Source organism: Hydrogenophaga flava NBRC 102514, from assembly GCF_001571145.1.
In the GTDB taxonomy this organism is placed as follows: Bacteria; Pseudomonadota; Gammaproteobacteria; order Burkholderiales; family Burkholderiaceae_C; genus Hydrogenophaga; species Hydrogenophaga flava.
This window is the reverse complement of sequence record NZ_BCTF01000027.1, coordinates 1-56,351: the sequence shown is the minus strand read 5'-3', so window position 1 is coordinate 56,351 and position 56,351 is coordinate 1. Positions and strand designations below refer to the sequence as shown.

Genomic DNA, 56,351 nt, shown 5'->3' with positions numbered 1-56,351 from the left:
CTGGCGCTGCGGCCCCGGTGGCGGTGGTCGCGAAAAGCCCCCAGGTCTGCACCTGCTTCAACGTCGGCGAAGACGCGATCCGCGCCGAACTGCCGCGCTGCGGCGGCACGGGCGACCAGCGCCTGGCGCAGTTGCAGGGGCAGCTCAAGTGCGGCACCAACTGCGGTTCCTGCATCCCGGAACTGCGGCGACTGATCAAGGCGGTGCCGGCATCGCTGGTAGCCATATAACCCGCAGTCATCTGACCTCGCGGACAATGGCGGCCCATGAGCATCAGCCACTACATCAAGGAGATCGGGCGCGGCAAGGACGGCGCCCGTTCGCTCAGCCGTGAGCAGGCCACCGACCTGTTCGGCCAGGTGCTGGACGGCGCCGTGACCGACCTGGAGGTCGGTGGTTTCTGTCTGGCGATGCGCATCAAAGGCGAAACGCCGGAGGAGATGGCCGGCTTCCTCGACGCCACCCACGCCCGCCTGCAGCGCATCCCTGACAACGCCCTCACCACCGTGGTGCTGCCGAGCTACAACGGTGCACGCAAGCTGCCGGTGCTCACGCCCTTGCTGGCGCTGCTGCTGGCGCGCGAAGGCGCGGCGGTGCTGGTGCACGGCACGGCCACCGAAGACAGACGCGTGACCAGCGAGGCGGTGTTCGCCGCACTGGGCCAGCCGGCCCGCACGGCGGTCGGCCCGGTGGGCCCGGGTCAATGCGCCTTTGTTCCCACCGAGGTGCTGCACCCCGGCCTCAAGCGCCTGCTGGACGTGCGCCGCGTGGTCGGCCTGCGCAACCCGGCGCACAGCCTCGTCAAGCTGATGAACCCTTGCGAAGGCCGGGCGCTGATCGTCGGCAGCTACACCCACCCTGAATACGCGGTGTCCATGGCCGACACCTTTGCCCTCGTCGGCGCGCACGCCTTGCTGCTGCGCGGCACCGAGGGCGAACCGGTAGCCGATGCGCGCCGCACGCCGCAGATGGACGCCTTCCGCGACGGTGCGCGCCACCTGCTGCAACCCGCTCAGGAAGGCTCGCTGGCGGCCCTGCCCGATCTGCCCAAGGACATCTCGGCCGACGCCACCGCCGCCTACATCCGCGACGTGCTGGGCGGCCGCCTGCCCGTGCCCGCCCCGATTGCCCTGCAGGTGGCACACATCCTGCAAGAAGTGTCTCGCCCCGCTGCACCAGAGACAAACCGCCCCACGGCGGTCAGCACACCATGAACATGCCCGCCACCGTCATCACCTCCGAAAGCCAGTTCCACCCCGGCACCGTCACCCTCGTGGGCGCCGGCCCGGGCGACCCGGAGCTGCTCACCATCAAGGCCGCCAAGGCCATCGCCGCCGCGACCGTGCTGCTGGTGGACGACCTGGTGAGCGAGGGCGTGCTGGCCCATGCATCCCCCAGCGCGCGCGTCGTGCACGTGGGCAAGCGCGGCGGCTGCAAGAGCACGCCGCAGGCCTTCATCGAGAAGCTGATGATCATGGCCGCGCGCGAAGGCGAGATCGTGGTGCGCCTCAAGGGCGGCGACCCCTTCATCTTCGGCCGCGGCGGTGAAGAGGTGGAACACCTGCGCGAAGCCGGCATCGAGGTCCAGGTGCTCAACGGCATCACCTCGGGCCTGGCCGGCCTGACCTCGCTCGGCGCACCGCTGACCCACCGCGACCACGCGCACGGCGTCGTCTTCATCACCGGCCACGCCAAGCCCGGCGACAGCGGCACCGACTGGAAACAGCTCGCTGCCACCGCACGCGATGCGAAGCTGACCCTGGTGATCTACATGGGCGTCTCCAGCGCCACCCAGATCCAGGCCGACCTGCTGACCGGCCTGCCGGCCAGCACGCCGCTGGCCATCGTCCAGCACGCCAGCCTGCCGCAGCAGCGCCACGCGGTCTGCACCCTGGGCACCCTCACCACCACGCTGGCGCAGGAAGGTCTGGGCAGCCCGTCGGTGATGGTGGTCGGCGACGTGGTGCGTGGCATCGCGGCGGTGGCCCAGCCGGAATCGCAGCGCCGAGCGGCCTGAGCCGGCGGGGACCGCCCGCTACACTCCCGCTCCGTCACCACAACAGGCCGCCCACGGCGGCGCGAGGAGGATCGGCGTGCTCGACAAACTCAACGAACTGGCCGAAGGCCACGGCGCCCTCAAACCCGGACGTGGCCTGGTCACCGGCGTGCTGGCGCTCAGCCTGGCCTTCCTGTGCTTTCTGGGTGTGCTGGCCTTCCACTTCCCCGAGTACCTGACCACGCCCGAGCTGCGCAAGAGCTACGACGTGGCACTGATCCGCCAGCTGATGTTCTGGTCGCTGGTGGTCGCCGGCGCACTGAGCCTGGTCAACCTGGTGTTCCGCCGTGCGCCCTGGCTGGCCGCCGCCGCGTTCGCGCTGGTGCTGCTGTCGGCGGTGCTGGGCGGCCACAAGGTCGAGGTCGACCCCAACTTCCCCGACCACACGCCCTACATCGGCCTGGACTGGTTCATCCTGGACCTGCTGGGCTCGGCGCTGATCTTCATCTTCATCGAGAAGCTGTTTGCCCTGCGCAAAGACCAGCCGGTGTTCCGTCCCGAGTGGCAGACCGACCTGCACCACTTCATCGTCAACCACATGCTGATCGGCTTCATGCTGCTGGCCACCAACCTGCTGGTGCACAAGCTGTTCGGCTGGGCCGCGGTCGACGGTGTGCGCGGCTGGGTCGGCGCGCTGCCGTTCTGGGCGGCGCTGCCGCTGCTCATCCTGGCGGCCGATCTGGTGCAGTACTGGACCCACCGCGCGTACCACGAGGTGCCGATGCTGTGGCGCCTGCACGCGGTGCACCACAGCGCCAAGCACATGGACTGGCTCGCCGGTTCGCGCCAGCACGTCATCGAAATCCTGATCACCCGCACGCTGGTGCTGGTGCCGGTCTACATGATGGGGTTCTCCAAGGACGTGATCGACGCCTACATCATCGTGGTCGGTTTCCAGGCGGTGTTCAACCACGCCAACGTCAGCGTGCGCCTGGGCCCACTGCGGTACATGATCGTGACGCCCAACTTCCATCACTGGCACCACAGCCAGGACCAGGAAGCGCTGGACAAGAACTACGCCGCCCACTTCGCCTTCATTGACCACCTGTTCGGCACCGCCGTCAAAAGCGATCGCGAATGGCCCGAGCGCTACGGCGTGCTGGGCGACTACGTGCCCAACGGTTTCTGGAAACAGGTGAAGTTCCCCTTCGTCTGGAAGGGCTGACCCGGTGCAGACCTTTGACGTGGTGGTGGTCGGTGCAGGCGCCGCTGGCCTGTTCTGCGCCGGCATCGCCGGTCAGCGCGGCCTGAAGGTGCTGCTGCTGGACCACAGCGAGAAGATGGCGGAAAAGGTGCGCATTTCCGGCGGCGGCCGGGCCAACTTCACCAACCGCGACATCGACGTGCGCCAGCCGCACAAGCACTTCGTCGGCGAGAACCCGAACTTCTGCCGCTCGGCGCTCTCGCGCTACACGCCGGCCGACTTCATTGCGCTGGTGCAGAAGCACGGCATCCCCTTCCACGAAAAGCACAAGGGACAGCTGTTCTGCGACCGCTCGGCGGGCGACCTGATCGAGATGTTGCTGGCCGAATGTGCGGTGGGCGGCGTCACGCGCTGGCAGCCCTGCGGCGTGAAGGCGCTGCGGCTGACCGACGATGGCGGCTACGAACTCGACACCGACCAGGGTCCGGTGCAGGCGCGCAAGGTGGTGATCGCCACCGGCGGGCTGTCGATTCCCGCCATCGGCGCCACCGACTTCGGTTTCCGGGTCGCCAAACAGTTCGGCCTGCGCACGGTGGAACCGCGCCCCGGCCTGGTGCCGCTGACGTTCGACGGCGCTGGCTGGGCGCCCTACGCTGGTCTGGCCGGGCTGGCGCTCCCGGTACTGATCGAAACCGGCGACAAGAAGAACAAGGCCGTGTTCGCCGAAGACCTGCTCTTCACCCACCGCGGTCTGTCCGGACCGGCGGTGCTGCAGATCTCCAGCTACTGGAAGCCCGGCACCCCCATCCGCATCAACCTCGCGCCCGAGGTCGACCTGCCCGCCGCGCTGGCCGAGGCCAAACAGCGCTCGCGCAAGCTGCTGGTCAACGAACTGGCCACGCTCGTCCCAAGCCGCCTGTCCGAGGCCTGGGTAGAACAAGACAAGGAATGGCAGCGCCCGGTGGCCGAGTGCAGCGACAAGGCCCTGGCCCGGCTGGCCGAGCGGCTGGCGCGCTGGGAGCTGGTGCCCACGGGCACCGAGGGCTACAAGAAGGCCGAGGTCACGCTGGGAGGGGTCGATACCCGCGACCTGTCGCAACAGACCATGGAATCGAAACAGCCCGGCCTGTACTTCATCGGCGAGGTGGTGGACGTGACCGGCTGGCTGGGCGGCTACAACTTCCAGTGGGCCTGGGCCAGTGCCCACGCCTGCGCGATGGCGCTCTGAACGCCCGTTTGAACACCGTTCAGCGCACCCCATCAAAGTCTGGCAATCTTCCGGCAGGACGCTATAATCTGCGGCTTTGCTGGCAAACCCCCGTCGGCCAATACTAGTTAACAGACGGGGGAACTTTGCAGAAACGATGCCTGGGCCCGATCTTCCCGTTCATCCTCTTTCTGTGCATTCTGGAATCTCTCCTTCAATGACGACCATCCGTGTTAAAGACAACGAGCCGTTCGACGTTGCTCTGCGTCGCTTCAAGCGCACCATCGAAAAACTGGGTCTGCTAACCGACCTGCGCGCCCGCGAGTTCTACGAAAAGCCGACCGCCGAGCGCAAGCGCAAGAAGGCCGCCGCCGTCAAGCGCCACTACAAGCGCGTGCGCTCGATGCAGCTGCCCAAGAAGCTGTACTGATTCTTCAGTCGCTTCGGAAAAAACCCGCTCAGGACGCTGCAGCGGGTTTTTTTACGCCTGTTCGGTCCGGGTCAGGCGGGTTTTCAGGGCGCTGGCTGCCTCGGCCAGAGCCGCCTCGAAGTCGGCCCGCAGCGGATGCTCGGTCCGCCAGCTCGGCCGGATCAGCGCCACATGGAACGGGATGCTCACGCTCAGCGGCTTCACCACCAAACCCTCCCCAGCCAGCTCAAGCGCCGTCAGCGGGTTGACGATGCCCAGCCCCAGCCCCTGGCGCACCAGGGCGCAGACCGACACTGCGCTTGGGGTTTCCAGCTTCAACACCCGCTCCACGCCCGCGGCCGCAAACAGCGCATCCACCTGCTGCCGGTACGGGTCGGCCGGCGCGAAGCTGATGAACGGCTGGCCCGCGAAGTCGGCCGGCATCAGCACGGGCTTGAGCGCCAGTGCATGGCCGGCCGGCAGTACCGCCACCTCGTCGGCCACCAGCAGCGTCTCCAGCGCGCAAGCGGCCGGCGCCTCGTGCCGCTCGGACAGGCCCAGGTCGAAGCGCTGTTCGGACAGCGCAGCCTCCAGTTGCGGTGATTCGATCGGCGTCAGGCCCACCGCCGCCTCGGGCTGTTTCAGCGCGAAGCGGCGCACGGCATCCGGCAACAGGGCGTGCGACAGCGCGGGCAGGCAGGCCAGCTGCAGCCGGCCGTGCGCGTAGCCCTTGAGCGCGACGGCGGTCGCCGCGATGCGCTCCAGCCCCACGTAGGACTGCTCGACCTCGTCCATCAACGCCAGCGCCCGCACCGTGGGCTTCAGGCGCCCCTTCACGCGCTCGAACAGCGCAAAGCCCAGCACCTGCTCCAGCCGCGCCAGCTCGCGGCTGACCGTGGGCTGCGAGGTGTGCAGCAGCTCGGCCGCACGCGTGACGTGGCCGGTGCCCATGACGGCGCGGAAGAAGTCGATCTGGCGGTGGCTGAGTTTCATATCAATGATGAATTGATGTTGAATTATCTGGCATTGCTCAATATGGAAAGAACCGGGATCATCGGCGCCCATGAACCCCTTCTCCGACGCCCTCCTCCAGTCCCTCGCCCGCCAGCACGGCACCCCGCTGTGGGTCTACGACGCGGCCACCATCCGCGCCCGCATCGCCGAACTGCGCGCCTTCGACACCATCCGCTTCGCCCAAAAAGCCAACTCCAACATCCACCTGCTGCGCCTGATGCGCGAGCAGGGTGTGGTGGTCGATGCCGTGTCTCGCGGCGAGATCCTGCGCGCCCTGGCCGCGGGCTTCACCGCTGACGTGAACGCCCAGGGCGCCTCGGGCATCGTCTTCACCGCCGACCTGTTCGACCACGCCACCCTGTCCACCGTGGTCGAGCACCGTGTGCCGGTCAACGCCGGCTCCATCGACATGCTGCACCAGCTGGGCGCGGTCTCGCCCGGCCACCCGGTCTGGCTGCGCATCAACCCCGGTTTTGGCCACGGCCACAGCAACAAGACCAATACCGGCGGCGAACACAGCAAACACGGCATCTGGCACGCCGAGCTGGACGATGCGCTGGCGGCCGTGAAGCAGCATGGCCTGACGCTGATCGGCCTGCACATGCACATCGGCTCCGGCGTGGACTACGCCCACCTGCAAGAGGTCTGCCAGGCCATGGTGCAACTGGTGAAGCGCGCGAGCACGGACTTGCAGGCCATCTCGGCCGGCGGCGGTCTGTCGATTCCCTACCGCGAGGGCGAGCCGCGCATCGACACCGCACACTACTTCAGCCTCTGGGACGATGCCCGCCGCAGCATCGCCGCCCACCTGGGCCACGCCGTGCACCTGGAGCTGGAGCCTGGCCGCTTCCTGGTGGCCGAAGCCGGCGTGCTGGTGACCGAGGTGCGCGCGACCAAGCCCATGGGGTCGAACCGTTTCACCCTGGTCGACGCCGGTTTTTCCGACCTGATGCGTCCGTCGATGTACGGCGCCTTCCACGGCATGGGTCTGATCCCCGCCGACGACACGCCGCGCGCCACGGTCGAGACCGTGGTCGCCGGTCCGCTGTGCGAGTCGGGCGACGTGTTCACCCAGGCCGAAGGCGGCGTGGTGCTCACCCGCGCGCTGCCCCAGGCCCACGTGGGCGACCTGCTGGTGCTGCACGACGCTGGCGCCTACGGTGCGTCCATGTCCAGCAACTACAACAGCCGCCCGCTGGCGGCCGAGGTGCTGGTCGATGGCGACACACATCGCCTGATCCGCCGGCGCCAGACAGTGGAGGAACTGCTGGCCCTGGAATCGGTTTGAGACAATCGCCGGTTCACCGAATCACGGAGCACACACCATGAGCCTAAAAGAACAGATCACCGAAGACATGAAGGCCGCCATGCGCGCCAAGGACAGCGAGCGCCTGGGCACCATCCGCCTGCTGACCGCCGCGATGAAGCAGAAGGAAGTGGACGAGCGCATCGAGCTGGACGACGCGGCCGTGATCGCCGTCATCGACAAGATGGTCAAGCAGCGCAAGGACTCGATCACCGCCTTCGAACAGGGCGGCCGCGCCGACCTGGCGGCCAAGGAAGCGGCCGAACTGGTGGTGCTGGAGGCCTATCTGCCCGCCCGCCTGTCGGCCGACGAGATCGCTACCGAAGTCAAGGCCATCGTGGCCGAACTGGGCGCCAAAGGCCCCGGCGACATGGGCAAGGTCATGGGCGCGGTGAAAGCCAAGCTGGCTGGCAAGGCCGACATGGGCCAGGTGTCCGCTGCCGTCAAGGCCGCACTGGCAAGCTGACGGGACGCTGAACACACCCCGGCTCTTCAGGGTAAACCGGGTCAGTTTGGCGACAGCTGCGTTCCTACACTCGCGGCACTTTCCCGGAGGTGCCCCATGCGAGTTCTGTTCTCCCGTCTGACCCTGGCCCTCGGCCTGTGCGCCACCGGCCTGGCGCTGGCCCAGGCACCAACCGGACAGCCAGTCCGCATCGGCGTCATCGGCCCGTTCAGCGGCCCATCGTCCGATTTCGGCAACCCCATGCTGCACGGCGTGCAGCTGGCGGTCGAAGAGATCAACGCCGTCGGCGGCTATCTGGGCCGCCCGCTCGAACTGGTGGTCAAGGACGACCAGGGCAACCCGGACGTGGGCCTGAAGGGCTCGCAGGAGCTGGCCAAAGAGGGCGTGATCGCCACCATCGGCTTCTGCAACACCGGCGTGGCCGCTAAGTCGCTGGACGTGTTCCAGAACGGTCAGCTGCCGCTGATCATCCCCTGCGCCACCGGCACCCCACTGACCGCCAAGTTCCCGGCGCCGCAGAGCTACATCTTCCGCACCTCGGCGCGCGACGCGATCCAGGCACCCTTCGTGGTCGACGACCTGGTCCGCCGCGGCTGGACCAAGGTGGCCATCTTTGCCGATACCACCGGCTACGGAGAAGCCGGCCTGAAAGACGTGGAAACGGCGCTGGCATCGAAACAGCTCAAGCCGGTGCACGTGGCGCGCTTCGCGCTGGGCGTCAAGGACCTGGGCAAGGACCTGGCCGCCGCGCGCGACGCCGGCGCCAACGTGGTGTTCAGCTACACCGTCGGTCCGGAGAACGCGACCATCGCCAACGGCATGCGCGATCTCAAGTGGGACGTGCCGCAGGTCGGTGCCTGGACACTGTCGTTCCCGTTCTTCATCGACGGCGCCAAGTCCGCTGCCGACGGCGCGCTGATGGCCCAGACATTCATCGCCGAGCCGAGCAACGAGCGCCGCGCCGCCTTCCTGACCGCCTACCAGCGCAAGTTCAAGCAGAAGATCGCCGTGCCCATGGCGGCGGCCCAGTCCTACGACAGCACCTACCTGCTGACCTACGCGCTGTTCTCGATCCGGGACGGCAAGTTCACCGGCCCCGCGGTCAAGGCCGCGCTGGAAAACATCCCGCGCGTGTACTACGGCGTCGTCTCGACCTACGAGAAGCCCTTCAGCGCCGACGACAAGGACGCCGTCACGCCCAACATGCTGGTGATGGGCAAGGTGAAGAACGGCGCCGTGACCTTCGCCTACCCGGAAGACGCGCGCCGCAACCTGGTGGTGCAGCGCAAGAAGTGACCTCGGACCGCTAGGAACGGGCGAGGATCAGCGCCGTCCCCGTCACCGCCAGCACCGCCCCGAGCCAGGCCCCCGCGGCCGGCCGCCGGCGGTAGACCGCCCAGAGCAGCGGCAGCAGCAGCACCGGCGTCACCGACGAGAAGATCGCGACCAGGCCGGCCTGGCCGTGGCGCATGGCGTACAGGATCAGGGTCATGCCCAGCGCCATCGCGACGGCGGCGCTCAGGAAGGTCAGCAGCGCATCGTGCGCACGCAGCGGCTGTTTGGCCCGGGCGCCTGGCCAGCCCGAGGCCAGCAGCAGGCCGTGCGCCGCCAGCGCCAGGCTCATGCGCACCGACGAGGCGCTGACCGCATCGATGCCGGTGGCCATCAGCGGCTTGAGCATCAGCGTCGCCACCGACTGGCACAGGGCCGCCACGAGGCCCAGCCCCACACCGACCAGCAAGCGGCCACGCGTCTGCTCCCAGCCGTGCGACTCGTCCTCGCGCTTGCCCCAGAGCACGGCCATCATCACGCCGCCCACCAGCAGCGCGCTGCCCACCAGCGCCCAGCCCTGAATCAGCTCGCCCAGGAACAGCCAGGCCAGCAGCGCCGAGAACATCGCGTGGGTGGCGAACAGCACGCCCGAGCGGCGCGGGCCCAGGCGGTTCATGCAGGCGAACAGCGCGGTGTCGCCGATGAAGATGCCGACCACTCCCGAGAGACCCAGCAGGCCGACCGCGGCCGCGTCCAGATCGCGCCAGCCGCCACCGGCCAGGGCCAGCGTCCAGAGAATGGCGCTGGCAAACAGCATGCGCCAGCGGCTGAAGGCAAACGCCCCCAGGCGCTGCGCCGGCGGCGCGGAAAACAGGCTGGACACCGCCCAGCTGGCGGCGGCCACGACCGCGAGCGCCTCGGGCCGGATCAGGATCAGCTCCCGGCGACCTTCATGCGGTTGATGAGGATCGATCCGACGGTTTTGGAACCGTAGGTATAGGCATCGGCGCCTACTGCCTCAATGCCCTTGAGCATGTCCTTGAGGTTGCCGGCGATGGTGATCTCCTGCACCGGGAACGCAATCTCGCCGTTCTCGACCCAGTAGCCCGACGCGCCGCGCGAGTAGTCACCCGTCACGTAGTTCACGCCTTGGCCCATCAGTTCGGTGACGAACAGGCCGCGACCCAGCTTCTTGAGCATGGCGCTCAGGTCGTCACCCGGCTGCGTCAGACGGCTGGACAGCGTGAGGTTGTGCGAGCCGCCGGCGTTGCCGGTGGTGCGCATGCCCAGCTTGCGCGCCGAGTAGGTCGAGAGGAAATAGCCCTGCACCTTGCCAGCCGACAGGACCTTGCGGCGCACTGTCTTCACGCCCTCGTCGTCAAACGGCGCGCTGCCCTTGCCGCCCACGATGTGCGGGTCCTCGACGATGTCCAGGTGCGGCGCCATCACCTTCTTGCCCAGGCTGTCTGCCAGGAAGGTGGTCTTGCGGTAGAGCGCGCCGCCGCTGGTGGCTTGCACATAGGCGCCCAACAGGCCGGCCGCCAGCGGCGACTCGAACAGCACCGGGCATTCGGTGGTCGGGATCTTTCGGGCGTTCAGGCGCGAGAGCGCGCGCTCGGCGGCGTAGCGGCCCACGGCTTCGGGCGTGGCCAGGTCCTGCGGCGCGCGCACCGAGCTGTACCAGTAGTCGCGCTGCATGTGGGCGCCTTTGCCAGCGATCGGTGCCACCGACAGGCTGTGGCGCGAGCTGGCGTAACCGCCGCTGAAGATGCCGGGCTGGCCGCGCTCGCCGCCGCGCATGTGGGCGGTGAAGAAGTGCGACTGCTGGGCCGAGACGCTCGCGCCCTCGCTGTTGCTGATCTTCCTGCTGGTGGCAAACGCCGCCTGTTCGCAGGCCAGCGCGAGCCGGACCGCCTCGTCGGACGTGATGGTCCAGGGGTGGAACAGGTCCAGATCGGGGTAGCGGTCGGCGATGTCCTCGGGGTCGGGCAGGCCAGCCACCGGGTCTTCGGCCGTGAAGCGCGCGATGTCGTAGGCGGCCTGCACCGTCTGGCGCACCGCCTCGGGCGAAAAGTCGGAGGTGGAGGCGTTGCCGCGGCGGCGGCCCAGGTAGACCGTCACACCCAGCGACTTGTCGCGGTTGCGCTCGACATTCTCCAGCTCGCCCTTGCGCACACTGACGTTCAGACCGGCACCTTCCGAGACCTCGGCGGCCGCATCCGCCGCTCCGAGACGCTTGGCCTCGGCCAGAGCGAGGTCCACCACCTCCTCGAAGCGGCTGCGCGAATACTGGAACCCGGCCAGTGGTGCGGAGGGGTCGGACGGGGTGGAAACAGGGGCGGTGGGGGTATTTCTCATGTCGGCGGCTATGATACTTGCCGCCCTCTTTCCCCCTTCCCCATGTCCCGCAAACCCACAAAAGGCTACTTCGTCCGCGGCCAATTCGTCGCCGTTGGCAGCGAACTGGACCTCGAACTCAAGCGCGAACTCAAGGGTTCGGTCGACATGAGCAAGACCGATCTCAAGAAGCACAGCGACCACCTGCAGTCGCTGGGCGAGAGCCTGCTGACGCTGCGCAGCGACCTGATGGCGCGGCTGCGCGAACGGCACGAGGACATTGGCGACAAGCTGATCGACGCGCTGGCCGAAGCCAGGCGCATCACCAACTTCGAGGGCAAGCGCCGCCAGATGCAGTTCATCGGCAAGCTCATGCGCAAACTGGGCGACGACACCATCGCCGGCATCGAGGCCGCGCTCGAAGAACAGCGCAAACCCTCGGCCCGCGAAACCCTGGCCCTGCACCAGGCCGAGCAGTGGCGCGACCGCCTGATCGCCGACGACGGTGCGCTCACCGACTGGATGCAGGCCGCGCCCGAGACCGACGTGCAGCAGTTGCGCGCCCTGATCCGCCAGGCCCGCAAGGACGCCCAGGGCGTGGCCGAGCGCCCTGGCGAGGCCCAGCGCCACGGCAAGGCCTACCGCGAGATCTTCCAGCTGGTGCGCGCCGCGCTGAGCCGCGACGACACCGACGAACCCACCCCCGAAGAAGACGACCATGAGTGAACCCTTCGACCCGGTGCGCATCGGCATCGTCTCCATCAGCGACCGCGCCAGCACCGGCGTCTACGAAGACAAGGGGCTGCCCGCCCTGCGCGAGTGGCTGGGCAAGGCGCTGAAGAACCCGATCACCTTCGAAGAGCGCCTGATCCCCGACGAGCAGGCGACCATCAGCCAGACCCTGATCGAACTGGTCGACGCCGGCTGCGCCCTGGTGCTGACCACCGGCGGCACCGGCCCCGCCAAACGGGACGTGACGCCCGAGGCGACGCTCGCCGTGGCGCACAAGGAAATGCCCGGTTTCGGCGAACAGATGCGCCAGATCAGCCTGGCCTTCGTGCCCACGGCCATCCTCTCGCGCCAGGTCGCCGTGATCCGCGACAGCAGCCTGATCATCAACCTGCCGGGCCAGCCCAAGGCCATCGCCGAGACGCTGGAAGGCGCGAAGAACGCCGACGGCAGCGTGCGGGTCAACGGCATCTTTGCCGCTGTGCCTTACTGCATCGACCTGATTGGCGGGCCCTACCTCGAAACCAACGACGACGTGATCAAGGGTTGGCGTCCGAAAACCGCCGTTCGCCCGGCGCGCTGACATCCATCGCGGGGCCCATCACGCCCCGCAGACAACAACGCTTCGGGGGGAAGCATGCCGGTTTATCGCTGCAACAAATGCGGCCACGTGAGCGAATCGGGTGTCGCCGGGACGCAGGTGGCCTGCGCCGTCTGCCAGGCGCCGTGTTCGGTGTTCGACACGGTGTTCTATGTTCAGAAGCTGATCGAACGCTACGCCGCGGCCATGCGGGAAATCAGGGCCCTGCAGGCAGATGAGCGGCAGGCCGCCGACGGTGACCCGAATGCGGGCCAGCCCGCTCAGCAGGAAGAACCTGACGGGGACACCGACACGGAGAACTTTGCAACGGCCGCCCAGCACGCGCCCATCGAGCGCTGGCTCAAGGCCAAACAGATTGAAGCCCGCTTCGATCACAGCAATGTGGACACCAGCGGGTACTTCGATGAAGCCGCCCAGCAACTTGGGAAAAACCATGCGCTGTTTGGCGAGCTGATCCAGCGCGTCACCTGGTCTTACCGCAAGAGCCACACCGGGCTGAACATCGATCTGACCGGAGTCGCCCAGAAGGACGTGCTGGCACTCACGACGCTCTGCCGCCAGTTCTACAGCCACACCCTGTTTGCCCGATACCAGTATCAGAAGCAGGAAAAGGTCATCCGGCTTTCGCTCCAGCCCGCGCCCAAGGTCAGGCAGTTCTTTGAAGGCGCCTGGCTCGAGTGGTTCGCGCTGCTGGAGCTGGTGGACCACCTCAAAGCGAGAAAGCTGGGTTTTTCCTGCGCCCGTGGTGTGGAGGTCCTTTTCCCCAACGAGGACATGCATGAACTGGATGTCGTGGTGCTGCCCTCCGGTCAGAATCCCATCTGCATCGAGTGCAAGACAGGTGAGTTCCGGCGCGAGATCGACAAGTACCAGCGCCTTCGCAAGCGTCTGGGAGTGGAACGGAGCCGCTTCATCATCTGCGCCACAGACATCACGGAAGAACAGGCTGTCAGCCTCACGGCCATGTACGACCTCACCTTTGTGAACCCGGCCTCGCTTGCGCGCCATCTGAACAGCCTCGTCTGAAACCCTGCCATCCAATCCCATGAACATCACCAAAGACACCGTCGTCACCCTCACCTTCCGCGCCAGCGACGCCAGCGGCAAGCTGCTCGAAGACGGCAAGACGCCGCGCAGCTACCTGCATGGCGGCTATGGCAACACCCTGCCGGGCATCGAGGCGGCGCTGGAAGGCCAGGCGGCCGGTTACCAGACCACCGTGAAGCTGGCGCCGGCCAACGCCTTTGGCGAACGCGACGAGTCGCTGGTCACAACCATCCCGAAGAAGGACTTCCCCCCCGGCGTCAAGGTCGGTGGCCAGCTCGAAGGCCACGACGACCAGGGCCGGCATCAGGTGTTCACGGTCACCAAGATCAAGGGCGACACCGTGCACCTCGACGGTAACCACCCGCTGGCCGGCCAGACGCTGACCTTCCAGCTCAAGGTGCTGGATGTCAAGGCGGCGAGCGCCGAAGAGATCGCCCACGGCCACGCCCACGGTGCGCACGGCCACCACCATTGAGTCGCCGATCCCCGCTGATCGCCTCCCTCGATTTCCCGGACACTGCGCCGGGAGCCCTGCCCGACGCCCGGCTGAGGCTGCGTTTTGAACAACCGCTCGCGGTGATCGAGGCCTGGTCGCTGGACCAGGTGCTGCCGGCCATCGCGCAGGTGCAGGCCCATGCCGCCGCAGGCCGCTGGTGCGTCGGCGGGCTGGCCTACGAAGCGGCCCCGGCGTTCGACCCCGCCCTGCCCGTGAGGTCGGCCGATCCCCGCTGGCCGCTGGTCTGGTTCGGCGTCTACGACACCCCCTCGGAAACACCCGACGTGCAGCCGCCAGCCGCGGACCCTGTCGACTGGCGCATGGACTGGGACCGCCCGCGCTATCTGCAGCAGGCCGATGCCGCGCGCCAGGCCATGGCGGCCGGCGAGTGCTACCAGATCAACCTCACCACGGCCCTTCAGGGCGCACTGGACGGTGACCCTGTGGGCTGGATGGACGCGCTGCGGCGCCACCAGGGCAGCGGCTACCTGCTGCGGCTCGCCGATGGGGAGCGCCAGGTGCTCAGCGCCTCACCCGAGCTGTTCTTCGACTGGCAACCCAACCTGCAGGGCGGCCGTCTGTGCTGCCGCCCGATGAAGGGCACGGCCGCACGCGAGAGCGACCCGGCGCTCGACCGCGCCGCACGCGACGCGCTGCAGGCCAGCGCCAAGGAACGCGCCGAGAACGTGATGATCGTGGACCTGCTGCGCAGCGACATGGGCCGTCTGGCCCAGACCGGCAGCGTGCGGGTGGAGCGCCTGCTGGAGGTGGAGGCCTGGCCCACCGTGTGGCAGATGACCTCCACCCTCACCGCCACGGCCCGCCCGGACACCAGCCTCGGCGATGTGCTGACCGCGCTCTTCCCCTGCGGCAGCGTCACCGGCGCGCCCAAGCGGCGCGCCATGCACCACATCGCAGCGCTGGAGGACGCGCCGCGCGGCTTCTACTGCGGCGCCCTCGGCGTGGTGCGGCCGGGCGGCCACGCCACCTTCAACGTGCCTATCCGCACCGTCTGCCTGGACCGGCCGGACTCTGGGGCCAGCGACGACGGCTGGCACGCCCGATACGGTGTGGGCAGCGGCCTGACGGTGTGTGCCGACCCCGCCGCCGAATGGAGAGAACTCATGACCAAGAGCCGCCACCTGCACCGCATCGGCGAGCCGTTCGACCTGCTGGAGACCCTGCGCCTGGACCACGGCCGCTACTGGCTGCTGCCGCACCACCTCGACCGCCTGCGCGAGAGCGCGGCGCACTTCGGGCACGGTTTCGATCCGTTGGCGGTGGACGGCGCGCTGGAAGCCGTGCGCGAGGCCCATCCCGAGGGCCTGTGGCGCGTGCGCCTGCTGCTGGACGCCTCGGGCCGGGCCGACGCCCAGGCCTACGCCATGACCGAGACCCCGTCGCCTGTGCGGGTGGCGCTGGCACCCTCGGCTCTGAACACCGAAGAGGCGCTGCAGGAGTTCATCCAGCACAAGACCACGCGGCGCGCGCACTACGAGGCGCTCGCGCCCACCAACCTCGCCGTGTTCGACCACCTGCTGTTCAACCAGCGGGGTGAACTCACCGAATTCACTCGGGGCAATGTGGCCATTCAGCTGGACGGCCAGTGGTGGACACCGGCGCTGGCCTGCGGCCTGCTGCCCGGCACCTACCGGCGCGAGCTGCTGGCCCAGGGCCGGCTGCAGGAGGCGGTGATTCCGGTGGAGCGGCTGGCGCAGGCGCAGGGCCTGGGCTTCTTCAACGGCCTGCGCGGCTGGCTGGACGCGGCGCTGGACCCAGCGCCGCCCCTCGGCTGATCATTTGCCAACCAGCTGGTTGAGCTTCTCGGCCTCGAAACACTCGGTCTTGGCGGCGTCGGCCGGCACACAGTCCTTCTGTGCCAGCGCCAGCTTCTCGATCGCCTGCCACAGCAGCGCGATCTGGTGCTCCTGCCCGGCCGCGTTGTCGATCAGGCTGCGCATGGCCTGTGACAGCGGGTCGTCTTCCTGCGTGATGCCATAGGCCTGAAACTTGGGTTTGGCGTCTTCGGTCACGTCGGCGCTTTCCCCGGTCTTGCTCGGGATGATGCGCGCCGGGATGCCGACCGCGGTGGCACCCGCCGGCACCGGCTTGATCACCACCGCGTTGCTGCCGATCTTGGCACCGTCGCCCACCTCGAAGCCGCCCAGCACCTTGGCGCCAGCGCTGACCACCACGTTTTTGCCCAGCGTCGGGTGCCGCTTGGCGCCCTTGTAGAGCGAGGTGCCGCCCAGGGTCACACCCTGGTAGATGGTGCAGCCGTCGCCGATCTCGGCGGTCTCGCCCACCACCACGCCCATCGCATGGTCGAAGAACACACGCTCGCCGAGCTTGGCGCCAGGGTGAATCTCGATGCCGGTGAGGAAGCGCGCGATGTGCGAGATGAACCGTCCGAGCCACTTGAAGCCGTGCGTCCAGCACCAGTGCGCCGGACGGTGCAGCCAGACGGCGTGCAGGCCCGGGTAACAGGTGATCACTTCCCAGGTGCTGCGCGCAGCGGGGTCGCGCTCAAGGATGCACTGGATGTCGGATCGGAGTCGGGCGAACATGGAGCCGGGGGTATGTAAAGGGTCGGCCAGTCTAGCGCTTCGCACGCTCGGCCGTCTGCAGCATGGCCTTGGCGACACCGCGCAGGATGTGGATTTCCTCCGGCGTCGGTTGCGCGCGGTTGAACAGGGCGTTCAGCCGCGGCATCAGCTTCTTGGGCGCGGCCGGGTCGAGGAAATCGACCGCCACCAGCGCCTGCTCCAGGTGGCCCAGCATGCCGGCCACCGCCGCCGCATCGGCGGCCGGGCGCTCGGGCGTGGCCGGCGGCAGCGCAAAACCGCCCAGCGCCTGGCGCCAGTCGTAGGCGATCAGCTGCACCGCGGCGGCCAGGTTGAGCGAGCCGAACCCCTCGCTGGTGGGGATCGACAGGCAGGCGTGGCAGCGGTAGACGTCCTCGTTGCGCATGCCGAAGCGCTCCGACCCGAACAGGAAGGCCACGCCTTCGGGCTGCACCGCGTCCGGTGCGGCGGCGTCGGCCAGGAACTGCGCGAAGTGCTCGCGCGGGGCCCGCGTGGGCGGGCCGAAGTCGCGCGGCGTCATGGCCGTGGCACAGAGGTGGCTCACACCGTCCAGCGCCTCGTCCAGGGTCTGGACGATGCGCGCCCTGGCCAGCACATCGTTGGCGCCGCTGGCGCGCTGGATGGTTTCTTCCTTGCGCAGCACGTTCGGCCAGCGCGGCGCCACCAGCACCAGATCATCGAAGCCCATCACCTTCATGGCACGGGCGGCGCCGCCCACATTGCCGGCGTGGCTGGTCTGGATCAGGATGAAACGGGTGCGCATGTCGGGTGAGCCGGTAAAATGCCGGGTATTGTCGCCGCCCGCATTGCCGGGCACCGCACTCCCGCTCTTCCCCCCTGCCCACGGCCGCTTCCTGCGGCGCCGTCAAGGAACACAATTCATGTCGTCCAACCTCCACCCCATGCTGAACGTGGCCATCAAGGCCGCCCGCGCCGCCGGCGCCATCATCAACCGCGCCGCCCTCGATGTCGAAGCCGTGCGCGTGACCACCAAGCAGACCAACGATTTCGTCACCGAGATCGACCATGCGGCGGAGGCCGCGATCATCGAGACCCTGCTGACGGCCTACCCAGACCACGGCATCTGGGCCGAAGAATCCGGACGACGCGAAGGCAAGGGCCGCGACAAGAACCACGTCTGGATCATCGATCCGCTGGACGGCACCACCAACTTCATCCACGGCTTCCCGGTCTACTGCGTGAGCATCGCGCTCATGGTGAACGGCCGCATCGAGCAGGCCGTGGTCTACGACCCGACCCGCAACGACCTGTTCTGCGCAACCAAGGGCCGCGGCGCCTACCTCAACGACCGGCGCATCCGCGTCGCCAAGCGCACCACGCTGCGCGACTGCCTGATCTCCACCGGCTTCCCGTTCCGCCCGGGCGACACTTTCCAGACCTACCTGCAGATGCTGGCCGACGTGATGCCCCGCTGCGCCGGTGTGCGCCGCCCCGGCTCCGCCGCGCTGGACCTGGCCTATGTGGCGGCTGGTTTCTCCGACGGCTTCTTCGAGATGGGCCTCTCGCCCTGGGACGTGGCCGCGGGCGCGCTGCTGGTGACCGAGGCCGGCGGCCTGATCGGCAACTTCACCGGCGAGGCCGACTTCCTGGAGCAGCGCGAGTGCCTGGCTGCCAGCCCGCGCATCTACGGCCAACTGGTGGGCCTGACCGGCAAGTACAGCAAGTTCGCCAGCGCCGGCGACAAGGCTTCGGTGCGGCAGGCGGTTGCCAAGACCCCGGAAGCCGCGAGCGAAGACACCCCGCCCGCAGAGCCCTCCGCACCGTTCTGACCGGGCCTCAGTCCATCGGCAGGGTCCACCAGAAGGTGGCCCCATGGCCCGGCCGGGCCTCGGCCCAGATGCGGCCGCCGTGTCGCTCCAGCGTGCGCGCCACGATGGCCAGCCCCACACCAGTCCCGCCCGGCGCGTTGGCTCCGGCGTGCAGGCGCTGGAACAGGCCGAACAGCTTCTGGGCGTGCGCCATGTCGAAGCCCATGCCGTTGTCCCGGAGGTAGAACGCCCGGCGCGCGGGTTCGAAGCCCAGTTCGATCACCGGCGCGTCCAGGTGGCGCGAGTACTTCAGCGCGTTGTCCAGCAGGTTGGACAGCAGCTGGCGCAGCAGCTTGGCATCGCCCATCACCCGTGGCAGGGAATGCAGTTGCACCCTGGCGTGGGGCACACCGGGCTCCAGCGCCTCGGCCACCGAACGGGCCAGCGCGTTCATGTCGACCGACACCGGCTCGATCTCGACCCGCACCACGCGCAGCAGCTCCAGCATGTCCGTGATCATCTGCCCCATGTTGCGCGACGCACCGACGATGCGCTCGAACATCAGCCGCCCTTCGGGGCTCAGGCGTTCGCCGTCGGATTCGCCGACGAGCGACGCGAACCCGTTGACCGAGCGCAGCGGTGCCCGCAGGTCGTGGGCGATGGAGTACGAGATCACCTCCATGTCGCGCATCGAGCGCTCCAGCTCGGCGGTGCGCTCGGCCACGCGCCGCTCCAGGCTGGCGTTGAGCGCGCGCACCTCCTCCTGCGCCGTGACCCGTTCATGGATGTCCAGCAGCGTGCCCGACATGTACAGAGGCCGACCGTCCTGGTCGCGCCGGTGCACCCGGCCCCGGTCGTTGAACCAGAGCCACGAGCCCCTTTTGTGGCGCATGCGCAGGTCGCAGTCGTAGACCGGTGTCCCGCCGCGCAGGTGGGCCTGCAGCAGCGACTGCGCCCGGACCAGGTCGTCGGGGTGCACGAGCGACTGCCAGGTCTCGCGCGTGGGCGGTTGCAGTTCGTCCAGGCGGTAGCCCAGCAGGCCCGCCCAGCGGTCGCTGTAGAGCGTGAGCCCGGTGGCGATGTCGAGTTCCCAGATGCCGGGGCCGGTGGCCTCCAGCACCCACTCCAGGCGCTGGCGCTCGTCTCTCAGCGCCTCTTCGACCTCGATGTAGGAGGTGACATCCGAGTAGGTGCGCACCAGGCCGCCGTCGGGCAGCGGCCGCGTGCGGATCTCCAGTGCACGGCCATCGGTGGTGCGGCGCATGTAGCGGCCCGGCACCGGACCGGCATCCTCCTCGACGTACCGGCGTGCATGGGATTCCACCAGTTCGCAGTTCGGACCAAAGTCGCCCCGCGCGCTCTGGTAGGCCACCACCTCGTCCTGCGTGGGCTGCCGGGACATCAGCTCGTCGGGCAGGTCGAGCATCTCCAGCAGGCGCCGGTTGTAGACGGTCACCCGCCCCTGGGCGTCCATCTTGGACAGGCCCTGGCTCATGGTGTCGAGCGTGACCTGCAGGGCCGAGGTCTTGTCGGCCAGCAGGGCGCTGGTGGCCTGCAGCTGCTGGCGGGAGCGCTGGCGCTCCTCGTGCCCGCGCCGGGCCAGCACCAGCTGGCGCACCGTGCCCAGCAGCGGCTGCAGGAACTCAATGTCATTTTCGCGGTAGCCGTCGGTGGCGTTGGCCAGACCCACCATGGCGATCAGCCGGCCACCGACTTCCAGCGGAATCCCCAGAAACGAAGTCATGGGCGGGTGGCCGTGCGGCAGCCCGCCGCGGCGCGCGTCGGTTTCCGGGTGGTTGCTGAGCACGGTTTCACCCGTCAGCAGCGCGTGCCCGAACAAGGTCTTCAGGTTGCGGAACTCCATGCCCGAGTCCATCTGTTCGGCAAACATGCGCCGCGAGGCCTCGTCCCAGGAGATGTCGGTGATCGCATGGGTCTTGAGGTAGGGCCGGCCTTGATGGTCGTACAGCACCTCGCCCACAAAGCCGTAGGCGCTGTCCGTCACCGACAGAAAGGCCTTGAGCAGCCCTTCAAACGCCTGCCGCTTGTCGTCCGCCTCGATGTAGGCCGCCTGCGCCTGCCGCACGGCGTCCAGCATCCGGTGCTGCCGGTCGAGTGCCTGCGCGGCCTGGCGGGTCTCGGTCACATCGTGGACGTAGCCGTGCCACAGCACCGAGCCATCCGGTTGCGCCTGCGGCAGGCCTTCCGCACTAAACCAGCGCATGCCCTTGTCCGGGTGGTTGACCCGGAACGCCATTCGCCAGAGCGTCAGCCGGGTCGTGGACTCCCAGATGGATTGGGCCATGGCCTGCTGGTCGTCCGCGTGCACCCGGCTGAAGAGGATGCGTCCGTCCTGGTACAGCTGCTCGGGCGTCAGGTCGAACAGGTCGCGCACCATGTCGCTGACGAACTCGAAGCTGCCCCAGCCCTTCAGCGGCATGCGCGACTGGAACACCACACCGGGCACGCGGGCCGTGATCTGCTGCAGCAACTTCAGCTGCTGCACATGGGCGTCGATGGCCTCGCGCTGGGCCGTGATGTCCTGCACCACGCCGAAGTCGGTCTGAGGGATGCCTTTGACGGAGGTCTGGCTGATGCGGGTGCGCAGCCAGCGCACCGCGCCATCCGGCCGGGTCCACCGGAAATCCAGCTCGCGCCCGTCGCGCGCCGCACGGGCCTCCAGCCAGGCCGGCATGTCGTCGGGATGGATGCCGCCACGGCCTTCGGAACGCGCCACCACAGCCGCTGGTGTGAGGCCGGTGATCTCGAACAACCCGGGCGAGAAGTTCACCGAGGCCTCGTTCGCAGAGTTGATCCAGTGCCCCACCATGGCCAGCCGCTCGATGGCCGCATGCAGCTCCACCTTGTGCTGCAGGTCCAGGTTGGCGGCCCGCAGCTCCTTCTGGGCCTGGTCGCGCTCCAGTTCGGACGCCACCTCATGGCTGATGTCCAGCAGGTAAACCAGCAGCAGCTCGCCCCCGCCGAGCACCGAGGTGTGCAGACGCAGGTGGCGCGCCCGGCCGTCGATCATCACCGTGCAACGGGGTTTGTCCTGCTCCTTGAGCGACTCGAGATAGGCCTGGCGTTGGGTGGCGTCGGTCCACAGCCCCAGTTCGACGGTGGTGTGCCCGATGGCCTGGTCACGGGCGACGCCGGAAAGCGCTTCCCAGGCCTGGTTGACCGCCACCAGGCGTCCGTCCGCCCGCCGCGAGAGCGAGACAGCGAACGGGGCGTCTTCGAACATCTGCTCGAACGGAAGAGGCATGGCCGCAGCGGACAAACCGGTTCCGGACGGGTACGCACTGGGGGTCGGCATGTTCAAAAAGACAGGGCTTGGCAGACGAGGAATGGTCCATTGTGGGTCACAGGGTCGCACCGGGGGAAGACCCCGAACTGCTAAAGTAAGTCGCTTTTGTGCACTGTTTCCCGGACTTGCCTTGACCGCCCCGCTGGACGCCCACACCCCCATGATGCAGCAGTACCTGGCCCTCAAGGCCGGGCACCCCGACACGCTGCTGTTCTACCGCATGGGCGACTTCTACGAGATGTTCTACGCCGACGCGGAAAAGGCCGCGCGGCTGCTGGACATCACCCTCACGCAGCGCGGCCAGTCGGCCGGCGAACCGGTCGTCATGGCGGGTGTGCCCTTCCACTCTGTTGAGAGCTATCTGGCACGGCTGATCAAGCTGGGCGAGTCGGTCGCCATCGCCGAACAGGTGGGCGACGTGGCCACCGCCAAGGGGCCGGTCGAGCGCAAGGTGGTGCGGGTGGTCACGCCCGGCACCCTGACCGACACCGAGCTGCTGTCCGACAAGACCGAGGCCCTGGTGATGGCGGTGCACCCCGGCGCCCGCACCGGCCTGGGCCTGGCCTGGCTGTCGGTCACACAGGGCATCGTGTTCCTGGCCCAGTGCGCCAGCGACGAACTGGCCGACTGGATCGCCCGCGTGGGCCCCGGCGAGGTGCTCTACAGCGCCGAGGTCACGCCCACATTCGAGAAGTCGCTGCAACAGATCAGCGCCCAGCCCCTGCCCAGCGGCGCCCGCTGCGTGGCCGTGGTGCGGCCGGCCTGGGCCTTCGATGCCGGGCTGGGTGAGCGCAAGCTGCTGGAACAGCTGCAGGCCGCCAGCCTGGGCGCCTGGGACGCCCAGGAGCTCAAGGACGCGCACGCCGCCGCCGCCGCGCTGCTGGCCTACGCCGAGCACACCCAGGGCCGCGCGCTCACCCACATCAAGAGCCTGCAGGTGGCGCGCAGCGGGGAGCTGATCGACCTGCCGGTCAACACGCGGCGCAACCTCGAACTCACGCACACGCTGCGCGGCGAGACCAGCCCGACGCTGTTTTCGCTGCTGGACACCTGCCACACCGGCATGGGCAGCCGGGCGCTGCGCAGCTGGCTGCTGGAGCCGCGCCGCGAGCGCACGCAGGCGCGTGAGCGGCTGGCCGCCATCGGCCTGCTGCGCGGCGGGCTGTGGCAAAGCCTGCGAGCTGAGCTCAAGAGATCGAGCGACGTCGAACGCATCACCGCCCGCACCGCCCTGCGCCAGGTGCGCCCGCGCGAGCTGGTGGGGCTGACGGCCACGCTGGCCCGCTCGCAGCAGTTGTCTCGCGGGCTGGCTGCCGGCCTGGGCGCCACACCGCCCGCCCTGCTGGCGCGCATCGCCGCCGACCTGACCCCGCCCGCCGGCTGCGCCGAGCTGCTGGCACAGGCCATCGCACCCGAACCGGCCGCGCTGGTGCGCGACGGCGGCGTGATCGCCGACGGCTTCGACGCCGAGCTGGACGAGTTGCGCGCCATCCAGACCAACTGCGACGGTTTCCTGATCGACCTGGAAACCCGCGAACGCGCGCGCACCGGCATCGCCAACCTGCGCGTGCAGTTCAACAAGGTGCACGGCTTCTACATCGAGGTCACGCAGGGCCAGCTGGACAAGGTGCCCGACGACTACCGGCGCCGCCAGACCCTCAAGAACGCCGAGCGCTTCATCACCCCCGAACTCAAGGCCTTCGAGGACAAGGCTCTGTCGGCCCAGGAACGGGCACTGGCGCGCGAGAAGTGGCTGTACGACCACCTGCTGGACGCACTGCAGACCTTCATCGACCCGCTCACCCGCCTGGCCCGCGCCATGGCGGCGCTGGACGCGCTGTGCGCCCTGGCCGAGCGTTCGCTGACGCTGAACTGGACCGAGCCGACCTTCACCCCAGAGCCCTGCATCGAAATCCGCGGTGGCCGCCATCCGGTCGTCGAAGCGCGCCTGCAGGAGACCACCGGCGGCAGCTTCATCGCCAACGACACCGTGCTCGGCGGCAAGCAGCGCATGCAGGTCATCACCGGCCCCAACATGGGCGGCAAGAGCACCTACATGCGCCAAGTGGCCGTCATCGTGCTGCTGGCCAGCATGGGCAGCTACGTGCCCGCCACCAGCTGCCGCCTGGGGCCCATCGACGCCATCCACACCCGCATCGGTGCGGCGGACGACCTGGCCAACGCGCAGTCCACCTTCATGGTCGAGATGACCGAGGCCGCTCAGATCCTGCACGCCGCGTCACCACAAAGTCTGGTGCTGATGGACGAGATCGGCCGCGGCACCTCCACCTTCGACGGCCTGGCACTGGCCGGCGGCATCGCCGCCCACCTGCACGACAAGGCGCGCTGCTTCACCCTCTTCGCCACCCACTACTTCGAGCTCACCGAATTCCCCGCCACCCACCATGGCGCGGTCAACGTGCACGTCAGCGCCGTCGAAGGTGGCGGCAAGAGCGGCATCGTCTTCCTGCACCAGATCGAGCCCGGCCCGGCCAGCCGCAGCTACGGCATCCAGGTCGCGCGCCTGGCCGGCGTGCCCGGTGCGGTGGTGCAGCACGCGAAACACGCGCTGGCCGCGCTGGAAGCGCACAGCGAAAGCAGCCGCGTGCAGGTGGACCTGTTTGCACCACCGCCGGCCCCGCCCGAACCCGAAACGCCCCCGGTGCTGGCCGCGCTGGCCGCCATCGACCCCGATGTGCTGAGCCCGCGCGAAGCGCTGGACCAGCTCTACGCCCTCAAAAAACTCGCCACGAAACCATGACCTACTGCGTCGCCGTCAAACTCAAGGCCGGACTGGTGTTCCTCTCCGACTCCCGCACCAACGCGGGCCTGGACCAGATCAGCACCTTCCGCAAGATGATCGTCTACGAGAAGCCGGGCGACCGCTTCATGTGCCTGCTCTCGGCCGGCAACCTGAGCATCTCGCAGTCGGTGCGCGAGATCCTGCAGGTCGAGCAGCTGGCCGACCACGAGGGCGGCGATCCGATCACCATCTGGAACGCCAAGAGCATGTTCGACGCCGCGCGCGTGCTCGGCTCGGCTGTGCGGCATGTGTTCGAACGCGATGGCGAGGCGCTCAAGCGCGCGGGCGTCGAGTTCAACGTCTCCATGATTTTTGGCGGCCAGATCGGCAACGAGGGCATGCGACTGTTCCAGGTCTATTCGGCCGGCAACTTCATCGAGGCCACGCCCGAGACGCCGTTCTTCCAGATCGGCGAATCCAAGTACGGCAAACCCGTGCTGGACCGCGTGATCACACCCGACACCCCGCTGGACGAGGCGGCCAAGTGCGCGCTGGTGTCGATGGACAGCACGCTCAAGTCCAACCTGTCGGTGGGACTGCCACTCGATCTGGTGGTCTACGAGGTCGACACGCTCAAGACCGACCGGATCACCTGCATCGACGAGAACAACCCCTACTTCCGCATGGTGCGCAACACCTGGGGCCAGAAGCTGCGCGAGGTGTTCGACGCCATCGAGCATCCGGCCTGGGACGGGGCGCCGACGAATGTGCCGCTGATGGGTTGCAGCACGCGCAGCCAGCCGCTCAAGAAGATCACGAACTCGAAAGAGAAGCTGATCTGATGTCCCTGATCGTCTTCTCCCACGCCAACAGCTTCCCGGCCAGCACCTACGCGGTGCTGTTCAAGTCGCTGCGGGCGCGCGGCCACGCGGTGCGCGCGGTGGAGAAGTTCGGTCACGACCCGAAGTACCCGGTCACCAGCAACTGGCCGCACCTGGTGCAGCAGCTGGCCGACTTCGCCGGCCCTGAAATCGAGAAGCATGGCAAGCCGGCCTGGCTGGTCGGGCACTCGCTGGGCGGCTTCCTGAGCCTCATGTGCGCCGCGCGCCACCCGCAACTGGGCGGCCACGGCGTGCAGGGCGTGCTGCTGATCGACTCGCCGGTGCTGGGCGGCTGGCGGGCGCGGGCGCTGGAACTGGCTAAGCGCACGCAGCTGGTGGGATCGATCTCGCCCGGCAAGATCAGCCGCATCCGCCGCCACAGCTGGCCCGACGCGCAGGCCGCTTTCGACCACTTTGCCCGCAAGAAGGCCTTCGCCGCCTGGGAACCCCAGGTGCTGCGCGACTACATTGAACACGGCACGCTGGACGCCACCACACCACAGGGGCCGCGCCGCGTGCTGGCCTTCAACCGCGACATCGAGACTGCGATCTACAACACCCTGCCCCACAACCTCGACCGCCTGCTGCGGCGCCATCCGCTGCAGTGCCCCGTGGGTTTCCTCGGTGGCCACGAATCGCAGGAGATGAAGCAGGTCGGCATGGTCATGACGCGCAAGCTCGTGGGGCCCCATCCCGAGCGCCTGCGCATGCTGCCGGGCAGCCACCTGTTCCCCATGGAGCGCCCGCACGAGACCGCAGCGGCCATCGACGCCTGCCTGCAAGCTCTGAAAAATCCGGCCAATTCCGGCGCTTGAACGCGGGCGCCGGGGGTAGGATGCTGCCAGCACCATGAGCGCTGTGTCCACCCAACACACGGCCAACGCCGGCCGTGCCAATCCCGACTGGGCCGACCACCCGGCCTGGCTGCGCTATGGAATCGCCATTGTGCTGACGCTGCTGGCGGTATGGGCGCGCATGGCGCTGGCGCCGGCCGACTCCGGCGGGCGCTTCATCACCCCTGCACTCGCGGTGGCGCTTTCGGCCCTGTATGGCGGCCTCGGCCCCGGATTGCTCAGCGTCTTGCTGGGCATGCTGCTGGTCAACTTCTTCATGGTGCCGCCCTACGGGTCCTTCGCGTTCGAGAACTTGGAGGAAGCCTTCTGGCTCAACACCTGGCACCTGCTCACCCAGCTGGTGGTGGTCGGTGCGATTTCGCTGATGCAGTCGCGCAACCGGCAGCTGCGTGCAGCTGACCGGCAGATCCGGCTGGCGCAGCAGCACTTCCTGGACACCTTCGAACACGCGGCTTCTGGTATCACACACGTCGACACCACAGGCCGGCTGCTGCGTGCCAACCAGACCTTCTGCCGCATGGTCGGCTACAGCAAGGACGAACTGGTCCATCTGAGCTTTCAGGACATCACCATCCCCGAAGACATCGGCCCGGACCTGCGCATGCTCGACGAGCTGCTGGCCGGCGCGCGTTCCAGCTACACGCTGGAAAAGCGCTACCGCCACAAGGACGGCCACATCGTGTGGGTCCAGCTGACGGTGGCGCTGGTGCGCAAGCCCACCGGCGAGCCCGACTACCTCATTTCGGTGGTGCAGGACCTCAGCGCCCAGAAGGCCGCGGAAGAAGCCCTGCGCACCAGCCAGAAGCTCATGAACCAGGCCCAGAAGCTGGCGTACATCGCTGCCTGGCAGGCCGACCTGAAGATCGGCCGGATCACCGGCCTCACGAAGAGCGAATCGTTCCTCTCGATTCCGTCCAACGAATACGCGATCACCGACATGCTGAAGCTGATTCACCCGGACGACCGCCCGCGGGTGATGGCACTGTGGCCGCAGGCTGTCAAGGGAGAGGCGGCCTACGAGATCGAGTACCGGGTCATTCTGGACGGGCGTGAGTTCTGGCATTCGGTGAAGGCGGAGTTCGAGCGCGACGCGCACGGCCGAGCCCTCCGGGCGCTGGGCGTGACGCAGGACATCACCGAGCGCAAACGCATTGAACTGGAGTTCCAGCAGCTCAACGCCACGCTGGAGCAGCGCATCCGCGACCGCACGCGCGCGCTGCGGGACGCCTACGACGAGCTGGAAAGCTACTCGTACGCGGTGGCGCACGACCTGCGCTCACCGCTGCGCATCATCAACGGCTTCGCACAGGCCCTGCGGGAAGACAACCCGACCCTGGACACAGCCAGCGAGGAACACCTGGGCCGCATCATGGGCGCCAGCAAGAAGATGGGCGAGCTGATCGACGGCCTGCTCAAGCTGTCGCAATACGCCCGCGGCGAGGTACAGCGCCAGAACGTGAACCTGAGCGCCGTCGCCACCCGCATCTTCGAGGAGCTGTCGGTGGCCGAGCCGCAGCGCGCGGTCGAATGGGAGATCGAACCCGACCTGCTCGTGCAGGCCGATCCGGCGCTGATCGAGGCGCTGATGCAGAACCTGCTGAACAACGCCTGGAAGTACACCGCCGCCGTGCCAAAGGCCCGCATCCGCGTGTTCTCCCGCGTGGTCGACGGCGTGCGAGAGTACTGCGTGGCCGACAACGGTGCGGGCTTCGACATGGCGCGCGCCAGCAAGCTGTTCCAGCCCTTCCAGCGCCTGCACCAGCCGCACGAGTTCGCCGGCCTGGGCATTGGCCTGGCCACAGCGCGTCGCATCGTGCAGCGCCACGGCGGCGTGCTGCGCGCCGACAGCCGGCCCGGCCAGGGCGCGACCTTTTCGTTCACCCTGCCCCAGGGCTGATCAGGCCGACCAGTCGACCCAGCCGAAGTGCGCGGTCAGCAGGATCAGTACACCGAAAGCGATGCGGTACCAGGCGAACGGCACAAAGCTGTGGCTGGCCACGTAGCGCAGCAGCCAGCGGATGCAGACCCAGGCGCTGAGGAAGGCGAACAGCAGACCGACCGCAAACATGGGGATGTCGGCCATCGACAGCAGCGCACGCTCTTTGTAGAGGCTGTAGGCGCCGGCACCGATCAGGATCGGGATGCCCAGGAAGAAGCTGAAGTCGGTCGCCACCTTGCGCGAGAGGCCGAACAGCATGCCGCCGATGATGGTCGAACCCGAACGGCTGGTGCCCGGGATCAGGCCGAAACACTGCGCCAGCCCCACCTTGAGCGCGTCCAGCGGCGTCAACTCGTCCAGCGACTGCACGCGCGCGGCCGAGGGCGGCCGCCGCTCGGCCCAGAGGATCACGAAGGCACCAACGATGAAGGCCAGCGCCACCACCGTGGGCGTGAACAGGTGCGCCTTGATGGCCTTGCCCAGCAGCAGGCCCAGCACCACGGCGGGCACACAGCCGATCACCACATTGAGCGCAAAGCGCTGCGCCACCCGCTCGGACGGCAGGCCGACGATGGTGGCGCGGATGCGCTGCCAGAACACGATGATCACCGCGAAGATGGCGCCGGTCTGGATCGCGATCTCGAACACCTTGGCGCGCTCGTCGTGGAAGTCCAGCAGCGTGCCGGCCAGGATCAGATGGCCGGTCGAAGAAATCGGAAGGAACTCGGTCAGCCCTTCCACCACGCCCATGATGGCGGCCTTGATCAGCAGCATGAGGTCCATGGTGCGGTCCTCAGCGTGGCAAGGGTTCGAGGGTGAGCTGCAGCCCGCCGGGCACGACGCGCAGCGCGCCGGGCCGGTAGCCGCGGCCGGCCAGCGACTCCAGGTCTTCCTTCTTGAAGCGGTGCACCACGGCCTCGTTCAGCAGGTCCTCGGCCAGCAGGCCACCGACCTTCTTCACCTGCGCCGCCTGGGCGGCATTCATACCGTCCACGTCCAGCCGCTCCACCCGCGCCTGCGTCAGCCGCAGCGTGGTGTCCGAGGGCTCGAAGCGCAGGCCGTAGCTCAGCTCCAGCTGGCCCTTGATGTCCGACTGCCCGGGCAGGGGCAGCGCGATCAGGTAGTTCACCAGGGTGCCGACCCGGTTCTCCTCGGGCCGCAGGCGCAGCCGGGGCTGGTCCAGCGTGGTCTCCAGCAGGCCCAGGTAGCGCTGCTTGACCGGGAAGCGCGTGGCGATGCGTTCGAGCAGCTGGGCCTCGCTGATGTTCACTTGGCGCGGGCCGGTGGGCAGGGCGTTGCAGCCGGCCAGGGCCAGCAGGGTCAGCGAAGCGGCGGCCAGGCGGCGCCGGGGAAGCACGGGAAGCGTCATGAAGTCGGAGTCCTCGAAGGCGGCCACACCGGGCGGAGGGCGTTCGACCGATTGTAGGAAGCCTGCATTTCACTCCGCGTCGGCGGCACTTCGCGAAGGTTTCCAGATGTTCCGTCCCAGCGCGGTGGCGGGGCACACGGGCGGCCGGCACAGTGCATCCCATTGCCACCCGACGGAGAACCCCATGCTGATCCAGTTGCTGATGAACCACCCCGAAGCCGGCGTCGAGATCCTGCGACGCACCCCGACCTGGGTCTGGGGCCTGCTGGCCGGCCTGTTGTTGCTTGGCGCGATCCAGCTGCGCACACGCCAAGTCGGCCTGCGCCGCGCGGCCGGACCGGCGATCGGCCTGACCGCGTTCTCGCTGATCAGCCTGGGCAGCGACCTGGCCGCCGGCCCCTGGCTGGCCCCGGGCCTGCTGGTGTGGCTGGCCGCGGGCGCTCTGGTGCTGGCCTGGCGCGGCCCGCGCGCCCTGCCGCCAGACACCTCGCACGACCCGGCCACCGGCCTGTTCACCCTGCCTGGCAGCGCCCTGCCCCTGCTGACCATCGCCGCCATCTTCCTGCTCAAGTACGGCGTCGGCGTCGAGCTGGCCATCCAACCCGGCCTGCGCCTGGACCCGCTCTTTGCCCTCTCGATGGCCGCCGGTTACGGCGCCCTCACCGGCCTGTTCTCGGCACGGCCCGTGGCGCTCTGGCTCATGGCCGGCCGCCAGGACCGCGCGGTGAATGCCTGAGCCCACTTCCATCTGCACCCTCTTTCAACCCACAGGAGTCTTTCATGAACACCACACCGAACACCGACTTCAACAACGCGTCCGACATCGACCGCCTGGCCCGCCGCCGCGTCGGTGTCCGCCTGGGCTGGCTGACCCACGCCACGGTCTACCTGCTGGTCATGGGCGGCCTGACCGCGATGGCCCTCTGGCAGGGCCGCCACCCGCCCGTAGCGGCGGCCTTCGGCTGGGGCCTGGGCCTGGCAATCCACGGCCTGCGGGTCTTCGTGGCCGGCAAAGGTTCTGCCCTGCGCGAACGCCTGGTGGACGCCGAGCGCCAGCGCCTTGTCGCCCGCCGCGGCGCCTGAGGCAGGCCATGAACGCCGCCATCCTTCGCCGCGCACTGGCCGCCGCCCTCGGCGGGCTGGCCGCCCTGGCCGCCCAGGCCCAGGTCGGCATGAGCGCCTGGCATGTGCAGGCTCGCCAGGTCACACTGATTTACCCGACGCAGGCCGAGTCACGGCTCCAGTCCTTCGGCCCCTTCACCATCGACGTGGCGATCAACGCCGCGCCACTGGAGGGCCGCCAGCGCCTGATCGTGATCTCGCACGGCACCGGCGGCAGCGCCATCGCCGACCACGCACTCGCCGCCGCCCTGGCGCGCGCCGGCTTCGTGGTGGCCCAGCCGCAGCACGAGGGCGACAACTGGCAGGACACGCGCCAGGCCGGACCCGAGTCGTTCCGGCGCCGTCCGCAGGAGGTCATCGAGGTGATCGACGCGCTCGCCAGGGACCCGAAGTGGTCCGCCCGGATCGATTTCTCCAAAGTCGGCGTGCACGGCATGTCGGCCGGTGGCGTGACCGGCATCTCGCTGGCCGGCGGCCAGTGGCGCATGCTCAACTTGGTGCGCCACTGCCAGGCCCAATCGAAGACCGACGAGTCGTTCTGCTTCCAGGGTGCCAAGGACGGTGCCGCCCGAGCAGAACGCCAAGCCCAGTACGACCGCGCCAGGTACGTGCCCGAGTTCTTCCTTCCTGCCGAAGTCAAGACCGTGCACGGCGGTCGCACCCCATCGAAAGAGAGCGCCGAGGTACGCCCCGACCCGCGCATCGCCTCCATCACGCTCGCCGTGCCGCTGGCCACCATCTTCAGCGCCGAGAGTCTGGCGCGCATCCGCGTGCCGGTGGGTGTGGTGAGCGCGCAGCGCGACGAGGTGCTGGTGCCTCGGTTCCACTCCGACCACCTGCTCGCCCACTGCAAGGCCTGCACCCGCCTGGCCGACCTGCCCGGCGCGGGGCACTTCGACGTGCTCCGGCCCTGGCCGGAATCGATCGCGCGCGAGGTCGCGGCGCTGCAAGTGCGCGGCGGTGCGCCCGTGCCCGGCTTCGACGGTCGGCTGCGCGAGGCCGCGCATGCAAAAATCGTCGCCTTTCACCGCCAGCACCTGCAACCATGACCCTCCGCGACACCCTGCTGCGATGGCTGCCCGCCGACAGCCGGGCCGGCGTTGCGCGGCGCGTGGTGGTGGTCTGGGGCATGGCGCTGGTGATCGCCCTGTTCCAGTGGGCCACCCGCCCGGGCGAACACCCGCTGGACCGCTCGCTGGTCTACAGCTACGCCATCAGCACCGCCATCTGGCTGCTGGCCGACCCGCTGCGCGTGCTGATGCGGCGCTGGTTCGGCGCCACCGGCCCGCACTACTGGACGCCGTCATGGCGCACCGGGCTGCACATGCTGCTGTCGGTGATCGGGGGTTACGCCGCCGGCACCGCCGTGGGTGACGCCTACTCGGGGCACTCCACCTGGGAGCTGCTGGCGCTGTCGCCGCAGCGCTTCTGGACCTTCTGGCTGTCCACCCTGGCCATGAGCGCGGGCTTCGTGGTCTATTTTTCCCTGCGCGGCAAGTCCGAAGAACTGCAGCGCCAGGCCACCGAGGCGCGGCTGAAGCTGCTGGAAACCCAGCTCGAACCGCACATGCTGTTCAACACCCTAGCCAACCTGAGGGTGCTGATCCAGACCGACCCTCCGCGCGCCGTGGCCATGCTGGACCGGCTCAACGACTACCTGCGCGCCACCTTGCGCGGCTCGCGCGCCGACGCCACCGCCGGCACCCACACGCTGGCCGACGAGTGCGCGCGGCTGGGCGACTACCTCGAACTGATGGCGGTGCGCATGGGGCCGCGGCTGGCGTTTGGCTTTGATTTGCCGGCCGAACTGAAGGCGCACCCGGTGCCGCCGCTGCTGCTGCAGCCGCTGGTGGAAAACGCCATCCGCCACGGGCTGGAGCCGCGCGTCGAAGGTGGCCGCATCGACGTGACCGCGCGCCGCGAAGGCCAGACGCTGCGCATCGACATCACCGACACCGGCGTAGGCATGGCGCCCGACGCGCAGCGCCCGGGCACCGACGGCGGCTTCGGCCTGTCTCAGGTGCGCGAGCGCATGGCCAGCCTGCCCGGCGGCGCCGGTACCGTGCAGGTCAGCAGCCAGCAAGGCCAGGGCACCACGGTGCGGCTCACGCTGCCTTTTCAAAGCCACCCATGACACCCACCGCCCTGATCGCCGAAGACGAGCCCCTGCTGGCCGCCGCACTGCAGGCCGAGCTGGCGCGCGCCTGGCCCGAACTGCGCATCGCGGCGCAGGTGGGCGACGGCGCGAGCGCGGTGCGGCAGGCGCTGGCGCTGCGGCCGCAGGTGCTGTTCCTGGACATCCGCATGCCCGGCATGACCGGTCTGGAAGCGGCCGCCGAGCTGGCCGAGGAGTGGCCGGACGACCACCCCTTTCCCGCGCTGGTGTTCGTCACGGCCTACGACCAGTACGCGGTGCAGGCCTTCGAGGCGCAGGCGGTGGACTACCTGCTCAAGCCGGTGGTGCCCGAGCGGCTGGCGCGCACGGTGCAGCGGGTGCAGCAGCGGCTGCAGCAACGGATGGACGGGCAGGCGTCACCGGCGCCGGTGGGCAACACGGACGACGCGACCTTCGAGCGCCTGCGCGCCCTGCTCGCGGCCCCGGCGGCGCCTGCGCTGAAAGTGATCCAGGCCGGCGTGGGCACCACGATCCGGCTGGTGCCGGTGGACGAGGTGCTGGTGTTCGAGGCGGCGGACAAGTACATGCGGGTGCTGACAGGCGAGGCCGAGCTGCTGATCCGCACGCCGCTGAAGGACCTGTTGCCGCAGCTGGACGGCAGCGTGTTCTGGCAGGTGCACCGCGGCACGGTGGTGCGGGCGACCGCGGTGCGCACGGTGCATCGGGACGAGGCGGGCAAGCTGTGTCTGGAGGTGGCGGGGTTGAAGGAGCGGGTGCCGGTGAGTCGTCTCTATGCGGGGCGCTTTCGGGCGATGTGACGTTGTTTGGCGCGCCCGCGTTTCTCTGATGCACCTCGCGTCATGCGGGTGGTGAGGCCGGCGTTCTCCGGCTCACGCTCGCGGGCCACGCGCCCTGCCCGCCTGCATGCCTTCGTCAACCAGGTCACTGGCGCGCCAACTCTGTGGCAACCGCGAATGGAGCCTGCGCCCGCCGACCTCACCACCCGCATGCAGAACGACCTTGGTGCGCCGAAGAAGTCATGGGTCCGGTTGCCGTGCCTGTTCTGTTCGTCGCGCGCCCATCCGTCAGCAGGCTGGGACGTGGGGAGCCCGGGCGCAGGCTCCATTCGCGGTTGCCCACACGGTGGCGCACAGGCCCGTTGTTGACGAAGCAGCGCCGGCGAACAGGCACCGACGCCCGCGAGGTGAGCCGAAGAACGGGCACCCCACGTCCCAGCCCACCCAACAAGGCAGGCAAAAAGAAGCTCAAAAACTCCCAGTGAACTGGTACCGCGAAGCCGGGTGCCACATCGCCGCGACGGAAGCGATCTTGCCCATCGACCGCGTCTGCCGCCGCAGCACCAGACACGGCTCACCAAGAGGCATCGCCAGCATCTCGGCCACAGCCTGCGGTGGATGCATCGCCTCGATCTCGAACGACACCCCCTGCAGCGGCGCCACCCGCATCAGGTAGGCGTTGGGCGTCTGCGACGTGAAATCCTGCGTCAGGTAATCCGGCGCCACGGCCGGGTTCACGTGCCGGTCCTCCACCTGGATCGGCTGGTCGTTCTCGAAGTGCACCACCACCGAATGGAACAGCGTGTGAGACGGTGACACGCCGAACGCACGCCCCAGTGACTCGCCCGCCTTCACCCGCTCCAGCCTGTGCAGCTCGCTGCGGTGCCGGTGGCCGCGCGCCGCGATCTCCTCGGCGATGTTGCGGATCTCCACCAGCGTCGCCTGGTACTTCTGCTGCGCCACATAGGTGCCCGAGCCCTGCACCCGCTCGACGATCTGCTCCTCGCTCAGCTCGCGGATCGCCCGGTTCACCGTCATGCGCGAGACGCCGAATTCGCGCGCCAGCGCCTCCTCGCCCGGAATCGCATCGCCCTCTTTCCAGGTGCCGTCGTGGATGCGCGCCAGCACGTGGCGCTTGATGGTTTCGTAGGCGGGCAGCTTGTCGGACATGGGGTTTTCCCTTATTCGCCTGGCGATCAATGGTCTTGACAGGTCGGATTCTGGCCCATAAAGTTGTATATACATTTCAAACAAACAGAATCAAAAGCTGTCTGTCAGATCCTCCCAGGAGACACCGCATGAACCCCAGCGTCGCCGCCGCCAACGCCCCCAACCCCACCGCCGCCCTGCGCATGCTGGCCTACAGCAGCCTGGGGCTGGTGATGTTCTTCCTGCCGGTGGAAATCGCCGGCAAGACCACCATCCTGTTCGACCACGCCGCCACCTGGCTGGCCACGCAGCAGCGGCCGCTGGCGATTGCCTTCGTGCTGGCGCTCATGGCCTGGGGCGCGGCATCGCCCTTCATCAAAGGCAGCTGGCGCGCCAGCACCACCACCACCGTGTTCAGCGCGCTCAAGGTGCTGGGCCTGGTGCTGGCGCTGATGTACCTCACCGGCACCGGCCCCGCCGTGCTGTTCCAGAAGGACATGCTGCCCTTCCTGTTCGACAAGCTCGCCCTCACCGTCGGCCTGATCGTGCCGCTGGGGGCCGTCGCCCTGGCCTTCCTGGTCGGCTTCGGCCTGCTGGAACTGGTGGGTGTGCTGATGCAGCCCGTCATGCGCCCCATCTGGCGCACACCCGGCCACTCGGCCATCGACGCCGTGGCCTCCTTCGTCGGCAGCTACTCGGTGGGCCTGCTCATCACCAACCGCGTGTACCTTGAAGGCAAGTACACGGCGCGCGAGGCGGCCATCATCGCCACCGGCTTCTCCACCGTCTCGGCCGCCTTCATGATCATCGTGGCCAAGACGCTGAACCTGATGGACGCGTGGAACTTCTACTTCTGGTCCACCTTCGTCATCGCCTTCGCCGTCACGGCCATCACCGCCTGGATCCCGCCGATCTCGCGCATGGACCACACGGGCGGCGTGAGCGACGCCCTGCCCGCCGGCCGCAGCCGCTGGCAGGCCGCCTGGGACGCCGGCATGCACCAGGCCCGCAGCGCACCGTCGATCTGGCGCGTGCTCGCCGAGAACCTGCGCGACGGCATCGCCATGGCCAGCGCCGTGGTGCCCACCATCCTGGCCGTAGGCCTGATCGGCCTTCTGCTGGCGCGCTACACGCCGGTGTTCGAACTGCTGGGCCTGCTGCTCGTGCCCTTCGTCTGGATCGCCGGCCTGGCCGAACCCATGCTGACCGCCAAGGCCCTGGCTTCGGGCCTGGCCGAGATGTTCCTGCCCGCCATCCAGCTCAAGGGCGCCGACCCGGTGGTGCGCTACGTCGCCGCTGTGGTCTCGGTCAGCTCGGTGCTGTTCTTCTCCGGCTCGATCCCCTGCGTGCTGGCCACGCGCATCCCGCTGTCGCTGCGCCAGATGGTCGCCATCTGGTTCGTGCGCACCGTCTTCAGCCTGCTGATGGCCGCCGCCATCGGCCACTTCGCCCTCGCCCAAGGCTGGATCGCCTGATCCCGCCACCTTTCAGGAGTACCGACATGACCACCAACACCGACCCCCGCCTCGACCCCAGCCGCGTGATCCGCGCCCCGCGCGGCAACACGCTGACCTGCAAGAACTGGATTGCCGAAGCCGCCTACCGAATGATCCAGAACAACCTCGACCCCGAGGTGGCCGAAAACCCGCAGCACCTGGTCGTCTACGGCGGCATCGGCCGCGCCGCGCGCGACTGGGCCTGCTTCGACCAGATCCTCGCTTCGCTCAAGGACCTGAACGACGACGAGACCCTGCTGGTGCAGTCGGGCAAGCCGGTGGGCGTGTTCAAGACCCACAGCAACGCCCCGCGCGTATTGCTGGCCAATTCGAATCTCGTTCCCAAATGGGCCAACTGGGAACACTTCAACGAACTGGACCGCAAGGGCCTGTTCATGTACGGCCAAATGACTGCTGGCAGCTGGATCTACATCGGCAGCCAGGGCATCGTGCAGGGCACCTTCGAAACCTTCGTCGAGGCCGGCAAGCAGCACTACAACAATGATCTCTCGGGCAAGTGGATCCTCACCGCCGGTCTCGGCGGCATGGGCGGCGCACAGCCCTTGGCCGCCACGCTGGCCGGCGCCTGCTCGCTCAACATCGAGTGCCAGCAGAGCAGCATCGACTTCCGCCTGCGCACCCGCTATGTGGACAAGCAGGCGCGCGACATCGACCACGCGCTCGAACTCATCAAAGAGCACACCGCGAAGAAGGAAGCCGTCTCCATCGCCCTGCTGGGCAACGCGGCCGAGGTGCTGCCCGAGCTGGTCAAGCGCGCGAAGGCTGGCGGCATCAAGCCCGACCTGGTGACCGACCAGACCTCGGCGCACGACCTGATCAACGGCTACCTGCCCGTCGGCTGGACCGTGGAACAGTGGAAGGCCGCGCAGCGCGACCCGTCGCAACACGCTCGCCTGAGCGCCGAGGCCGCACAAGGCTGTGCGGTGCACGTGCAAGCCATGCTGGACTTCCAGGCCATGGGCATCCCCACCGTGGACTACGGCAACAACATCCGCCAGGTCGCGTTCGACCAGGGCGTGAAGAACGCGTTTGATTTCCCCGGCTTCGTGCCGGCCTACATCCGCCCAATGTTCTGCGAAGGCAAGGGCCCGTTCCGCTGGGTCGCACTCTCGGGCGATCCGGAAGACATCTACAAGACCGACGCCAAGATCAAGGAACTGTTCCCGGCCAACAAACACACCCACCGCTGGCTGGACATGGCGCGCGAGCGAATAGCCTTCCAGGGCCTGCCGGCGCGCATCTGCTGGCTGGGGCTGGGTGAACGCCATCTGGCGGGACTGGCTTTCAACGAGATGGTGCGCAAGGGTGAGCTCAAGGCCCCGATCGTGATCGGCCGCGACCACCTGGACACCGGCTCGGTGGCCAGTCCCAACCGCGAGACCGAGGCCATGAAGGACGGTACCGACGCCGTGTCCGACTGGCCGCTGCTCAATGCCCTGCTCAACACCGCCGGCGGTGCCAGCTGGGTCAGCCTGCACCATGGTGGCGGGGTGGGCATGGGCTACTCGCAGCACTCGGGCATGGTGATCGTGGCCGATGGCACGGATGCGGCGGCCGAGCGCCTGGCGCGTGTGCTGGTGAACGACTGCGGCTCGGGCGTGATGCGCCATGCGGACGCCGGGTATGAACTCGCCATCGCCACCGCCAAGAAGCAAGGCCTCAAACTGCCGATGATTGGCTGATCGAAAGAGACACCGCACCCATGAGCACCACCCTGACCCTGAACCCCGGCCAGATGACCCTGGCCGACCTGCGCGCCGTCTGGCAGCAGCCCGTCACCGTCGCGCTGACCAGTGAAGCCCGCGCCGCCATCGACGCCTCGGCCGCCGCGATCCACGCCATCGTCGCCAAGGGCGATGCGGCCTACGGCATCAACACGGGCTTCGGAAAACTCGCCAAGACCCGCATCCCCGACGAGCAACTGGAACAGCTGCAGCGCAACCTGATCCTGTCGCACTCGGTCGGCACCGGCGAGCCCATGAGCGACGCCACCGTGCGGCTGGTGATGCTGATGAAGGCGGCCAGCCTGTCGCGCGGTTATTCGGGCGTGCGCCCGGTGGTGATCGACACCCTGCTGGCGCTGCTCAACGCGGGCGTGATGCCGGTGATCCCGGTCAAGGGCTCGGTCGGCGCCTCGGGCGACCTCGCGCCGCTCTCGCACATGACGCTGGCGCTGATGGGCGAAGGCCCGGTGCGCGTGAACGGCGAGATCCGCCCCGCCGCTGAGGCGCTGAAGCAGGCCGGCATCGCCCCTCTCACGCTGGCCGCCAAGGAAGGCCTGGCCCTGATCAACGGCACCCAGGTATCGACCGCACTCGCGCTGCACGGCCTGTTTATGGCCGAGCGCCTGCTCGAAGCCGGCACCGCCATCGGCGCGCTCTGCGTCGACGCCGCCAAGGGCAGCGACGCGCCCTTCGACCCGCGCATCCACGCCGCGCGCGGCCAGCCGGGCCAGATCGCGCAGGCCGCCGTCACGCGCACGCTGCTGCAGGGCAGCGAAATCCGCCGCTCGCACATGGACAACGACGAGCGCGTGCAGGACCCCTACAGCCTGCGCTGCCAGCCGCAGGTCATGGGCGCCTGCCGCGACCTCATCAGCAACGCCGCGCGCACCCTGCTGACCGAGGCCAACGCCGTCACCGACAACCCGCTGGTGTTTGTGGACACCAACGAGGTGCTCTCGGGCGGCAACTTCCACGCCGAGCCGGTCGCCTTTGCGGCCGACACGCTGGCGCTGACCATCAGCGAGATCGGTGCCATTTCCGAGCGCCGCATCGCGCTGCTGATCGACAGCACGCTCTCGGGCCTGCCGCCCTTCCTGGTGGACAACCCGGGCCTCAACAGCGGCTTCATGATCGCCCACGTCACCGCCGCCGCGCTGGCGTCGGAAAACAAGTCGCACGCCCACCCGGCCAGTGTGGACAGCCTGCCCACCAGCGCCAACCAGGAAGACCACGTGAGCATGGCCACCTACGCCGGGCGCCGCCTGGCCGAGATGGCCGACAACACCGCCACCATCCTCGGCATCGAATGGCTGGCCGCCGCGCAGGGCGTGGACTTCCACCGGCCGCTCACCACCTCGCCGCGCCTGCAGGCCACGCACTCCACGCTGCGCGCGCAGGTGCCGTTCTACGACCAGGACCGCCTGTTCGCGCCCGACATCGAAGCCGCGCGCGGCCTGGTGTTGCAGGGCCGCGCGGCCGAGGGCAACGCCGACGCGCTCGCCGGCCTCTGGACCCACTGAGGCGCCATGCGGCAGGTCGTCACAAGCGATGTCCCCGCGGTGCCCTGGCGCAACGGCGGCGGGCTCACGCGCGAGCTGCTGGCCTGGCCCTCGCCGCAGGACTGGCGCTGCCGCCTCAGCGTGGCGGACATCGCCAGCGACGGTCCGTTCTCGGCCTTTCCCGGCGTGGCCCGCCATTTTGTGGTGCTCGAAGGCGATGGCGTGGCGCTGGACTTCACCGGCCGCGAGCGTGAACAGCGCCCCGGTGACGCGCCGCTGGTGTTCGACGGCGCTTCGGCGCCCGCCTGCCGCCTGCTGGGCGGCCCGGTGCGCGACCTCAACCTGATGAGCCGCGGCGGCTCGGGAGGCATGGCCGCCGTGTTGCCTGGCGCCGCCTGGCAAGCCCCCGTCGGTGCCCAGGCCGGCCTGTTCGCGCGGGTGCCAGGCCGCTGGCGCAACGGAACGGAAGAACTCACCCTGCCCGCCCTCGGCTTGCTCTGGTTCGACACACCACCGCCGGGCGACTGGCGCTTCGAACCCGACGCCCCCGCAACACCCGAAGCGCCCGTTGGCTGGTGGCTGCACCACATCCCCGAAGGCATCACCCCATGACCACCACCACCCTCTGGCACAACGCCCGCCTCGCCACGCTGGACGCCAGCCACGGCACCGACGGCTGGGGCCTGGTCGACGACGGCGCCTTGCTCACCGTCGGCGACCGGATCACCTGGGTCGGCCCGAACCGAGGCCTGCCCGCCCACGCACGGCCCGCACACGAGGTGGACCTCGGCGGCCTGCTGGTCACCCCCGGCCTGATCGACTGCCACACCCACCTGGTCTACGGCGGCCACCGCGCGGCCGAGGCCGAGATGCGGCTCAACGGCGCCAGCTACGAGGCCATCGCCCGCGCGGGTGGCGGCATCCGCTCCACCGCGGCGGCCACGCGCGCCGCCAGCGACGACGAGCTTTTCGCCAGCGCCGCCCGGCGCCTGCGGGTGCTGATGGCCGAGGGCGTGACCACGCTGGAGATCAAGTCCGGCTACGGCCTGTCGCTGGAGGCCGAGGCGTGCTGCCTGCGCGTGGCGCGCCAGCTCGGCAGCGACCGCCGCGTCGACGTGCGCACCACTTTCCTGGGCGCGCACGCCCTGCCGCCGGAATTCGAGGGCCGGCCAGACGACTACATCACGGCGGTGTGCGAATGGCTGCCGGCGCTGCACGCGCAGGGCCTCGTGGATGCGGTCGACGCCTTCTGCGAGAACATCGGCTTCACCCCGGCCCAGACGCGGCGCGTGTTCGAAGCCGCACGCGCGCTGGGCCTGCCAGTCAAGCTGCACGCCGAACAGCTCTCCGACCAGGGCGGCGCCGCGCTGGCGGCCTCGTTCGGCGCGCTCTCGTGCGATCACCTGGAACACCTGAGCAGCGAAGGCATAGCAGCGATGAAGGCCGCCGGCACCGTGGCCGTGCTGCTGCCCGGCGCTTTCTACATGCTGCGCGAAACCAAGCTGCCGCCCATCGCGGCGCTGCGCGAGGCGGGCGTGCCCATGGCCGTGTCCACCGACCACAACCCCGGCACATCCCCCGGCCTGTCGCTGCTGCTGGCGGCCCATATGGCCTGCGGCTTCTTCCGCCTCACACCGCTGGAAGCCGTGCGCGGCATCACCGTCCACGCCGCACAAGCGCTCGGCCTGCACGACCGCGGCCAGCTCGCCGCCAGCCAGCGCGCCGACTTCGTCGCCTGGGACCTCGACCACCCGAACGAACTGGCCTACTGGTTCGGCCACAACCCCTGCCGCCGTGTTGTGGCGGCGGGCCTGGAGCGCACATGAACACCTCTGAGCACAGCCCCTTCGTCTGGCAAGGCCGGACCGACAGCGAAGAAGTCGGCGACAGCCGCCGCTGGCACCACGTGGTGCGCCCCTTCGACGCTGCCTCGCAGGACGGCGTGGCCCTGATCGGCTTTGCGGTCGACGAGGGCGTGCGCCGCAACGGCGGCCGGCCCGGCGCCGCCGAGGGCCCGCGCGCGCTGCGCGGCGCGCTGGCCAACCTTCCGGTTCTGGGCGAACCCGCGCTGTGGGACGCGGGCGACGTGGACGGCGCCAGCCACACGCTGGAAGACGCGCAAGAGGCCCTGGCCGGACGCATCGCCAGCGTGGTGACCCAGGGCTGCCGGCCGCTGGTGCTGGGTGGCGGCCACGAAATTGCCTGGGGCACGTTCCAGGGCATCGCGCGCGCACACCCCGACCGGCGGCGCGTGCTGATCGTCAACCTCGACGCCCACTTTGACCTGCGTTTGGCCGCCCAGGGCAACTCGGGCACACCGTTCCGCCAGATCGCCGACTGGTGCCAGGCCCAGGGCCGGCCGTTCGACTACCACGTGCTGGGCATCAGCCGCTTTGCCAACACGCAGGCGCTGTTCGACCGCGCGGCCGCGCTGGGCGTGCGCCACCGTCTGGACGAAGAACTGCAGTCCGCCGAGCAGCTGGCGCAGGCGCAGGCCACACTGGCCGACGACCTCGCGCGCTGCGACGGGGTCTATCTGACGATCTGTCTGGATGTGCTGCCGGCACCGTGGGCGCCCGGCGTCTCGGCCCCGGCCCCACTGGGCCTGCCGCTGGCCCATGTGGAAGCGCTGGTGGACCAGGTGATGGCCAGTGGCCGCGTGCTGGCAGCCGACCTGGCAGAACTCAACCCCCCGCTCGACGAAGGGGGGCGCACCGCGCGCGTGGCCGCCCGGCTGGCGGCACGCATCGCGCGCGGCTTCGCGGCCCGCTGAGGGCCGCGGCGGCCGGCATCAGTCGCGGCGGTCCCTGTCGTGACCGCGGCCATGGCCGCGACCGTGGTCGTGCCAATGACCATGACCACGCCCACGACCGCGGTCGTCCCAACGGTCCGGGCGGTCGCGCCAGTGGCCACCGATCACCACCGGGCGGGGTGGCGCATAGACCACCGGCGGGCCGTACACCACGGCGGGCGGGCGCTGGTAGTACACCGGGGCGGGCTGCACCACCACCGGCGGCGGTGCGTAGTAATAGGCAGGGGGCTGGTAATAGGCGGGGGGCTGGTGCACCACCACCGGCGCGTTGGAGGCGCCGATGCTGACGCCGGGGCCGTTCACGCCGACCGACCAGTACACATCGCGTGCTTGCGCCTGGCTGGCGGCGGTGGACAGCGCCCAGGCGCCGGCCACCAAGCTCACGGCGGCCAGGCCACGGGCCCAAGCCGAGGTGCGGTGCAGGCTGGGTGAGAGGGTGTTCATCGTGAGGTTCTCCATGTGTCGGGGCCTGGATTCGGACCCGGTGCCTGAATTACAGGTTGAATCCCGGTAACCTGCACCCCACGGCCGGTCAAACTCGTAGCCATTCGTAACAACAACCCCCTGGTTTACCCGCATGTCTGCCACTCCCAAGGACATTCTCGATTTCTGGTTCGGCGACGGCCTGTCGACCGGCTGGCCCAGCGACGACCGCAGCGCACTCTGGTTCGGCGGCGGCCCCGCGCTGGACCAGCAGATCAGCGAGCGCTTCGGCAGCCGCATCGGGCAGGCGCTGGACGGTCAGCTCGTCGAGTGGGAAAGCAGTCTGCTGGACCGGCTGGCGCTGATCATCCTGCTGGACCAGTTCACCCGCAACGTGCACCGGGGCCAGGCCCGCGCGTTTGCCGGCGACGGCCGGGCGCAGCGGCTGGTGCTGCAGAGCCTGGCGCTCGAACAGGACGCCGATCTGCCCACCATCGGCCGGGTCTTCCTCTACATGCCGCTGATGCACGCCGAAAGCCCGGCGCTGCAGGACGAATGTGTGCTGAAGTTCGAGGCCCTGGTGCGCCAGAGCCCGCCCGCGCTGCAGCAGAAGCTGCAGGGCAACCTCAAGGCCGCCCGCGAACACGCCGACATCGTGCTGCGTTTCGGCCGCTTTCCGCACCGCAACGCCGTGCTCGGCCGCAACAGCACGCCCGAAGAAACCGGGTTTCTCACCCACGGGCCGCGTTTCGGCCAGTGAGTGCGAGTGCGGGCGTTCAGTTGCCCAGCACGAACATCAGCGCGGCCCCCGCCAGCGCGCCGACCAGCAGCATCACCACCTGCTTGATGCCACCGCCCTGGTGCGCGGGCGGCAATTCGTCGGGCAGATCGTCCGCCACGGTGTCTTCCACCGGCGGCGCCTTGTAGGCCTGATCCACCGCCACACCGATGCGCCGCAGCGGGCTGCCCGGGGCAGCCCAGGAGGCCCACAGGCCGTGCGCCTCGGAAGGCACCACCGCACCGCGCTCCACCGCCGCCTCCAAGTCGCTCCAGCGAATCAGCACCTGGACTGAAGGCAGGAACACGTCATCCACCTGCGTGGATTCCCACTCGGACTGCTCGTCCATCACGAAGGTGTCCGGGTTGTCCTGGTCCTTGTTCATCGTCGGGGTCCCTCAGTCGGCGCGGCGCTTCAGCCTGTTTTAAAAGTGAGGCCAACGATATCGGAAACCGTCTGCCGCTGACACCCCCGAAACGCTCCCCCTGTCGGCTTATGGCGCCCACCCGCCTAGAATCCGCGCCCACCATGACAAAGCGCACCGACCTGCCGGCCCTGCTGGCCGAGATCCACCACGACGCCCAGGCGCTGTTCGGCCAGGGCCGCGTGGCCGGCTACATCCCGGCGCTGGCCGAGGTGCCGCCGCGCCAGTTCGGTCTGGCCATCGCCACCGTCGACGGCCAGACCCACAGCGTGGGCGACGCCCACACGCCGTTTTCGCTGCAGAGCATCACCAAACTGTTCACCTTCGTGCTGGCGCTCAAGATCGAAGGCGACGCGGTATGGCAGCGGGTGGGCCGCGAGCCCTCCGGCGCCGCCTTCAACTCCATCGTCCAGCTCGAAACCGAAAACGGCATCCCGCGCAACCCCTTCATCAACGCGGGCGCGCTGGTCATCACCGACATCCTCACCACCCGTTACGCCCACCTGGACTACGCCCTGCTCGGCGCGCTGCGCCGACTGGCCGACGAACCCAACCTGCACTGGAACCCGCGCGTGGCGCGCAGCGAGCGCGAGACCGCGCACCGCAACATGGCCATGGCGTATTTCATGAAGAGCCACGGCAACTTCCGCAACGAGCCCGAGACCGTGCTGGACAACTACTGCCGCCAGTGCGCCACCGAAATGAGCTGCGCCCAGCTGGCCCAGGCCACCCTGTTCCTGGCCAACGACGGGCGCGACCTGGGCCGACTGGGCGAACCGGACGAACAGTTCCTCAGCGCCGACGCCACGCGCCGCGTCAACGCCCTGCTGCTGACCTGCGGCGCCTACGACGCGGCAGGCGACTTCGCCTACCGCATCGGCCTGCCGGTGAAGACCGGCGTGGGCGGCGGCATCGTCGCCATCGTGCCCGGCGTGGGCACCGTCGCAGTCTGGTCGCCCGAGCTGGACGCCAAGGGCAACTCGGTGCTTGGTGCGTTCGCGCTGGAGCGGCTGGTGCAGGGCACCGGCTGGGGACACACCAGCATCTGACCGATCCCCGACAAACGGGCGCTCAGCCCCACAGCGGTGGCTTGACCACCATCAGCGCGAACACCACCAGCATGGCCGCGAAAGCCGGGTAGCCCAGGCCTTCCCACCAGCGGGCCATGTGCCAGTAAGCAGCGGGCAATGTCCCATCACCCCGGGCGGATGACACCGCCGCCAGCCGCGCCATGCGGATCTGCAGCGCCACCACGGGCAGCCAGCAGGCCCCGGCGAACGCATAGCGCCCCAGCGACAGCGCAATCCACGGCGTGGTCAGGGGCCAGCCGGCCAGATTCGCCATGGCGAAGCCGCTGAGCGGCTGCACGATCACGGCCGGGGTCGTCATCCACCAGTCGGCCCGGACCACCAGGCGCGAGACCACCGCCTGCGCCGGCACCGAGCCGCTGCGGTGCGCCATGAAGAGGTAGAAGGCAGAGCCGAAGCCCGTGCCCACCAGCACCACGCTGGAGACGATGTGCAATGTCTTGACCCACAGGTACAGGTTCATGGTGTTCCTCTTTCGCAAGGCTCATGGGCACCGCGCCACAGCAGCGCGGCAATCGGCAGGTTCTTCAGCAGCGGCCCCAGCGGATGCAGCCATTCGCCCGGCACCATGGCGCTGGCGAACACGGTGAACAGCGCCACCACGGCCAGCCCCGCGCGGCAGGCCGGCGGACCCGGGCGCCACGCCAGCCAGGCACCCATCAGCACATCCACTGCGATGCCGCCGGCCACCAGCGGCGACACCATCGCCTCGGGCACCCAGCCCGGCGCACGCACCAGCCCGTGGCTGATGCCGCCCCAACCCAGCGCCGACACCACGGCCGTGCCCCACCACAGCGCCACCAGGCTCCAGCGCTCGGGTGCGTTCATACGGCCTCCACCTGCGCACGCGTCGCACCCGCCTGCGGCCAGTGCCGCACCGACACCGGTGCCCGCCCCAACAGCCTATGCAGCGTGGCCGCTTCGGCCGTGTTGGGCCGCGCCAGCAGGGCCAGGGTCTCGCTGCCCCAGGGCGTCAGCGGCACGGCGTCGCCCAGCCGTGCACTCCAGCGGCTTGGCGCATCCGGCAGCAGTACGACGCGGGCCGGCCCGTGGCCCAGCGCCTCGCGCCAGTGCGCAATCAGCGCCTGCAGGGTAAACACCTCCGGCCCGGCCAGCTCGAACGTGCCCTGCACCTCCGGCCGCAGACCGGCCACCACCGCAGCGGCCAGATCGTCAACGTGCAGAGGTTGCGCCCGCCCGCGCGCCACCGGCGCCGGCAACAACAGCCAGGGCCACCGGGCCAGCGCGCGGAACAGCCCGCTGGACACGCCGCCCTCACCCACGACGATGCTGGGGCGCAGCACCACCGCTTCCAGCGCCCCGCGCGCGGCCAGCGCCAGCAAATGCTCGTCCGCGGCGCGCTTGCTGCACGCGTAGGCGGTCGGGTTGTCCTCGATGCCTAGGGCCGAGACCTGCACCACCCGCCGCACGCCCGCACTGGCGCATGCGTCGAAGAGTGCCTGCGGCCCGCTGGCGTGCGTCGGCCAGATCGGGCGCTGGCGCGAGTCGCGCAGCACCCCCACCGTATTCACCACCGCATCCACACCCGAGAGATACGGCAGCCAGTCCTCGGCCGCCGTAGCCCGCGCCATGTCCACCCGCGGGCGGCTCACCAAGGTGTGCCCTGCGTCGTGCAACGCCCGCGCCACATGCCGCCCCACAAACCCCGACGCTCCCAGCAACCAGACGTTCATGATCCGCCCCTCTCGCACACACCGCCGGAACAGGCCGGCACCGCCCTCTGTGCCGCCCGGCGCATGGCGGTCTCGAACACCAGGTGCGCCAGCCAGCGGGGAAACAGATACCGGTGCCTAGCCACCCACGGGTACAGCCGGTCGGCCAGCGGCCGCAACCCCGGCGAGCTCAGCGAGCGCGCCACCCATGAGAGATCCACAGCCTCGTACATGGCCACAAAGGTGTCCACCCCGCGCAGCCAGGCGCCGTCCGGTGCCCGCGCGTGCAGCAACCCAGCCAGCTCTTCCCGCGTCACGCCGGCCGGTACCTGAAAGTCCGGCGCCGCGATGTCCACGAAACGCAGGCGCTGCGCTCGCTGGTTGCGCAGCATCAGATTGCGCATCTCTGCCAGGCACACCGGACAGCCGCCGTCGTAGTACAGGGTCAGCGGGTACAGGCTGGTGGTCATTGCATCGCTCCTTGTTTTTTTTATTTCTGTCAAAACAGAAATACACAATCAAAAAAAAGCCCGGTCAGCTGCCGCTGTCCGAGCGCACGAACTTCTGCACCGACGCGCCCAGGCGCATCACCTTCTCCAGCGTGGCGGGCGACAGGCGCAGCATCTCGTCCGTCCAGGCACCCAGCGTCTGCATGAAACGCAGCGTCTCGCGCACGCGGTCTTGGGCGTCGGGCGTTTCGCTCTCGAACTCGGGTGAGGCCACCAGGGTCTGCAGCATCTGCACCGTCGGCACGAACTCGCGCTCCTTGCGCTGGCGCACGATGGTGCGGAACAGCTCCCAAACGTCAGAAGAGGTTTCAAAGTAGTCGCGCCGGTCGCCCAGCACCTGCGTCTGCCGCACCAGGCCCCAGTTGCGCAACTCGCTCAGGCTGGTGCTCACATTCGAGCGGGCCACCACCAGCGTGGTCGCAATCTCTTCAGCGTGCAGCGGGCGACCGTGGAAAAACAGCAGGGCGTGGATCTGGGCCACGGTCCGGTTCACGCCCCAGGCGGTCCCCATTTCACCCCAGTGCACCACGAAGCGGCGGGCAGATTCGGTCAGTTCCATGGGTTCGATGGTGCGTCCGTCTGAAATTTCTGTCAAGACAGAAATTTTTTTACAACATACCACTGGACTACTCGGTGCCCTGCCAGGTTCCCGCCCCAGGATTGCCCCGTTTGCGGGATTGCAGCGCACGCCGCAATCGGCACAATGCGGCCACCTGTCACACACCCCGCCCGAGCCCATCGGCGGCTGCAAACCAACATGAACCATTCACCACGCTTTCGCGGCTTTACAGCGGCATCGGTGCTGCTGGGCGCCATCACCGCGGTTTCACTGAGTGCCTGTGCCGCAGGCCCGGCATCTTCAACAGCAGCCGACCGCAAGACTCAGGTCACCCACCTCTGCAAACCTCAGGAATCGGTTCGTTTCTCTTGCGAACTGCACGATCACCGGCTGTTGTCCATGTGCGCGTCGCAGGACCTCGCAACATTCAAAGGCCCACTCAAGGACAACCCGGGCTATGCCTATCTGGTCGTCGGCACACCGCAAGGGGTGGTGCAGCACAGCTACCCGCCCAATCCATACGACTACAAACAACACTTCTACAAAGGCGTTTCCGCCCACGTTGTTCCGTACCTGTTTGTCACGTCCGAGAAGGGAGAGTTCTTCTTCTTCTCGGAACAGGACGCCGCCGACCCGCAGGGGGGTGGTGGCTGGACGCGGGAGAATTTGCCCGACGGCTGGTCCATCACCACAAAGGACAAGAGCCGCGCATGTGCCCGTGTGCTGGAGTTCGACCCTTACTTTGCCGCAGGTGTGACGCGCGATTCGGTCTGGAAGGAGAAGGAGCGGGAGCGACTTGAAGCCGAAAAAGCCAAGGCCAAACAACCATGAGCGCCAACGACCCCGTCGTTCCGGGGCTTGCCACAGCCCGGCAGCGCGAGCGGGCCGAGTCGCTGTTGGTGACCGCCTACCGCAGCGGCATCACCGACGCCAAGGAACTGGCGAATTTCATGGGGCAAACGCAGCACGAGAGCCAGAACTTCTCTCGCCTTGAGGAAAACTTGAACTACCGGGGTTCCGTCCTGTGGGACACCTTCAAGGGCGGAGGCAAGGTACCGCCCCGCAACGGACCCACCGAAAAGGAAGCCGGAGAACTGGCGGCCATCGAGGACCCTCAGCAGCGGCGACAGGCGATTGCAAACAAGATTTACGGCGGTGAATGGGGAAAGGATGCCCTTGGGAACACCGAACCGAATGATGGCCACAAGTACCGAGGCCGCGGCTACATCCAGTTGACCGGACGTGACAACTACGCTGACTACCAGCGAAAAACCGGACTGGACTTGGTCAACCGACCCGAGCTGGCAGCAGACCCAAGCAACGCCGAAACATTGGCCATTCAATACTGGAAAGACAACGTCCAGCCAAAGACTAAAGACCGAGCCAGCGTCACGGACGCGGGTTCGATCATCAACACCGGCAGGGTCGGTCGAACAGTCAAAGGCCTCGAAGACCGCCAAGCCAACGCCACCGCCTGGACTGCGGCCCTCGACAAAGGCTACCTCCAGGACGCGCTCTACCGCCGCCCCGAGGCGCTGGCCCAGTTGGGCGACACCAGCCGCGAGCTGCTGCGGGACGCCGAGCGCCATGTCCGGGCGTTGGCGGACAAGCACAAGCTCACCTGGGACCGGGGCATGGACAACACCGTCTTTGCCGTCGCCCAGTCAGCCCGCGAACAGGGCATGACCGACATCACTGGCCTCAAGGTCGTTGACGGCCAGATCCGGTTCGCGCAGCAGGCCAAGGGCGAGCCGCTGCGCGAAACGCAGATCGACGCCAAGGTGGCGGCCAACACCGGGGTGGACGAGTCTGTGGGCCATATGGTGCAGGCAGACAAGGCGCCGGTTCAAAGTGCGGCGACCGCGTCGGCACCCGAGCCGGTTCGCGTGCAGGAACCTGCGCTCGCCCACTGATCCCTCCCCTGGGGCCCGACGACACGCCTGTTTTCTGCGTTCAACGAGGTAGGCAAGGCAACCAATGAAGAAAGTCTTTTTCCCGATGTTGATCGCGGTGGCGATGGCAGCTGGCGCTCAACCGACAAACACCAGCAGCGGGGGCAAGTCCAAGGTGTCGGCGCCGTTCGCAGGTAGTTGGGTGTCCTGCGGGCGCAACGACTCCCCCGACCTGTGCAGCCGCTACCTGTTGCTACAGCGGGGAAAGCGAATCTGCGGCACCTGGTCGTATGTCGCGTCTTACAAGAGCTACGACGGCAGGGTTGTCGCCGAAGCAGTCTCATCTGTCGAAGCACGGCGCACCCGCATTTGCGGGCGCCCGGGCAGTGAGACCCGCACCGAGTGTGAAGACGGCTGGGAAACCATCGACCGCCCCTTGCATCTGTGCGATGAAAAGCTCGGCGATCTGGATGGCAAGGGTGGCCGTTGCTACGCCGGATTCGTCCGAGTCAAGCGTCCGGACCCGTCGCTTGAAGAACTCGCCGCGGAGCCATGGGTCCAAGCCTGTCTTTCGGACCAGGAGGAGGTACCCGCCCAGCAAACGAACCCCACGCACGACGAAGCAGCATGGCTGAAAGAGATTTACGGCGCACCGATCCCCAATGTGGCCACCCAGCGGGCCGACACCAGCAGCATCGTCGCCAGCCGTCTGCCGATCGGGACCAGCAGAGGCAGGGCACTGGAGTTTCTGCGCGGTCTTGGTGAAGGGAATGTCGATGAGTCGGCCAGCGACATCGTTTACTCGACCCATCGCGGCGAGGGGATCAAAGGAAATCGTCGCGACATCCTTATCAAGCTCCACCTCGGACCCGACCAGAACATCAAGTCCATCAGCTCATACATCGACAAGTCGAACAACATCTAGGTCGGGGCAGAGTTTCGAGACCTGAAGAAGCAGCAGCCCGAGACCCTGCAAGCGCCGGCCTAGAATGGCCGGATGAGCTCGAACACCCCCAAAAACGCCCCTTCCAACGCCTCTAAAAACAACGTTCCCGCCGCCGCAGACGGCGAGGAGCACAAGGTCTCCAACTTCCTGCGCCAGATCATCGAAAAAGACCTGGAGCAAGGCACCTACGCCCAGCGCCAGTGGGGCGGCGGCCCGGGTGATGCCGCCTTCCACGATGCCGGCCAGCCCGACCCGGCCAAGATCCGCACCCGCTTCCCGCCCGAACCCAACGGCTACCTGCACGTGGGCCACGCCAAGAGCATCTGCCTGAACTTCGGCCTGGCGCGCGACTACGGCGGCGTCTGCCACATGCGCTTTGACGACACCAACCCCGAGAAGGAAGAAAAGGAGTACGTGGACTCCATCCTCGACGCGGTGCAGTGGCTGGGCTTCAACTGGCAGAGCAGCTTCAACGGCAAGACCGAAGACCACCTGTACTACGCGTCGAACTACTTCGACTTCATGTACCGCGCGGCCGAATACCTCATCACCGCCGGCCACGCCTATGTGGACGAACAGACCGCCGAAGAAATGCGCGTGAACCGCGGCGACTTCGGCAAGCCCGGCGTGGACAGCCCCTTCCGCACGCGCACACCCGACGAGAACCTGGCCCGCTTCCGCGAGATGCGCGACGGCAAACTGGCCGACGGCGCCGCCGTGCTGCGCGCCAAGATCGACATGGCCTCGCCCAACATCAACATGCGCGACCCGGCCATCTACCGCATCCGCCGCGCCACGCACCACAACACGGGCGACGCCTGGTGCATCTACCCCATGTACACCTTCGCGCACCCCATCGAGGACGCGCTGGAGCAGATCACCCACAGCATCTGCACACTGGAATTTGAAGACCAGCGCCCGTTCTACGACTGGCTGCTGGAGCGTCTGTGCGAAGGCGGCCTGCTCAAGGCCCCGCCGCCGCGGCAGTACGAATTTGCGCGCCTGAACCTGACCTACGTGATCACCAGCAAGCGCAAGCTGGCGCAGCTGGTGAACGAGAAAAAAGTCAGCGGCTGGGACGACCCGCGCATGCCCACCATCGTCGGCCTGCGCCGCCGCGGCTACACGCCCGAAGCCATCCAGCTGTTTGCCGAACGCATCGGCGTGACCAAGAGCGATTCCTGGATCGACTACAGCACGCTCGACGGCTGCCTGCGCGAAGACCTGGAAAACAAGGCCCACCGCGGCATGGCCGTGCTCGACCCCGTCAAGCTGGTGCTCACCAACTGGGCCGAGGTGTTCGGCTCTGACGGCTACACCGAAGACTGCACCCAGCCCGCCCTGCCCCACAGCGCCATTGCCGAAGGCCAGACCCCGCCGCCAGACCGCGTGTTCAAGATCGGCAAGGACGTGTGGATCGAGCGCGAAGACTTTGAAGAAGTGCCGCCCAAGGGCTACAAGCGGCTTTTCCCCGGCAACGTCGTGCGCCTCAAAGGTGGCTACGTCATCGAATGCACGGGTTGCGCCAAAGACGCCGACGGCAAAGTGACCGAAGTGCACGCCAAAGTGATTGCCGGCACCAAGAGCGGCACCCCCGGCGCCGACAGCGTCAAGGCCAAGGCCGCCATCACCTGGGTCAGCGCGGCCAGCGGCGTGAGCGCCGAAGTGCGCCTGTACGACCGCCTGTTCACCGACCCGCAACCCGACGCGGGCGGCAAGAACTTCCTGGACGCCCTGAACCCCGACAGCCTGAAGGTGGTGACGGCGGTCGTGGAGCCATTACTGGCCGCCGCGAAGCCGGATCAGAAATTCCAGTTCGAACGGCACGGCTACTTTGTGGCCGACCGCGCGGACCACGGCGTGGGCGGGAAGGTGGTGTTCAACCGGGTGACGGGGTTGAAGGATAGTTGGGGAAAGTAGTCGCGACAGGCCGCACCCATGAATAGTGGAGGATTTTGACAATGATCCGATTCGTACTTTCGATCTTTCTTACTTTTAATCTTCTTGGCTGCGCTTCATCCAGCATAGAAATTCCGTCGACCATTTCGCTTTCCTCAAACCAAGCCGAGAAAGCGATCGTTTTTATTCATGGCCTAAACGGCCATCCCGAAGAGAGCTGGAAGAATCCAGAAACAAATGAAGTATGGACAAAGCTATTAGCAGAAGATATTGATATATCAAGGGAATTCAGGATTTTTTCTTTATCATACAACGCCGGTCTGCTAAATGGAAATATGACCCTAAAGGAGATGGGGCAGAGTCTTAGAGCAGATATTAAGAATATCGGACTTGCATCAGGAAAGCAATTCAAGGAAGTCTATTTTATCGCCCACTCAATGGGAAATCTCGCCCTGCGCTCTCTGATGGCCGAAGAGCCAGACTTCTTTTCAGAAGTAAAAATACCGCTAATAATATCAATGGGCTCCCCATCCAATGGATCCGACCTTGCAGCCATTGGAAAGTTGTTTTTACCTAACAATTCCGCACTATCCAACCTCACAAGCTCAAACAATTCATATCTCACAGAAATCAATAGAAAATGGCGTGAGTCTCAAGGAGACACACGAATTTCTTGTGGCTATGAAAAACTACCGACCTCAGCAATAGGGTTTGTGGTACCACAAGACTCGGCGACTGCAGTATGCAATGGATCTTTGTGGCCAGTTTCTGCCAACCACGTATTTATGGTAAAACCACGAAACACTCAAGATCGAATATATGTCTGGACCAAAGATGAGATTTTGAGCACATCCCACAGTCCAAAACTGCAAGCCCTCGTGCGATTTCAGAACGCATTTTCACAATCTTCATCAAAAGCAGCAACACAAGGTCAACCAAAGAAGCCCGACAACCCACCAAAGGCAGCCACTAATACAGTCAGTTTATCTGACATTAAAGATGCAGTAGCCGGCATGCTTTACGATCAAATTCCAGCATTTCTATACAAAACCGTTCCACAAATCAAAGACGGGATAGACTGCAATGATCTAGCGCTGCTAGCAAGCAAGGCGGTTTACTCAGAAGCTGGCAATATAGTTGTCAACTTAGCAAAATATGTCAGAAGACCCCTCAGCGAAGGATGCATGCGGAAGATTAGCTCCACGGTTCTATACACGGATCAGAGCCGAGCAGCACAAGCTCTTCTCCTTTCGTCGCAATGATTAATTGTGCAATGGGGAGAGGCCTTTTGCATACGGCTAGAAGGCGAATTCCGACATAACCCCAACACAGAACTACCGTGTTTACTCGCGCTCGCCTTTGGCGGGCATTTGGCCTAAGCTCACTAAGGCCACGCCTGGGAAGTCCAGACATTTGCTCGCATGCAGATTCATCTGACCTCTGGCCGAAGCTAAACTGCCGTGCTCAGAGTCCAGCGTTGGGTTACTCTGCTGGTAGTACCCTGCGGCCAGAATCAATTTCGAATCCGTCCGGCACTGGCTTGAACGGTCTGGTTGGGGAGCGGTTGCTACTTTGGAACTGACGTAGCGCCTGCACATCAACATCTCCGATCACGCAATAATCTGTAATGCCGCCCTTGACCCGCAGCAAATCGCGCTGCCAACTTTCCTTGAACGGAGCGCGGATACGACTGTCTCCGTACTGTCGGTCGTTGCATTGGACGATGTAGGCGTGAATATCGAGAGCGGCAGATTCGACCAGTGCATTGAAAGTTTCGGTGTCTTGGTTCCACTCGGGCACAAACAGCGCATCCACCTTTCCGCGTAAGGCAGCGCGATAGCTGATGTTAGTTAGCTCGCTACAGATAAGCAGAGCAAAGCGCAGGTCACCATGTTGCAGAATAGGCGGAATCTTCCAAGTCTTATCAGGCCTCAATTCAAGCCCAGCGAGGCGTTTCAGTTCCTGTTCCTCATGCAGGGCCGGGCGCTGCTTATCTTGGCGGTAAATCATCAGCGACGGAAAGCCTAGGCCATCGTGTGAAAGAGCTGCCCAAACTTGGTTGCGCACCCTTGACTTGCGGGCATGCAGGTACTCAACCCCGGTGATCAACGAAATACCTCGCCCCTGTAGCTTGCGGACGATACGAATGAACCAGTGTGCTGGTAGGGCAAGCTCCGGCAAAACCAGATAACGGCTTTGCTGCGGTTGGGCGATTACGCCATCTAGTAAACGGCACAAGCGGGCATAGCGGTCGACGTCTGGATCAGGCATGCGCATGACCGAGGCAGTCCAACTTGCCATGCCTGTTTTCCAACTGGAGACTGCAATTCCGTAACGGCGCTGGGGCTGGCCATCTGAAATTTGCAGTACGCCATGCTTGTCAAAGCAAGGGGCGACGTCGCCGAGCTTGAAGCCGCGCACTGCAAGTACGACGGCTTGCATGGTCCTGCGCTGCATAGCGTCATAGGCTGACTTGTTCAGAATGAACAGTTCCGGCAAGTTGAACGGACGCGTCGCAAACAGCAGCCCGTGTGGAACACCTTTGCAGCTGAGCCATTGGGCCAGTTGCCTGATGCCGTCCAGCACGCTAACTGGGAGCAGGTCGATGGCATTGGTACAGGTAACCACCGTCTTCTTGGCCGGAATCCCACGCTGGGCCACCATCTCCTTCGGCAGGCCAATAAAGCGGAAAGGCAAGTGCGCCAGATCAAACGAGAAAAGCCGAGCCTGCTGGGCTTGATAGCCCTTGACTGAAAAATCCCGAGACATGAACTCCCAGCCGGGAAGCCAGCGGTCCTGCCAGTCCTTCAGGTACTTGTCCCAATTCTGTTTGCCAGCTTTTGAAAGGCGTGGCGGAAAGGCTGCAGTGATGGACTCCAAAATACTTCGAGCAAGCTGACTGCGCCACTTAGCAAGGTTGTTCGGCAGGTCGGATGGATCGTCTTCTGGACTCGCCTTGATGCCCAAGCTGCAACCAGCCTGCACCTGCTCGTATATCTTTTCAAGTGCCGAAAGAATCTTGTGCAGGTCCTCAAAGTCCTCGCAAGCCGTGGCCAGCCTTATTACCCGAGGCAGGTAGACCGCCAGATCAAAAAACTGCGGCAAAACCAGCACATGCTGAACAAAGGCACCGAAGAAGGCTCGGCGATGCTCTTTCCAAGCTTCTGGCGGAAGGTCACGCTCATAGGCTTCGAAATCACGCAGTTTGATTGCAAAACCAGCTCGGCGCATGGTCAGCGCATCGGCTTTGCGCAAATTGTCTGCGGCCTCGCCATCGCTTTGCGTGGCGGCAAGAAGGTCAGTGCCCACGTGACTTGCAGAACGTGGCAGACGGGGCATGGCACGCCATTCGCTCGCTCGCTCGTGTATCTGGTGGGCAATCGCATCGACCAGTGTTTTGCCAGGCTCGTCAGCCAGCATGAAGACCTTGTTTTTGGCGTTTGCAAAGAGGATCCGGCTGCCACGCAAATAGTCGGGCTGATATCTGATCTGCTTTCCCTTCTGGTCTGGCACCCAATCGAGCTTACCATCTGAGCGCGTAAACAACCATTCCCACAGATCATTGGTAGATCGAAAACTAGCACCGTTCTCCATTACCAACAGGATATCATCTACATAGCGGCCGTAATAAAGCGGCACTATTTGCCGCTCAACCATTCGATCCAGTTCCGCCAGGGCGACATTTGCAACGACTGCAGAAGCAGGCAATCCGACTGGCAAGCCCTTCTTCAGAGGGGTGGCAGAAGCCCAAGCTTTTAGCGCGTTAATGAACAAGCGGTGGAGCTTGGTTTGAGGGGCGGACAATTCCACCCCCATCACATCGACCACGAAAGCCGGGTCGAGCATGAAGTCTGGGTTGAGCTCATGGTAGAAGGAACTGACATCCGCCGTTA

At 67.2% G+C, this 56,351-nt stretch carries 53 protein-coding genes and 1 pseudogene (1 of these 54 running past the window's edge); 37 read left to right on the top strand and 17 right to left on the bottom strand.

Annotated features, from left to right (window positions below):
* The 6 genes and pseudogenes from HFL01S_RS20555 to rpsU all read left to right on the top strand — a co-directional run.
* A pseudogene (locus HFL01S_RS20555) lies at positions 1-230 on the top strand (nitrate reductase) (it extends 2,546 nt beyond the left edge of the window).
* A 36-nt stretch (positions 231-266) separates the two neighbouring features.
* Positions 267-1,214 carry a DNA-binding protein YbiB gene (gene ybiB, locus HFL01S_RS20550; RefSeq protein WP_066262095.1) on the top strand — a complete coding sequence of 316 codons (948 nt, stop codon included), beginning with the start codon at positions 267-269 and terminating at the stop codon, positions 1,212-1,214.
* Positions 1,211-2,017, top strand: coding sequence for a uroporphyrinogen-III C-methyltransferase (gene cobA, locus HFL01S_RS20545; RefSeq protein WP_439648609.1), 807 nt, complete (start codon positions 1,211-1,213; stop codon positions 2,015-2,017). Before ybiB ends, cobA begins: the two co-directional genes overlap by 4 nt.
* A 76-nt stretch (positions 2,018-2,093) precedes the next feature.
* Positions 2,094-3,221 carry a sterol desaturase family protein gene (locus HFL01S_RS20540; RefSeq protein ID WP_066262086.1) on the top strand — a complete coding sequence of 376 codons (1,128 nt, stop codon included), beginning with the start codon at positions 2,094-2,096 and terminating at the stop codon, positions 3,219-3,221.
* Between the two features lie 4 nt (positions 3,222-3,225).
* Positions 3,226-4,428 (top strand): BaiN/RdsA family NAD(P)/FAD-dependent oxidoreductase, encoded by a 1,203-nt coding sequence (locus HFL01S_RS20535; protein ID WP_066262084.1) that lies wholly within the window; start codon positions 3,226-3,228, stop codon positions 4,426-4,428.
* Positions 4,429-4,624: 196 nt separating this feature from the next.
* Complete coding sequence (rpsU, locus tag HFL01S_RS20530) at positions 4,625-4,837, top strand: 30S ribosomal protein S21 (protein ID WP_056273869.1); 213 nt, start codon at positions 4,625-4,627, stop codon at positions 4,835-4,837.
* A 51-nt stretch (positions 4,838-4,888) separates the two neighbouring features.
* Here the strand turns inward: rpsU and HFL01S_RS20525 are convergent, their stop codons facing one another.
* Positions 4,889-5,809 (bottom strand): LysR family transcriptional regulator, encoded by a 921-nt coding sequence (locus HFL01S_RS20525; protein WP_066262082.1) that lies wholly within the window; start codon positions 5,807-5,809, stop codon positions 4,889-4,891.
* A 70-nt stretch (positions 5,810-5,879) separates the two neighbouring features.
* Here HFL01S_RS20525 and lysA point away from each other — a divergent pair, with 70 nt between their 5' ends.
* The 3 genes from lysA (at position 5,880) to HFL01S_RS20510 (ending at position 8,898) form a co-directional block, all read left to right on the top strand.
* A complete protein-coding gene (gene lysA / locus HFL01S_RS20520) occupies positions 5,880-7,118 on the top strand; it encodes a diaminopimelate decarboxylase (protein WP_066262079.1) in 1,239 nt (412 codons plus the stop codon).
* 37 nt (positions 7,119-7,155) lie between these two features.
* Positions 7,156-7,602 (top strand): GatB/YqeY domain-containing protein, encoded by a 447-nt coding sequence (locus tag HFL01S_RS20515; RefSeq protein WP_066262077.1) that lies wholly within the window; start codon positions 7,156-7,158, stop codon positions 7,600-7,602.
* Positions 7,603-7,698: 96 nt separating this feature from the next.
* Positions 7,699-8,898, top strand: coding sequence for an ABC transporter substrate-binding protein (locus HFL01S_RS20510; RefSeq protein ID WP_084383526.1), 1,200 nt, complete (start codon positions 7,699-7,701; stop codon positions 8,896-8,898).
* Between the two features lie 10 nt (positions 8,899-8,908).
* Here the strand turns inward: HFL01S_RS20510 and HFL01S_RS20505 are convergent, their stop codons facing one another.
* Both HFL01S_RS20505 and pmbA read right to left on the bottom strand, forming a co-directional pair.
* Complete coding sequence (locus HFL01S_RS20505; RefSeq protein WP_245644879.1) at positions 8,909-9,778, bottom strand: DMT family transporter; 870 nt, start codon at positions 9,776-9,778, stop codon at positions 8,909-8,911.
* A 29-nt stretch (positions 9,779-9,807) separates the two neighbouring features.
* A complete protein-coding gene (gene pmbA, locus HFL01S_RS20500) occupies positions 9,808-11,232 on the bottom strand; it encodes a metalloprotease PmbA (RefSeq protein WP_066262072.1) in 1,425 nt (474 codons plus the stop codon).
* A gap of 42 nt (positions 11,233-11,274) precedes the next feature.
* Here pmbA and yjgA point away from each other — a divergent pair, with 42 nt between their 5' ends.
* The 5 genes from yjgA (at position 11,275) to HFL01S_RS20475 (ending at position 15,880) form a co-directional block, all read left to right on the top strand.
* Positions 11,275-11,937, top strand: coding sequence for a ribosome biogenesis factor YjgA (gene yjgA, locus HFL01S_RS20495; RefSeq protein ID WP_066262071.1), 663 nt, complete (start codon positions 11,275-11,277; stop codon positions 11,935-11,937).
* Positions 11,930-12,523 (top strand): molybdopterin adenylyltransferase, encoded by a 594-nt coding sequence (gene mog, locus HFL01S_RS20490; RefSeq protein WP_066262070.1) that lies wholly within the window; start codon positions 11,930-11,932, stop codon positions 12,521-12,523. Before yjgA ends, mog begins: the two co-directional genes overlap by 8 nt.
* A 150-nt stretch (positions 12,524-12,673) precedes the next feature.
* The gene (locus tag HFL01S_RS20485) at positions 12,674-13,567 is read left to right on the top strand and encodes a PDDEXK family nuclease (protein WP_245644878.1); all 894 of its coding nucleotides are present in this window, start codon (positions 12,674-12,676) and stop codon (positions 13,565-13,567) included.
* Positions 13,568-13,586: 19 nt separating this feature from the next.
* Positions 13,587-14,063, top strand: coding sequence for an FKBP-type peptidyl-prolyl cis-trans isomerase (locus tag HFL01S_RS20480; protein ID WP_066262068.1), 477 nt, complete (start codon positions 13,587-13,589; stop codon positions 14,061-14,063).
* Complete coding sequence (locus tag HFL01S_RS20475; protein ID WP_245644877.1) at positions 14,060-15,880, top strand: chorismate-binding protein; 1,821 nt, start codon at positions 14,060-14,062, stop codon at positions 15,878-15,880. Before HFL01S_RS20480 ends, HFL01S_RS20475 begins: the two co-directional genes overlap by 4 nt.
* On the opposite strand, the gene cysE is transcribed toward HFL01S_RS20475, so the two are convergent.
* On the bottom strand, positions 15,881-16,651 hold the full coding sequence (cysE, locus tag HFL01S_RS20470; protein ID WP_066262067.1) for a serine O-acetyltransferase: 771 nt from the start codon (positions 16,649-16,651) through the stop codon (positions 15,881-15,883).
* A 31-nt stretch (positions 16,652-16,682) separates the two neighbouring features.
* Positions 16,683-17,432 carry an RNA methyltransferase gene (locus tag HFL01S_RS20465; RefSeq protein ID WP_066262062.1) on the bottom strand — a complete coding sequence of 250 codons (750 nt, stop codon included), beginning with the start codon at positions 17,430-17,432 and terminating at the stop codon, positions 16,683-16,685.
* Between the two features lie 118 nt (positions 17,433-17,550).
* Between HFL01S_RS20465 and HFL01S_RS20460 the strand changes: the two genes are divergently transcribed.
* Entirely contained in the window at positions 17,551-18,459 is a 909-nt protein-coding gene (locus tag HFL01S_RS20460) for an inositol monophosphatase family protein (protein ID WP_066262061.1), read from the top strand.
* Positions 18,460-18,466: 7 nt separating this feature from the next.
* On the opposite strand, the gene HFL01S_RS20455 is transcribed toward HFL01S_RS20460, so the two are convergent.
* Entirely contained in the window at positions 18,467-21,703 is a 3,237-nt protein-coding gene (locus tag HFL01S_RS20455) for a PAS domain-containing protein (protein ID WP_066262060.1), read from the bottom strand.
* Between the two features lie 202 nt (positions 21,704-21,905).
* On the opposite strand from HFL01S_RS20455, the gene mutS reads away from it, so the two are divergent.
* Genes mutS through HFL01S_RS20435 form a run of 4 tightly spaced genes read left to right on the top strand, consistent with a single transcriptional unit; the run spans position 21,906 to position 28,120 of the window.
* Positions 21,906-24,506, top strand: a complete 2,601-nt coding sequence (mutS, locus tag HFL01S_RS20450) for a DNA mismatch repair protein MutS (protein ID WP_066262110.1) — start codon at positions 21,906-21,908, stop codon at positions 24,504-24,506.
* The gene (locus HFL01S_RS20445; protein ID WP_066262058.1) at positions 24,503-25,330 is read left to right on the top strand and encodes a proteasome-type protease; all 828 of its coding nucleotides are present in this window, start codon (positions 24,503-24,505) and stop codon (positions 25,328-25,330) included. Before mutS ends, HFL01S_RS20445 begins: the two co-directional genes overlap by 4 nt.
* Positions 25,330-26,184: an alpha/beta fold hydrolase gene (locus HFL01S_RS20440; RefSeq protein ID WP_066262055.1), complete on the top strand. Its 855-nt coding sequence runs from the start codon at positions 25,330-25,332 to the stop codon at positions 26,182-26,184. Before HFL01S_RS20445 ends, HFL01S_RS20440 begins: the two co-directional genes overlap by 1 nt.
* Positions 26,185-26,218: 34 nt before the next feature.
* The gene (locus HFL01S_RS20435) at positions 26,219-28,120 is read left to right on the top strand and encodes a sensor histidine kinase (RefSeq protein ID WP_066262053.1); all 1,902 of its coding nucleotides are present in this window, start codon (positions 26,219-26,221) and stop codon (positions 28,118-28,120) included.
* On the opposite strand, the gene HFL01S_RS20430 is transcribed toward HFL01S_RS20435, so the two are convergent.
* On the bottom strand, positions 28,121-28,945 hold the full coding sequence (locus tag HFL01S_RS20430) for an undecaprenyl-diphosphate phosphatase (protein ID WP_066262051.1): 825 nt from the start codon (positions 28,943-28,945) through the stop codon (positions 28,121-28,123).
* Between the two features lie 10 nt (positions 28,946-28,955).
* Positions 28,956-29,531: a DUF1439 domain-containing protein gene (locus HFL01S_RS20425; RefSeq protein WP_127805435.1), complete on the bottom strand. Its 576-nt coding sequence runs from the start codon at positions 29,529-29,531 to the stop codon at positions 28,956-28,958.
* A gap of 184 nt (positions 29,532-29,715) precedes the next feature.
* Here HFL01S_RS20425 and HFL01S_RS20420 point away from each other — a divergent pair, with 184 nt between their 5' ends.
* From HFL01S_RS20420 to HFL01S_RS20400, 5 genes are read left to right on the top strand one after another with little or no spacing between them, the layout of a single operon-like run.
* Positions 29,716-30,267 carry a DUF6622 family protein gene (locus HFL01S_RS20420; RefSeq protein WP_066262041.1) on the top strand — a complete coding sequence of 184 codons (552 nt, stop codon included), beginning with the start codon at positions 29,716-29,718 and terminating at the stop codon, positions 30,265-30,267.
* A 44-nt stretch (positions 30,268-30,311) separates the two neighbouring features.
* The gene (locus HFL01S_RS20415; protein ID WP_066262039.1) at positions 30,312-30,614 is read left to right on the top strand and encodes a 2TM domain-containing protein; all 303 of its coding nucleotides are present in this window, start codon (positions 30,312-30,314) and stop codon (positions 30,612-30,614) included.
* An 8-nt stretch (positions 30,615-30,622) separates the two neighbouring features.
* Complete coding sequence (locus HFL01S_RS20410; RefSeq protein WP_066262036.1) at positions 30,623-31,702, top strand: alpha/beta hydrolase family protein; 1,080 nt, start codon at positions 30,623-30,625, stop codon at positions 31,700-31,702.
* A complete protein-coding gene (locus HFL01S_RS20405) occupies positions 31,699-32,787 on the top strand; it encodes a sensor histidine kinase (RefSeq protein WP_066262033.1) in 1,089 nt (362 codons plus the stop codon). The genes HFL01S_RS20410 and HFL01S_RS20405 overlap by 4 nt, the downstream gene beginning before the upstream one ends.
* Positions 32,784-33,587: a LytR/AlgR family response regulator transcription factor gene (locus HFL01S_RS20400; RefSeq protein WP_066262032.1), complete on the top strand. Its 804-nt coding sequence runs from the start codon at positions 32,784-32,786 to the stop codon at positions 33,585-33,587. Before HFL01S_RS20405 ends, HFL01S_RS20400 begins: the two co-directional genes overlap by 4 nt.
* 447 nt (positions 33,588-34,034) lie before the next feature.
* On the opposite strand, the gene hutC is transcribed toward HFL01S_RS20400, so the two are convergent.
* Positions 34,035-34,736: a histidine utilization transcriptional repressor HutC gene (gene hutC, locus HFL01S_RS20395; RefSeq protein WP_066262031.1), complete on the bottom strand. Its 702-nt coding sequence runs from the start codon at positions 34,734-34,736 to the stop codon at positions 34,035-34,037.
* 128 nt (positions 34,737-34,864) lie between these two features.
* On the opposite strand from hutC, the gene HFL01S_RS20390 reads away from it, so the two are divergent.
* Genes HFL01S_RS20390 through hutG form a run of 6 tightly spaced genes read left to right on the top strand, consistent with a single transcriptional unit; the run spans position 34,865 to position 42,228 of the window.
* Positions 34,865-36,190 carry a YjiH family protein gene (locus tag HFL01S_RS20390; protein WP_066262029.1) on the top strand — a complete coding sequence of 442 codons (1,326 nt, stop codon included), beginning with the start codon at positions 34,865-34,867 and terminating at the stop codon, positions 36,188-36,190.
* Between the two features lie 26 nt (positions 36,191-36,216).
* On the top strand, positions 36,217-37,914 hold the full coding sequence (hutU, locus tag HFL01S_RS20385) for a urocanate hydratase (protein WP_066262025.1): 1,698 nt from the start codon (positions 36,217-36,219) through the stop codon (positions 37,912-37,914).
* 20 nt (positions 37,915-37,934) lie between these two features.
* Positions 37,935-39,476, top strand: coding sequence for a histidine ammonia-lyase (gene hutH, locus HFL01S_RS20380; protein ID WP_066262023.1), 1,542 nt, complete (start codon positions 37,935-37,937; stop codon positions 39,474-39,476).
* 6 nt (positions 39,477-39,482) lie between these two features.
* Positions 39,483-40,067 carry a HutD/Ves family protein gene (locus tag HFL01S_RS20375; RefSeq protein ID WP_066262021.1) on the top strand — a complete coding sequence of 195 codons (585 nt, stop codon included), beginning with the start codon at positions 39,483-39,485 and terminating at the stop codon, positions 40,065-40,067.
* Positions 40,064-41,281 carry an imidazolonepropionase gene (gene hutI, locus HFL01S_RS20370; RefSeq protein ID WP_066262019.1) on the top strand — a complete coding sequence of 406 codons (1,218 nt, stop codon included), beginning with the start codon at positions 40,064-40,066 and terminating at the stop codon, positions 41,279-41,281. Before HFL01S_RS20375 ends, hutI begins: the two co-directional genes overlap by 4 nt.
* Positions 41,278-42,228, top strand: coding sequence for a formimidoylglutamase (gene hutG, locus HFL01S_RS20365; RefSeq protein WP_066262016.1), 951 nt, complete (start codon positions 41,278-41,280; stop codon positions 42,226-42,228). The genes hutI and hutG overlap by 4 nt, the downstream gene beginning before the upstream one ends.
* A gap of 18 nt (positions 42,229-42,246) precedes the next feature.
* Here hutG and HFL01S_RS20360 read toward each other — a convergent pair whose 3' ends face one another.
* A complete protein-coding gene (locus HFL01S_RS20360) occupies positions 42,247-42,711 on the bottom strand; it encodes a hypothetical protein (RefSeq protein WP_084383528.1) in 465 nt (154 codons plus the stop codon).
* A 133-nt stretch (positions 42,712-42,844) separates the two neighbouring features.
* Between HFL01S_RS20360 and HFL01S_RS20355 the strand changes: the two genes are divergently transcribed.
* Positions 42,845-43,450, top strand: a complete 606-nt coding sequence (locus tag HFL01S_RS20355; protein WP_066262010.1) for a DUF924 family protein — start codon at positions 42,845-42,847, stop codon at positions 43,448-43,450.
* A gap of 16 nt (positions 43,451-43,466) precedes the next feature.
* On the opposite strand, the gene HFL01S_RS20350 is transcribed toward HFL01S_RS20355, so the two are convergent.
* Positions 43,467-43,853: a hypothetical protein gene (locus HFL01S_RS20350; RefSeq protein ID WP_066262008.1), complete on the bottom strand. Its 387-nt coding sequence runs from the start codon at positions 43,851-43,853 to the stop codon at positions 43,467-43,469.
* A 143-nt stretch (positions 43,854-43,996) separates the two neighbouring features.
* On the opposite strand from HFL01S_RS20350, the gene HFL01S_RS20345 reads away from it, so the two are divergent.
* Positions 43,997-44,941 carry a glutaminase gene (locus HFL01S_RS20345; protein WP_066262108.1) on the top strand — a complete coding sequence of 315 codons (945 nt, stop codon included), beginning with the start codon at positions 43,997-43,999 and terminating at the stop codon, positions 44,939-44,941.
* A 22-nt stretch (positions 44,942-44,963) separates the two neighbouring features.
* On the opposite strand, the gene HFL01S_RS20340 is transcribed toward HFL01S_RS20345, so the two are convergent.
* From HFL01S_RS20340 to HFL01S_RS20320, 5 genes are all read right to left on the bottom strand, one after another.
* On the bottom strand, positions 44,964-45,443 hold the full coding sequence (locus HFL01S_RS20340) for a DUF2269 family protein (protein ID WP_066262004.1): 480 nt from the start codon (positions 45,441-45,443) through the stop codon (positions 44,964-44,966).
* On the bottom strand, positions 45,440-45,808 hold the full coding sequence (locus tag HFL01S_RS20335; RefSeq protein WP_066262001.1) for a DoxX-like family protein: 369 nt from the start codon (positions 45,806-45,808) through the stop codon (positions 45,440-45,442). The genes HFL01S_RS20340 and HFL01S_RS20335 overlap by 4 nt, the downstream gene beginning before the upstream one ends.
* The gene (locus tag HFL01S_RS20330; RefSeq protein ID WP_066261996.1) at positions 45,805-46,674 is read right to left on the bottom strand and encodes an NAD-dependent epimerase/dehydratase family protein; all 870 of its coding nucleotides are present in this window, start codon (positions 46,672-46,674) and stop codon (positions 45,805-45,807) included. Before HFL01S_RS20330 ends, HFL01S_RS20335 begins: the two co-directional genes overlap by 4 nt.
* Entirely contained in the window at positions 46,671-47,123 is a 453-nt protein-coding gene (locus HFL01S_RS20325) for a thiol-disulfide oxidoreductase DCC family protein (RefSeq protein WP_066261995.1), read from the bottom strand. Before HFL01S_RS20325 ends, HFL01S_RS20330 begins: the two co-directional genes overlap by 4 nt.
* Before the next feature lie 64 nt (positions 47,124-47,187).
* The gene (locus HFL01S_RS20320) at positions 47,188-47,721 is read right to left on the bottom strand and encodes a GbsR/MarR family transcriptional regulator (RefSeq protein WP_066261993.1); all 534 of its coding nucleotides are present in this window, start codon (positions 47,719-47,721) and stop codon (positions 47,188-47,190) included.
* Between the two features lie 198 nt (positions 47,722-47,919).
* On the opposite strand from HFL01S_RS20320, the gene HFL01S_RS20315 reads away from it, so the two are divergent.
* The 5 genes from HFL01S_RS20315 (at position 47,920) to HFL01S_RS25215 (ending at position 53,720) form a co-directional block, all read left to right on the top strand.
* Entirely contained in the window at positions 47,920-48,552 is a 633-nt protein-coding gene (locus HFL01S_RS20315; protein ID WP_157538977.1) for a hypothetical protein, read from the top strand.
* The gene (locus HFL01S_RS20310; protein ID WP_066261987.1) at positions 48,549-49,634 is read left to right on the top strand and encodes a glycoside hydrolase family 19 protein; all 1,086 of its coding nucleotides are present in this window, start codon (positions 48,549-48,551) and stop codon (positions 49,632-49,634) included. Before HFL01S_RS20315 ends, HFL01S_RS20310 begins: the two co-directional genes overlap by 4 nt.
* 64 nt (positions 49,635-49,698) lie before the next feature.
* Positions 49,699-50,538: a hypothetical protein gene (locus HFL01S_RS20305; protein WP_066261981.1), complete on the top strand. Its 840-nt coding sequence runs from the start codon at positions 49,699-49,701 to the stop codon at positions 50,536-50,538.
* Positions 50,539-50,610: 72 nt separating this feature from the next.
* Positions 50,611-52,479: a glutamine--tRNA ligase/YqeY domain fusion protein gene (locus tag HFL01S_RS20300; RefSeq protein ID WP_066261976.1), complete on the top strand. Its 1,869-nt coding sequence runs from the start codon at positions 50,611-50,613 to the stop codon at positions 52,477-52,479.
* Positions 52,480-52,520: 41 nt separating this feature from the next.
* Positions 52,521-53,720: an esterase/lipase family protein gene (locus tag HFL01S_RS25215; protein ID WP_157538975.1), complete on the top strand. Its 1,200-nt coding sequence runs from the start codon at positions 52,521-52,523 to the stop codon at positions 53,718-53,720.
* Between the two features lie 220 nt (positions 53,721-53,940).
* Here HFL01S_RS25215 and HFL01S_RS20295 read toward each other — a convergent pair.
* On the bottom strand, positions 53,941-56,351 hold a 2,411-nt coding region (locus HFL01S_RS20295; RefSeq protein WP_066261974.1), incomplete at its 5' end, for a reverse transcriptase domain-containing protein.

Coding starts and splice junctions, on each gene's coding strand:
- HFL01S_RS20400 (WP_066262032.1), top strand. CDS start 32,784: ATGACACCCACCGCCCTGATCGCCGAAGACGAGCCCCTGCTGGCCGCC.
- hutG (WP_066262016.1), top strand. CDS start 41,278: ATGAACACCTCTGAGCACAGCCCCTTCGTCTGGCAAGGCCGGACCGAC.
- HFL01S_RS20430 (WP_066262051.1), bottom strand. CDS start 28,945: ATGGACCTCATGCTGCTGATCAAGGCCGCCATCATGGGCGTGGTGGAA.
- yjgA (WP_066262071.1), top strand. CDS start 11,275: ATGTCCCGCAAACCCACAAAAGGCTACTTCGTCCGCGGCCAATTCGTC.
- HFL01S_RS20320 (WP_066261993.1), bottom strand. CDS start 47,721: ATGGAACTGACCGAATCTGCCCGCCGCTTCGTGGTGCACTGGGGTGAA.
- mutS (WP_066262110.1), top strand. CDS start 21,906: ATGATGCAGCAGTACCTGGCCCTCAAGGCCGGGCACCCCGACACGCTG.
- HFL01S_RS20510 (WP_084383526.1), top strand. CDS start 7,699: ATGCGAGTTCTGTTCTCCCGTCTGACCCTGGCCCTCGGCCTGTGCGCC.
- HFL01S_RS20375 (WP_066262021.1), top strand. CDS start 39,483: ATGCGGCAGGTCGTCACAAGCGATGTCCCCGCGGTGCCCTGGCGCAAC.
- hutC (WP_066262031.1), bottom strand. CDS start 34,736: ATGTCCGACAAGCTGCCCGCCTACGAAACCATCAAGCGCCACGTGCTG.
- HFL01S_RS20325 (WP_066261995.1), bottom strand. CDS start 47,123: ATGACCACCAGCCTGTACCCGCTGACCCTGTACTACGACGGCGGCTGT.
- lysA (WP_066262079.1), top strand. CDS start 5,880: ATGAACCCCTTCTCCGACGCCCTCCTCCAGTCCCTCGCCCGCCAGCAC.
- HFL01S_RS20315 (WP_157538977.1), top strand. CDS start 47,920: ATGAACCATTCACCACGCTTTCGCGGCTTTACAGCGGCATCGGTGCTG.
- HFL01S_RS20420 (WP_066262041.1), top strand. CDS start 29,716: ATGCTGATCCAGTTGCTGATGAACCACCCCGAAGCCGGCGTCGAGATC.
- mog (WP_066262070.1), top strand. CDS start 11,930: ATGAGTGAACCCTTCGACCCGGTGCGCATCGGCATCGTCTCCATCAGC.
- HFL01S_RS20345 (WP_066262108.1), top strand. CDS start 43,997: ATGACAAAGCGCACCGACCTGCCGGCCCTGCTGGCCGAGATCCACCAC.
- HFL01S_RS20515 (WP_066262077.1), top strand. CDS start 7,156: ATGAGCCTAAAAGAACAGATCACCGAAGACATGAAGGCCGCCATGCGC.
- HFL01S_RS20410 (WP_066262036.1), top strand. CDS start 30,623: ATGAACGCCGCCATCCTTCGCCGCGCACTGGCCGCCGCCCTCGGCGGG.
- HFL01S_RS20335 (WP_066262001.1), bottom strand. CDS start 45,808: ATGAACGCACCCGAGCGCTGGAGCCTGGTGGCGCTGTGGTGGGGCACG.
- cysE (WP_066262067.1), bottom strand. CDS start 16,651: ATGTTCGCCCGACTCCGATCCGACATCCAGTGCATCCTTGAGCGCGAC.
- HFL01S_RS20310 (WP_066261987.1), top strand. CDS start 48,549: ATGAGCGCCAACGACCCCGTCGTTCCGGGGCTTGCCACAGCCCGGCAG.
- HFL01S_RS20300 (WP_066261976.1), top strand. CDS start 50,611: ATGAGCTCGAACACCCCCAAAAACGCCCCTTCCAACGCCTCTAAAAAC.
- hutH (WP_066262023.1), top strand. CDS start 37,935: ATGAGCACCACCCTGACCCTGAACCCCGGCCAGATGACCCTGGCCGAC.
- HFL01S_RS20405 (WP_066262033.1), top strand. CDS start 31,699: ATGACCCTCCGCGACACCCTGCTGCGATGGCTGCCCGCCGACAGCCGG.
- rpsU (WP_056273869.1), top strand. CDS start 4,625: ATGACGACCATCCGTGTTAAAGACAACGAGCCGTTCGACGTTGCTCTG.
- HFL01S_RS20480 (WP_066262068.1), top strand. CDS start 13,587: ATGAACATCACCAAAGACACCGTCGTCACCCTCACCTTCCGCGCCAGC.
- HFL01S_RS20460 (WP_066262061.1), top strand. CDS start 17,551: ATGTCGTCCAACCTCCACCCCATGCTGAACGTGGCCATCAAGGCCGCC.
- HFL01S_RS25215 (WP_157538975.1), top strand. CDS start 52,521: ATGATCCGATTCGTACTTTCGATCTTTCTTACTTTTAATCTTCTTGGC.
- cobA (WP_439648609.1), top strand. CDS start 1,211: ATGAACATGCCCGCCACCGTCATCACCTCCGAAAGCCAGTTCCACCCC.
- hutU (WP_066262025.1), top strand. CDS start 36,217: ATGACCACCAACACCGACCCCCGCCTCGACCCCAGCCGCGTGATCCGC.
- HFL01S_RS20465 (WP_066262062.1), bottom strand. CDS start 17,432: ATGCGCACCCGTTTCATCCTGATCCAGACCAGCCACGCCGGCAATGTG.
- HFL01S_RS20525 (WP_066262082.1), bottom strand. CDS start 5,809: ATGAAACTCAGCCACCGCCAGATCGACTTCTTCCGCGCCGTCATGGGC.
- HFL01S_RS20455 (WP_066262060.1), bottom strand. CDS start 21,703: ATGCCTCTTCCGTTCGAGCAGATGTTCGAAGACGCCCCGTTCGCTGTC.
- HFL01S_RS20360 (WP_084383528.1), bottom strand. CDS start 42,711: ATGAACACCCTCTCACCCAGCCTGCACCGCACCTCGGCTTGGGCCCGT.
- pmbA (WP_066262072.1), bottom strand. CDS start 11,232: ATGAGAAATACCCCCACCGCCCCTGTTTCCACCCCGTCCGACCCCTCC.
- hutI (WP_066262019.1), top strand. CDS start 40,064: ATGACCACCACCACCCTCTGGCACAACGCCCGCCTCGCCACGCTGGAC.
- HFL01S_RS20340 (WP_066262004.1), bottom strand. CDS start 45,443: ATGAACCTGTACCTGTGGGTCAAGACATTGCACATCGTCTCCAGCGTG.
- HFL01S_RS20355 (WP_066262010.1), top strand. CDS start 42,845: ATGTCTGCCACTCCCAAGGACATTCTCGATTTCTGGTTCGGCGACGGC.
- HFL01S_RS20305 (WP_066261981.1), top strand. CDS start 49,699: ATGAAGAAAGTCTTTTTCCCGATGTTGATCGCGGTGGCGATGGCAGCT.
- HFL01S_RS20440 (WP_066262055.1), top strand. CDS start 25,330: ATGTCCCTGATCGTCTTCTCCCACGCCAACAGCTTCCCGGCCAGCACC.
- HFL01S_RS20435 (WP_066262053.1), top strand. CDS start 26,219: ATGAGCGCTGTGTCCACCCAACACACGGCCAACGCCGGCCGTGCCAAT.
- HFL01S_RS20390 (WP_066262029.1), top strand. CDS start 34,865: ATGAACCCCAGCGTCGCCGCCGCCAACGCCCCCAACCCCACCGCCGCC.
- HFL01S_RS20350 (WP_066262008.1), bottom strand. CDS start 43,853: ATGAACAAGGACCAGGACAACCCGGACACCTTCGTGATGGACGAGCAG.
- HFL01S_RS20425 (WP_127805435.1), bottom strand. CDS start 29,531: ATGACGCTTCCCGTGCTTCCCCGGCGCCGCCTGGCCGCCGCTTCGCTG.
- HFL01S_RS20445 (WP_066262058.1), top strand. CDS start 24,503: ATGACCTACTGCGTCGCCGTCAAACTCAAGGCCGGACTGGTGTTCCTC.
- ybiB (WP_066262095.1), top strand. CDS start 267: ATGAGCATCAGCCACTACATCAAGGAGATCGGGCGCGGCAAGGACGGC.
- HFL01S_RS20415 (WP_066262039.1), top strand. CDS start 30,312: ATGAACACCACACCGAACACCGACTTCAACAACGCGTCCGACATCGAC.
- HFL01S_RS20330 (WP_066261996.1), bottom strand. CDS start 46,674: ATGAACGTCTGGTTGCTGGGAGCGTCGGGGTTTGTGGGGCGGCATGTG.